General features: G+C 69.5%; 44 protein-coding genes (2 of these 44 only partly in view). 22 read left to right on the top strand and 22 right to left on the bottom strand.

The features are described 5' to 3' along the window. Positions 1 to 74, bottom strand: the beginning of a protein-coding gene (locus tag ACFWMR_RS00705) for a MarR family winged helix-turn-helix transcriptional regulator (protein ID WP_378275645.1). 388 nt of this gene lie to the left of the window's left edge; the window shows 74 of its 462 coding nt (coding positions 1–74); its start codon is at positions 72 to 74; its stop codon lies beyond the left edge, outside the window. Positions 75 to 137: 63 nt separating this feature from the next. Between ACFWMR_RS00705 and ACFWMR_RS00700 the strand changes: the two genes are divergently transcribed. Both ACFWMR_RS00700 and ACFWMR_RS00695 read left to right on the top strand, forming a co-directional pair. Beyond that, positions 138 to 488 carry a MarR family winged helix-turn-helix transcriptional regulator gene (locus ACFWMR_RS00700; RefSeq protein WP_378375789.1) on the top strand — a complete coding sequence of 117 codons (351 nt, stop codon included), beginning with the start codon at positions 138 to 140 and terminating at the stop codon, positions 486 to 488. A 60-nt stretch (positions 489 to 548) separates the two neighbouring features. Next, a complete protein-coding gene (locus ACFWMR_RS00695; RefSeq protein WP_378375787.1) occupies positions 549 to 1,319 on the top strand; it encodes a dioxygenase family protein in 771 nt (256 codons plus the stop codon). Here ACFWMR_RS00695 and ACFWMR_RS00690 read toward each other — a convergent pair. Further along, on the bottom strand, positions 1,316 to 2,482 hold the full coding sequence (locus ACFWMR_RS00690; RefSeq protein WP_378275648.1) for an MFS transporter: 1,167 nt from the start codon (positions 2,480 to 2,482) through the stop codon (positions 1,316 to 1,318). The two genes, ACFWMR_RS00695 and ACFWMR_RS00690, sit on opposite strands and share 4 nt — an antisense overlap. Before the next feature lie 90 nt (positions 2,483 to 2,572). On the opposite strand from ACFWMR_RS00690, the gene ACFWMR_RS00685 reads away from it, so the two are divergent. Further along, a complete protein-coding gene (locus ACFWMR_RS00685) occupies positions 2,573 to 3,766 on the top strand; it encodes an ROK family transcriptional regulator (protein WP_378375785.1) in 1,194 nt (397 codons plus the stop codon). A gap of 210 nt (positions 3,767 to 3,976) precedes the next feature. On the opposite strand, the gene ACFWMR_RS00680 is transcribed toward ACFWMR_RS00685, so the two are convergent. Both ACFWMR_RS00680 and ACFWMR_RS00675 read right to left on the bottom strand, forming a co-directional pair. Continuing rightward, entirely contained in the window at positions 3,977 to 7,243 is a 3,267-nt protein-coding gene (locus tag ACFWMR_RS00680; protein ID WP_378375783.1) for a beta strand repeat-containing protein, read from the bottom strand. A 194-nt stretch (positions 7,244 to 7,437) separates the two neighbouring features. Next, entirely contained in the window at positions 7,438 to 8,451 is a 1,014-nt protein-coding gene (locus tag ACFWMR_RS00675; protein WP_378375781.1) for a hypothetical protein, read from the bottom strand. Between the two features lie 277 nt (positions 8,452 to 8,728). On the opposite strand from ACFWMR_RS00675, the gene ACFWMR_RS00670 reads away from it, so the two are divergent. From ACFWMR_RS00670 to ACFWMR_RS00660, 3 genes are read left to right on the top strand one after another with little or no spacing between them, the layout of a single operon-like run. Then, positions 8,729 to 9,931 (top strand): AI-2E family transporter, encoded by a 1,203-nt coding sequence (locus ACFWMR_RS00670; RefSeq protein ID WP_378375779.1) that lies wholly within the window; start codon positions 8,729 to 8,731, stop codon positions 9,929 to 9,931. After that, the gene (macS, locus tag ACFWMR_RS00665; RefSeq protein WP_378273597.1) at positions 9,928 to 11,094 is read left to right on the top strand and encodes a MacS family sensor histidine kinase; all 1,167 of its coding nucleotides are present in this window, start codon (positions 9,928 to 9,930) and stop codon (positions 11,092 to 11,094) included. The genes ACFWMR_RS00670 and macS overlap by 4 nt, the downstream gene beginning before the upstream one ends. Beyond that, entirely contained in the window at positions 11,091 to 11,750 is a 660-nt protein-coding gene (locus tag ACFWMR_RS00660; protein ID WP_093935129.1) for a response regulator, read from the top strand. The genes macS and ACFWMR_RS00660 overlap by 4 nt, the downstream gene beginning before the upstream one ends. A 1-nt stretch (position 11,751) precedes the next feature. Here the strand turns inward: ACFWMR_RS00660 and ACFWMR_RS00655 are convergent, their stop codons facing one another. Beyond that, the gene (locus ACFWMR_RS00655; RefSeq protein WP_378375778.1) at positions 11,752 to 12,678 is read right to left on the bottom strand and encodes a hypothetical protein; all 927 of its coding nucleotides are present in this window, start codon (positions 12,676 to 12,678) and stop codon (positions 11,752 to 11,754) included. Between the two features lie 189 nt (positions 12,679 to 12,867). Between ACFWMR_RS00655 and ACFWMR_RS00650 the strand changes: the two genes are divergently transcribed. Further along, the gene (locus ACFWMR_RS00650) at positions 12,868 to 13,530 is read left to right on the top strand and encodes a DUF1707 SHOCT-like domain-containing protein (RefSeq protein ID WP_093935127.1); all 663 of its coding nucleotides are present in this window, start codon (positions 12,868 to 12,870) and stop codon (positions 13,528 to 13,530) included. Here the strand turns inward: ACFWMR_RS00650 and ACFWMR_RS00645 are convergent. The 10 genes from ACFWMR_RS00645 to ACFWMR_RS00600 form a co-directional block, all read right to left on the bottom strand. Next, positions 13,527 to 14,945 carry an MFS transporter gene (locus ACFWMR_RS00645; RefSeq protein WP_378375776.1) on the bottom strand — a complete coding sequence of 473 codons (1,419 nt, stop codon included), beginning with the start codon at positions 14,943 to 14,945 and terminating at the stop codon, positions 13,527 to 13,529. The two genes, ACFWMR_RS00650 and ACFWMR_RS00645, sit on opposite strands and share 4 nt — an antisense overlap. A gap of 66 nt (positions 14,946 to 15,011) precedes the next feature. Then, entirely contained in the window at positions 15,012 to 15,578 is a 567-nt protein-coding gene (locus ACFWMR_RS00640; RefSeq protein WP_378375828.1) for a cadmium resistance transporter, read from the bottom strand. A gap of 24 nt (positions 15,579 to 15,602) precedes the next feature. After that, positions 15,603 to 17,237: a phosphoenolpyruvate--protein phosphotransferase gene (gene ptsP / locus ACFWMR_RS00635; RefSeq protein WP_378375774.1), complete on the bottom strand. Its 1,635-nt coding sequence runs from the start codon at positions 17,235 to 17,237 to the stop codon at positions 15,603 to 15,605. Between the two features lie 68 nt (positions 17,238 to 17,305). Then, positions 17,306 to 18,166 (bottom strand): ribokinase, encoded by an 861-nt coding sequence (locus tag ACFWMR_RS00630; RefSeq protein WP_378375772.1) that lies wholly within the window; start codon positions 18,164 to 18,166, stop codon positions 17,306 to 17,308. A gap of 319 nt (positions 18,167 to 18,485) precedes the next feature. Then, positions 18,486 to 19,634: a hypothetical protein gene (locus ACFWMR_RS00625; protein WP_378375770.1), complete on the bottom strand. Its 1,149-nt coding sequence runs from the start codon at positions 19,632 to 19,634 to the stop codon at positions 18,486 to 18,488. After that, on the bottom strand, positions 19,631 to 21,325 hold the full coding sequence (locus ACFWMR_RS00620; RefSeq protein ID WP_378375768.1) for a DUF6346 domain-containing protein: 1,695 nt from the start codon (positions 21,323 to 21,325) through the stop codon (positions 19,631 to 19,633). The genes ACFWMR_RS00625 and ACFWMR_RS00620 overlap by 4 nt, the downstream gene beginning before the upstream one ends. Next, positions 21,322 to 22,959, bottom strand: coding sequence for a DUF6346 domain-containing protein (locus tag ACFWMR_RS00615; RefSeq protein WP_378375766.1), 1,638 nt, complete (start codon positions 22,957 to 22,959; stop codon positions 21,322 to 21,324). The genes ACFWMR_RS00620 and ACFWMR_RS00615 overlap by 4 nt, the downstream gene beginning before the upstream one ends. Positions 22,960 to 22,988: 29 nt before the next feature. Then, positions 22,989 to 24,050 (bottom strand): hypothetical protein, encoded by a 1,062-nt coding sequence (locus ACFWMR_RS00610; protein WP_378375764.1) that lies wholly within the window; start codon positions 24,048 to 24,050, stop codon positions 22,989 to 22,991. A 3-nt stretch (positions 24,051 to 24,053) separates the two neighbouring features. Then, a complete protein-coding gene (locus ACFWMR_RS00605; RefSeq protein WP_378375762.1) occupies positions 24,054 to 24,371 on the bottom strand; it encodes a hypothetical protein in 318 nt (105 codons plus the stop codon). Positions 24,372 to 24,395: 24 nt separating this feature from the next. Further along, complete coding sequence (locus tag ACFWMR_RS00600; protein ID WP_378375760.1) at positions 24,396 to 24,944, bottom strand: YbaB/EbfC family nucleoid-associated protein; 549 nt, start codon at positions 24,942 to 24,944, stop codon at positions 24,396 to 24,398. A 190-nt stretch (positions 24,945 to 25,134) separates the two neighbouring features. Here ACFWMR_RS00600 and ACFWMR_RS00595 point away from each other — a divergent pair, with 190 nt between their 5' ends. Together ACFWMR_RS00595 and ACFWMR_RS00590 are read left to right on the top strand one after the other, a co-directional pair. Continuing rightward, complete coding sequence (locus ACFWMR_RS00595) at positions 25,135 to 25,527, top strand: hypothetical protein (RefSeq protein WP_378375758.1); 393 nt, start codon at positions 25,135 to 25,137, stop codon at positions 25,525 to 25,527. A 17-nt stretch (positions 25,528 to 25,544) separates the two neighbouring features. Next, complete coding sequence (locus tag ACFWMR_RS00590; protein WP_378375757.1) at positions 25,545 to 26,264, top strand: TetR/AcrR family transcriptional regulator; 720 nt, start codon at positions 25,545 to 25,547, stop codon at positions 26,262 to 26,264. On the opposite strand, the gene ACFWMR_RS00585 is transcribed toward ACFWMR_RS00590, so the two are convergent. The 3 genes from ACFWMR_RS00585 to ACFWMR_RS00575 form a co-directional block, all read right to left on the bottom strand. Continuing rightward, positions 26,261 to 26,998: an SDR family oxidoreductase gene (locus ACFWMR_RS00585; protein WP_378375755.1), complete on the bottom strand. Its 738-nt coding sequence runs from the start codon at positions 26,996 to 26,998 to the stop codon at positions 26,261 to 26,263. The genes ACFWMR_RS00590 and ACFWMR_RS00585 overlap by 4 nt on opposite strands. A gap of 89 nt (positions 26,999 to 27,087) precedes the next feature. Then, positions 27,088 to 29,934 (bottom strand): leucine--tRNA ligase, encoded by a 2,847-nt coding sequence (gene leuS, locus ACFWMR_RS00580; RefSeq protein ID WP_378375753.1) that lies wholly within the window; start codon positions 29,932 to 29,934, stop codon positions 27,088 to 27,090. A 170-nt stretch (positions 29,935 to 30,104) separates the two neighbouring features. After that, positions 30,105 to 31,256, bottom strand: coding sequence for an esterase-like activity of phytase family protein (locus ACFWMR_RS00575; protein WP_378375752.1), 1,152 nt, complete (start codon positions 31,254 to 31,256; stop codon positions 30,105 to 30,107). A gap of 65 nt (positions 31,257 to 31,321) precedes the next feature. On the opposite strand from ACFWMR_RS00575, the gene ACFWMR_RS00570 reads away from it, so the two are divergent. Further along, positions 31,322 to 31,744 (top strand): SdpI family protein, encoded by a 423-nt coding sequence (locus tag ACFWMR_RS00570; RefSeq protein WP_093935115.1) that lies wholly within the window; start codon positions 31,322 to 31,324, stop codon positions 31,742 to 31,744. Here the strand turns inward: ACFWMR_RS00570 and ACFWMR_RS00565 are convergent. Then, entirely contained in the window at positions 31,741 to 32,322 is a 582-nt protein-coding gene (locus ACFWMR_RS00565; RefSeq protein WP_167406174.1) for a YqgE/AlgH family protein, read from the bottom strand. The two genes, ACFWMR_RS00570 and ACFWMR_RS00565, sit on opposite strands and share 4 nt — an antisense overlap. Positions 32,323 to 32,531: 209 nt before the next feature. Here ACFWMR_RS00565 and ACFWMR_RS00560 point away from each other — a divergent pair, with 209 nt between their 5' ends. From ACFWMR_RS00560 to ACFWMR_RS00515, 10 genes are read left to right on the top strand one after another with little or no spacing between them, the layout of a single operon-like run. Continuing rightward, the gene (locus tag ACFWMR_RS00560) at positions 32,532 to 33,821 is read left to right on the top strand and encodes an MFS transporter (RefSeq protein WP_378375750.1); all 1,290 of its coding nucleotides are present in this window, start codon (positions 32,532 to 32,534) and stop codon (positions 33,819 to 33,821) included. A gap of 55 nt (positions 33,822 to 33,876) precedes the next feature. Further along, positions 33,877 to 34,488 carry a YbaB/EbfC family nucleoid-associated protein gene (locus tag ACFWMR_RS00555; RefSeq protein ID WP_378375748.1) on the top strand — a complete coding sequence of 204 codons (612 nt, stop codon included), beginning with the start codon at positions 33,877 to 33,879 and terminating at the stop codon, positions 34,486 to 34,488. Next, entirely contained in the window at positions 34,488 to 34,817 is a 330-nt protein-coding gene (locus ACFWMR_RS00550; RefSeq protein ID WP_378375746.1) for a WXG100 family type VII secretion target, read from the top strand. The genes ACFWMR_RS00555 and ACFWMR_RS00550 overlap by 1 nt, the downstream gene beginning before the upstream one ends. 10 nt (positions 34,818 to 34,827) lie before the next feature. Next, positions 34,828 to 42,162, top strand: a complete 7,335-nt coding sequence (locus ACFWMR_RS00545; RefSeq protein ID WP_378375826.1) for a WXG100-like domain-containing protein — start codon at positions 34,828 to 34,830, stop codon at positions 42,160 to 42,162. Next, positions 42,159 to 42,626, top strand: a complete 468-nt coding sequence (locus ACFWMR_RS00540; protein ID WP_093934211.1) for a hypothetical protein — start codon at positions 42,159 to 42,161, stop codon at positions 42,624 to 42,626. Before ACFWMR_RS00545 ends, ACFWMR_RS00540 begins: the two co-directional genes overlap by 4 nt. Before the next feature lie 37 nt (positions 42,627 to 42,663). Then, on the top strand, positions 42,664 to 44,133 hold the full coding sequence (locus tag ACFWMR_RS00535; protein WP_378375744.1) for a TNT domain-containing protein: 1,470 nt from the start codon (positions 42,664 to 42,666) through the stop codon (positions 44,131 to 44,133). Beyond that, on the top strand, positions 44,134 to 46,380 hold the full coding sequence (locus ACFWMR_RS00530) for an ADP-ribosylglycohydrolase family protein (protein ID WP_378375742.1): 2,247 nt from the start codon (positions 44,134 to 44,136) through the stop codon (positions 46,378 to 46,380). Between the two features lie 14 nt (positions 46,381 to 46,394). Then, positions 46,395 to 48,410 carry a YrhB domain-containing protein gene (locus ACFWMR_RS00525; RefSeq protein ID WP_378375740.1) on the top strand — a complete coding sequence of 672 codons (2,016 nt, stop codon included), beginning with the start codon at positions 46,395 to 46,397 and terminating at the stop codon, positions 48,408 to 48,410. Positions 48,411 to 48,414: 4 nt separating this feature from the next. After that, complete coding sequence (locus tag ACFWMR_RS00520; protein ID WP_378375739.1) at positions 48,415 to 49,527, top strand: ADP-ribosylglycohydrolase family protein; 1,113 nt, start codon at positions 48,415 to 48,417, stop codon at positions 49,525 to 49,527. A gap of 40 nt (positions 49,528 to 49,567) precedes the next feature. Next, positions 49,568 to 51,496 carry a TNT domain-containing protein gene (locus ACFWMR_RS00515; RefSeq protein WP_378273578.1) on the top strand — a complete coding sequence of 643 codons (1,929 nt, stop codon included), beginning with the start codon at positions 49,568 to 49,570 and terminating at the stop codon, positions 51,494 to 51,496. A gap of 70 nt (positions 51,497 to 51,566) precedes the next feature. Here ACFWMR_RS00515 and ACFWMR_RS00510 read toward each other — a convergent pair whose 3' ends face one another. The 3 genes from ACFWMR_RS00510 to ACFWMR_RS00500 form a co-directional block, all read right to left on the bottom strand. After that, positions 51,567 to 52,418, bottom strand: coding sequence for a class I SAM-dependent methyltransferase (locus ACFWMR_RS00510; protein WP_378375737.1), 852 nt, complete (start codon positions 52,416 to 52,418; stop codon positions 51,567 to 51,569). 16 nt (positions 52,419 to 52,434) lie between these two features. After that, entirely contained in the window at positions 52,435 to 53,742 is a 1,308-nt protein-coding gene (locus tag ACFWMR_RS00505) for a sensor histidine kinase (RefSeq protein ID WP_378375735.1), read from the bottom strand. A gap of 120 nt (positions 53,743 to 53,862) precedes the next feature. Continuing rightward, entirely contained in the window at positions 53,863 to 55,284 is a 1,422-nt protein-coding gene (locus ACFWMR_RS00500) for a CCA tRNA nucleotidyltransferase (RefSeq protein WP_378375824.1), read from the bottom strand. 148 nt (positions 55,285 to 55,432) lie between these two features. Between ACFWMR_RS00500 and ACFWMR_RS00495 the strand changes: the two genes are divergently transcribed. Both ACFWMR_RS00495 and ACFWMR_RS00490 read left to right on the top strand, forming a co-directional pair. Further along, on the top strand, positions 55,433 to 55,957 hold the full coding sequence (locus ACFWMR_RS00495; RefSeq protein WP_093934219.1) for an NUDIX hydrolase: 525 nt from the start codon (positions 55,433 to 55,435) through the stop codon (positions 55,955 to 55,957). Continuing rightward, positions 55,954 to 57,671: the 5' portion of a DUF6049 family protein gene (locus ACFWMR_RS00490; RefSeq protein ID WP_378375733.1), read on the top strand. It continues 433 nt past the right edge of the window; only the first 1,718 of its 2,151 coding nucleotides appear in the window; it begins with the start codon at positions 55,954 to 55,956; the stop codon falls past the right edge of the window. The genes ACFWMR_RS00495 and ACFWMR_RS00490 overlap by 4 nt, the downstream gene beginning before the upstream one ends.

The following is a 57,671-nucleotide window of genomic DNA, read 5'->3' as shown; positions in this document are numbered from 1 at the left end:
GACAGCGACCGCCTCGCCTGACTCCGCCGGATGGCGATCATCGCGCGTTCCACGTCGGCCACGGCGTCCGTCATTGCCCATCCTCACCAGTTGCATGTACTTTTACATGTAGTTGCCGTCTACATGAAGGAGTATCCATGAAACCCATCGGCTTCTGGTTCGCCCACCTTCACCAGGCCCTCGAATCTTCCATGGAAAAGGTCTTCGCCGACGAGGGACTGACCCGTCGCCACTGGCAGGTCCTGAACACGATCGACATCGAGGACTTGTCGCCCTTCGGAGACGTGCGGGCGGTCGTCACGGATCTGCGGACTCGCGGCTGGATCGACGCGGGCGGCCTGACCGAAGCCGGCCGGGAGGCACATCTACGGCTGAAGACCAAGGTCGGCGAGTTCCGTTCCCGCGCGACCGAAGGCATCAGCGACGAGGAATACCGGACGACGATCGGCGTACTGGAGCGGATGGCGGCGAACCTCGCGCGGGAATAACGCGGAACCCGGCGACGTCGTCTATCCTGGTAGTTGAAAGTTCAAACACTTGGAGCAGACATGACGCCGGTGCTCTACCTCAGCCACGGCGCGCCGCCGCTCGCCGACGACGCCACCTGGACCCGCCAGCTCGCCGGCTGGTCGGCGGACCTCGAAAAGCCGAAGGCGATCCTCGTCGTCTCCGCGCACTGGGAAGAGGCACCGCTGACCCTCGGCGCCACCACCACGGTGCCGCTGGTCTACGACTTCTGGGGCTTCCCCGAGCACTACTACCAGGTGAAATACGCCGCGCCCGGCGCTCCCCAGCTGGCGGACAAGGTGCGGAAACTCCTCCGCTCGCCGGAGACTCCGGTCCACGACGCGCCCGACCGCGGTCTCGACCACGGCGCGTACGTCCCGCTCGTGGAGATGTACCCGGACGCCGACGTCCCGGTGCTCCAGGTGTCCATGCCGTCGCTGGACCCGCGGGAGCTGTTCGACCTCGGCCGGAAGCTCGCGCCGCTGCGCGACGAGGGCGTGCTGATCATCGGCAGCGGCTTCTTCACGCACAACCTGAGCGCGCTGAGTCAGACCGACGGCACCGACGGGGCGCCGCCGTCGTGGTCGAGCGAATTCGACCACTGGGGTGCGGAGACCCTGCGCCACGGCGACCTCGACGCGTTGCTGGACTTCCAGCACAAGGCCCCCGCCGCGGCGCTCGCGCACCCCAGGATCGAACACTTCGCGCCGTTGTTCGTCTCGCTCGGCGCGAGCTCGTCGGAGGGGAAGAGCGAGACCGTCATCGACGGCTACTGGCACGGCCTCGCCAAACGCTCCCTGCAGTTCGACTAACGGGAGCGAAGGACGCCGGCGCCCGCCACCAAGCCGAGCGCCAGCAGCGTGACCACCGCGAAGGACACCGTCAGCGACGTCAGGTCGGCGATCCCGCCGATCAGCGACGGCGCGACGAGCCCCGAGGAGTAGGTGATGGTCGCGACGCCCGCGATCGACTGGCTCGGCGTCGGCCCACTGCGCCCGGCCGCCGCGAAGGCGAGCGGCACCACGACGGAGACGCCGAGCCCGATCAGCCCGAACCCGGCCATCGCCATCACCGGATGGGCGGCGAAGACGACCAGCAGCCCGCCGGCCGTCGCGAAAGCGCCACCCGTGCGGACCGTCTTGACCGAACCGAAGCGCCGCACCAGCGCGTCACCGGAGAGGCGGGCGACCGCCATCGTGCAGGTGAACGCGGTGGTCGAAGCGGCCGCGATGCCCGGCGAGGTGCCGAGGACGTCGCGCAGGTAGACGGCGGACCAGTCGAGGCTCGCCCCCTCGGCGAAGACGGCGCAGAACGCGACGGCACCGATGATCACGGCCGACTTCGGCGGCAGCGCGAACCGTGGCGGCGGGTTCTCGTCGGGCGCGCTGCGGACGTCGAACACGCCCTGACAGATGAGCGCCCCGGCGATGGTGAGCACCGCGGACGCGATCGCGAAGTGGATACGGGCGTCCAACGCGGCATGCGCGGCGAGCGTGCCCGCCGCGGAGCCGACGAGCGCGCCGGTGGTCCACATCCCGTGCAGCCCCGACATGACCGACTTGCCCATCTTCGCCTCGACGTCGACGCCGAGGGCGTTCATCAGCACGTCCGAGGTACCGGCGGCGGTGCCCATGACGAACAGTGCGAGGCACAGGGTGAAGAGGTTTCCCGCCAGGGACGGGAGGATCAGCGCCAGCGTCCAGTACGCCAGCAGCACCCGAAGCCCCAGCCTGCCGCCGAGCCGGTGCCCGATCCGCGCGGCGAGCGGCATGGTCAGCGAGGCACCGATGGCGGGGAAGGCGAGCGCGAGGCCGAGCTGGCCCGCGCTGATCCCCGCGTGTTCCTGGATCCACGGGATCCGGGTGGCGAAACTGCCGGTCACCGCGCCGTGCACGGCGAAGACGGCGGCGATGGCGACCCGCGCCTGCCGCACCCGCCGCGTCGGCGCACCGACGGTTTCCACTGTGTTGGTCACTGGGCCCCCAAGGTCCATGAGACGACTCGACGACGACAGCGTAAACTATCAGGAAGGGAACCTGATAATTAATTCTGGGAGGATCCAACGGTGAGTGCCATCCGGATGCCGTCCGCCTCCCCGAGTACCGCGCGGGCCATCAACGACCGCCTTGCCCTCGACCTGCTCCAACGCGAGGGCTCGCTGACGGCCGCCCAGCTCAAGACGTTGACCGGGCTCTCCCGGCCGACCGTCGCCGACCTGGTCGAGCGGCTTCAGGACGCCGGGCTGATCGAGGTCGTCGGCGAAGCGGGAGCGGAACGCCGCGGGCCGAACGCGAAGCTGTACGGCATCGTCGCCGACCGCGCGTACCTCGCCGGTCTCGACGTCCGCACCCACGGGATGGCCGTTTCGGTCGCGGACCTGCTCGGACAGACCCGGGCGGAGGCTTCGCTGCCGTTCGCGCTGGACGTCGACACCGACGTGGCCGTCGAGCGGGCGATCGCTCTGCTGGAGGCCACCACCGCCGAAGCGGGCGCGACCGCGCTGCACACGATCGCCGTCGGCGCTCCCGGCCTGGTCGACCCGGCGACCGGCGGTCTGCGACCGGCCGGCGGACTGCCCGCGTGGCACGGGAAACTCGTCGACGAACTCCGGCGGCGGCAGGGTGTCCCGGTGCTGCTGGAGAACGAGGTCAACCTCGCGGCCGCCGCCGAACAGCGGCTCGGCGCCGCCCGCGGCCGCGACACCTTTGTCCTGCTGTGGCTCGGTTTCGGCGTCGGCGCGGCCGTCGTCCTCGACGGTTCGCTGCGGCGGGGCGCGTCGGGCGGCGCGGGCGAGATCGGGTTCCTGCCGATGCTGGGCCCCGGACGGCTCCCGACGGCGACCGACTGCGACGGCGGCTTCCACACCTTGGCCGGCAGTGCCGCGCTCTGCGAACTCGCCCGCGAGCACGGCATCCCCGCTTCGTCGGCCGACAACGCCGAAGCGGCCGCCGCGGCCGTCGGCTACGCGATCGACGCGGGCGCCGAGGAGTTCCTGAAGATCGTCGCGGAGCGGATCGCGATCGGCGCGGCCGCGGTCACCGCGGTGCTGGACCCGGGCTGCGTCGTGCTCGGCGGCGAGATCGGCCGCGCGGGTGGCGACGCGCTGGCGGCCCGGGTCAGCGGCAGGCTCGCGGAGATCTCACCGCTGCGGACCGAGGTGCGGGCGGGGACCGTCGGCGGGAGCGGGGTGCTGGAAGGCGCGGTGCTGACCGCGATGGGCGCGGCCCAGGACGCGCTGTTCACTCCCGGGTCCGACTGAGCGGTCGTGGGGCTGAAGGGGACTTTCCCCGCTTCTGACGAGGCGAAGGGCGCTTTCGTCGCATCGCATGCGGCGAAAGTCCCCTTCGCGTCACCGCCTCGCGTGACTGAGCGGACGACACGCGTGATCGGGCGGACATGACAAAGCGGGCCCGGGAGTGACTCCCGGGCCCGCTTCGGTTCATTCAGTGGCGCTAGCCGACTGGCAGGTTCACATGGTGTGGAACTTCTTGCCGGTCAGGGTGCCGATGAAACGCTGGAACATGCTCAGCGGCGACGAGTCGACGTTCGCCAGAGCCGGGACCTGCGCGGTCGGCATCGCCGGGGTGTTGTTCACGACCGGCAGCGTGCCCGCGGTGGGCAGCTGCACCGGCAGCGCGCCGGCGGTCGGGAGCGCACCCGCGGTGGGCAGAGCGCCCGCGGTCGGCAGGGCGCCGGCCGTCGGGAGGGCCACCGGCAGGGTGCCCGCGGTCGGCAGGGCGCCGGCCGTGGGGAGCTGCACCGGCAGCTTGCCGACGGTGGGCAGGCCGTTCAGCGCCGGGAGGGCCGGCAGCTGCGCGACCTTGGGGGCGTCCGCACGAGCGGCGTCACCGGGCAGGGCCGGGGTCTTCGGCAGGGCCGGGACACCGGGCAGCGCCGGGGTGCCGGGCAGCTCGGGCAGGTCCGCCTTCGGCATCTGCGTCGGGAGAGCCGTCAGCCCCTTCAGGGCGGACAGACCGGCCTGAAGGCCACCCAGCTGGGGACCGTCGGCGCGGGCGCCACCGATCGCCGGGGTGGACGGCATGGCACCGGCACCGTTCAGCGCGGGGGCGCCGAAGGGCAGGGTGGGCAGCGCGTCGATCGGCATCTCCGAGCCCACCGTGTCAGTGAAGGCGCGGGTGTACTCCTCGTCGTTGATCTCGGTGTCGTCGGTCGAGTTCTCGTCCGCGATGGCCAGCACCGGGATCTCGAGCTCGTTCAGCGGAACCGAGAACACCAGCGGGTGGTGGAAGTTGAAGCCCGACAGGGCCTCTCCACTGCCGTCGGTGATGCTGTCGCCGCCGGCCTGGCCGTCGATCATGCTGTCCGCGTCGGTCTCGGAGACGCCGCCGGCCGCCGCGATGGCGTCGCCGAACACCTCCGGAACGGCCGCGACCGGGATGTCGAGGATGTTGCCCGAGAGCGATCCTTCGGTGCCCGAGGTCTCGACGTCGCCACCCGAGGTGGCGTCGACGGTGTCGGAGCCGACGGCGTCGGCGATACCGGCGGCCGCGACCGCGTCGTGCGTGACGGGCACGATCGGCAGCGCCTGCGCGCCGATGATGTTGCCCGAGACCGCGCCTTCGTCACCGGTGGTGGTGGCGTCGCCACCGGCCGCCGACATGACGTCGTTCACGCTGTTGCCCTTGGCGATGCCCGCCGCGGCGGCGCCGAGGCCGGTCACCGGGACGGTGCCGCCGACCGGCGTCTGGACGATGTTGCCCGCCAGGGCGCCTTCGTCACCGTTGGCGGTGGCGTCGCCGCCGGCCGCCGAGTCGGTCAGGTTCGAGCCCTCGCCCGAGGCGATTCCGCCGAGCACCGCGGCGAAGTTGTGCGCCTGGACCGGCAGGGAGACCGGGCCGTAGACCAGGTTGCCCGAGCCCGCGCCGTTGTCACCGGTCGCGTGGACGTCGCCGCCCGCGTTCGAGGTGGTGTCGCCGTCCGCGCCGCCGTGGCCCTGACCGATGAACGCGCCACCGATCCCGAAGGCCTGCACCGGCAGCGAAACCGGCACGGTGCCCAGGTTGGAGCTGAGGAAGCCGTTGTCGTCGGCGGTGTTCCCGCCGCCGCCACCGGAGACGACCTTGGTCTCGTCGGCCGAGCCGGAGCCCTGGCCGATGAACGAGCCGCCCACGCCGAAGACCTCGGCCGGAACCGCGGCCGGGACCTGGACGATGTTGCCCGAGCCGGACGAGTCGTTGCCCGTGGTGCCGTCGTACCCGCCGGCGGTCACGGTCTTGGTCTCGGTCGCCTCGGCGACGGCCTGGCCGATGTGCGAGCCACCGACGCCGTAGACCTCGGGGGCCAGCGCGGCCTGGGTGTTGACGACGTTGCCCGCGAGGGTGGAGTCGTCACCCGTGGTGTGGCTGCCGTTGCCGGCGTTCGCGTCGACGGTGTTCTCGCACGAGGTGGAGGACACGTTGCCGATGTAGGTGCCCGCGATGCAGGTCACCTCGACCGGGGCCGCCACGGCCGGGTCGACGATGTTGCCGCCGCCCGCGGAGCCTTCACCCTCGGAGCTGACGAAGCCACCGGCGTCGACGACGCTGGAGTGGCTGGTGCCGCCGTCCTTGCCGGTGTTGGCCAGGCCGACCCAGCTGGCGGCCACGCCGCCGACGTTCGCGACGTCCGCGGTCTGCGGCACGATCGCGTTACCCGCGACAGCCGAGTCCTCGCCGGAGGTCTGCACGTAGCTGGGGACGTTGCTCCAGCCGGGCGTGGTGTCGCCGGCCTGCGCGTCCGCCGCGGAGCTGCTGTTCGAGTTCGCGAGCGAGCCGTGCGCGGCCGCCGCGTTGTCGTTCACCTTCACCGGGAGGGCGATCGGCACCGCGCCGACGTTGCCGCCCAGCGCGCTGTCGTCACCGTCGGTCTCGACCCAGCCGCCGGAGGTGGCGTCGGTCTCGGCCTCGTAGCCGGAGCTGTTGGCGTTGCCGATGATCCAGGACGCGGCGTTGCCGGTGACCTGGACCGGGGTGGCGAACTGACCGGCCACCACGTTGCCGGAAAGGGCGGAGCCCTCGCCGTCGGTGGTGACGTTGCCGGTCTCGGTGGTGCTCTGGCTGGCGGAACCGCCGACCACGCGACCGGTGCCACCGGCGAGCCCACCGGCGTTGCCGGCGATCTGCACGGGCAGCGCCCAGTCCAGGGACACGACGTTCCCGGCGAGGCTGGAGTCCTCACCGGTGGTCTCGACGTCCTGGTTGTGCGACCACGTCTGGTCGTGGCTGCCGCCCTCGACCTCGGCGTCGCCGATCACGCCGATGGCGTTGTCGACGATCTGGATCGGGACGACGACGTCGCCGACGACCTTGTTGCCCTTGAGGATGTCGTCCGTGGTGGTGAACCCACCACCGGTCAGCCCACCGCTGACCTGACGGGCCGAGTCCTTCGCGGCCAGCGGCGCGGGGACGGCGTTCTTGCCGGAGAGGCTGGGGAGCCCTCCGCCGATGCCGTCGGTGCTGCTGCCGGGCGAGGTGACGCCGTCGATCGCGTCGGAAGCCGGCTTGGTGACGGCCTTGGTGCTGACCTCACCCTTGTAGCCGGGGACGTCGAGCTGGCCGAGGGGCGTGCCGACGGCGTTGTTGTCGATCTCGATGGGAACGGTGACGTTCGCGTCGAGCGGGGAGGCAGGGGTGTCGGGGTTGACCTGTTCGTCAGCCGACGCGATGCCGGTGCCCAGCATCAACAACCCACCCGTGACCAACGCGGTCTGGAGTCCGCGCTTTGCCCAGGATTGCATGGGGTAGTTCTCCTTCATTTCGGGTTCCCTTTCGGGTTTGAGGAGGTGCTCTCGAACGAGCACCAGAGGGGGGTGGAACTGGATGCGGGCGCACAAAAGCGCACCGCCGTTTCGCGGGGGATCAGGAGCGGACGCGAAAGCGACCCGGAATCGGGAGGCTCAGGGCGCGTCGGCTACCCCGCGGAGGGAGGTGTTCAGTCAGGAGTGACGCCGGGCTGCGAGCCCGGGGTGAGCGGCATGTACCGCGTGCCTGCCAGCGTGTAGCCGGTCAGGGAACGCTCGACGGCGGCGACGAGCCAGGCGGGAACGCCGTGGGTCAGGCCGTCGAGGTGACCACCGGGAGCGTTGCCGCCACCGGGGACAGTCGGGATGGAAGGCGCGACGGGAAGCGGCGCCGGGGTGAGCGGACGCGGGAAGTCGCCGCGGTGTCCGTCACGGGAAGGAGAGTCCTGGTCCTGGTCGAACGCGCCGGGCTGCTGCACGAGGGCCGGCATGGGGAGGACGGTCTCGGAAGAAGCGGGGAACTGCGTCGTCGCCAGTGCGGCGAAGTCGGTGACCTGGTCGCCGGCGCCGATGGTGTCCAGCGGGGACTTCGGGTCGACCGGAGCGCCGCCGACCGGAAGGTCCGGGACGAGGTCGCCGTGGCCGTGCGGGTCGAGGAGGTCCCAGACCTTGCCGCCGAAGTCGGGTGCCGGGGCGAAGGTCTCGTCCAGCACCTGGCGGGTGTCCTGCGGCTTGCGGACGATGTGCTCGACGGCGCCGAGCGTCCGCTTGACCGGGGTGACGACCGAGTTGTCGGCGAAGTCGGTGACAGCGTCGCTGACCCGGGTGGAGACCTCGTGCTCGTCGGCGCGGATCTCGCCGCCGCAGTGACGCTTCGCCGGGGAGGTCTTGGACCCTTCCGGCATCGACCACGTGGTGGCGTCCTGGTGGTTCTCGCCGCACACCGCGCCGGCGACGTCGCCGGTGAACTTCGAAGCGCCACGGGAAACATCGGAAAGACCGGCCGTGGTGGCGTCGGTGACCGGGGTGACGCTCGTGTCGGGAGCGGAGACCACCGGGGCGATGTCCGCGGCGGCGGTGGCACCGGAAACGGCCCACGCGGCGGCGGAACCGGCGACGGCGCCGCCGAGGACGAACAGCGCACGCGAAGCGAGACGGCCGAAGCGCGCCGCGCCCCGCCCCTCGTTCTTCGCCGCGTTCGTCACTCGGTCTCCTGTCGCTTCGGTGTTCCGTTCATCGGTTGCGGGACCGAGGTAAGCAAAGGGCGGAAGGCCAAAGCGAGCCAGGAGCGCCTTGATGGCACGATCGTGTGAAGAACACACGGTGTAGCCCGAAATCACGATCAGTGATCACGCCAGGCGGGGCCTGGTTACTCCAGGGTCGATCGCCGGTCGATGTGTCAAGCGTCGCATCGGGCGAATTCGACCGTGCGCGTTGCCCGGAATGTTCAAGAACGTCGTCTCGGACCGATACGGTGAGCGCGTGAGCGAGCCCCAGCGCAAGCAGCAGGAATTCAACCCGTCGAACCCGTTCCTCTCCGAGTCCACCGAAGACGTCACCAGCCTGGTGCCGCGCGGCTTGCGGATCGGCGCGGCGTTGTCGTGGCGCTTCATCGTGGTGATCGCCGCGCTCTACGTGATCGTGTTCCTGATCGGCTACCTGTCGGTGGTCGTGATCCCGCTGTCGATCGCGCTGCTGCTCGCGGCGCTGCTCGCGCCCGCGGTCTCCAAGCTGACGGCGATCAAGTTCCCGCGCGGGCTCGCGGCCGGGATAGTGCTGATCGCCGGGCTCGCGGTGCTGGGCGGGCTGCTGACGTTCGTCGTCGCGCAGTTCTCCTCCGGCCTGCCGGAACTGCAGAAGCAGCTGACGGAGAGCCTCAACCAGATCAAGAGCTGGCTCATCGACGGGCCGCTGCACCTGCGTCAGGAACAGATCCAGGAGTTCATCAACCAGGCGATCAGCTTCCTGCAGAACAACCAGGCGTCGATCACCACCACCGCGCTCACCACGGCGGGCACGGTCGGCGAGATCGTCACCGGCTTCATCCTGACGCTGTTCATCCTCATCTTCTTCCTCTCCGGCGGCGACCAGATCTGGTCGTTCCTCGTCCGTGGTGTGCCGGGACGGGTGCGCAACCGGGTCGACGTCGCCGGGCGGCGCGGGTTCGCTTCGCTGGTCAGCTATGTGCGCGCGACGGCTGCGGTGGCCGTCGTCGACGCGGTCGGCATCGGCATCGGGCTGGCGATCGTCGGGGTGCCGCTGGTGATCCCGCTGGCGACGCTGGTCTTCCTCGGCGCCTTCATCCCGATCATCGGCGCCGTGATCGCGGGCGCGGTCGCGGTGCTGATCGCCCTGGTGACGAAGGGCGTCGTCGGCGCGCTGATCGTGCTGGCCATCGTCATCGGCGTCATGCAGCTGGAGAGCCACGTGCTGCAGCCGATCCTGCTGGGCCGCGCGGTGAAGCTGCACCCGCTCGCCGTGGTGCTCGCGATCACCGCCGGTCTCGTCGCCGCCGGGATCGCCGGCGCGCTGCTGTCGGTGCCGCTGCTCGCCGTGCTCAACGCCGGCATCCGGTCGCTGCTGCACGAACACGATCCCGACCCGGCGGAGATCGACGTCCTGCGGGATCAGGCGGCGACACCGAACGATCCCGGTGAAGAGGAAGAGTCCGAAGCCAAGTCATGACGGACACCCCGCTCTGGCGAGCGGTTTCGGCGCTCGGCACCCGGGACCCCGCCACTCCGCTGTGGCGCGGCGTGATCGTGCTTCGCGTGACGACGCTGCTCTTCGCGTTGGGCTCGTTCGTCGTCCACTACGACGGCTATACGAACAAGTGGCTCGCGTGGACGTCGTTCGGCGTGATGACGGTGTGGACGGTGCTCAGCAGCGTGTTCTACGCGCGGCCGTCGACCCGCTGGCCGTGGCTGGTCGGCGTCGATCTCGTGCTGACCGTCGTCCTCATGTTCACCTCGGCGTGGATCCTGACCGCCGCGCAGTTCGACGCCAACACCCCGCTCATCACGACGGTGTGGGCGGCGGTCCCGCCCGCGGCGGCCGGGACGCGGTTCGGCGCTGTCGGCGGGGTGCTCGCCGGGCTGGTGGTCTCGGTGGTCACCGGCCTGGTGCGCTGGCGGTTCGACGTCGACGTCGCGCGGGACGGTTTCCTGCTGACCGCGAGCGGGTTCGTGATCGGGCTGGCCGCGACCATGGCCCGGCGGTCCGCGGACGCGCTGACCAGGGCGTTGCGCATGGAGGCCGCGACGGCCGAACGGGAGCGGCTCGCCCGCTCGATCCACGACAGCGTCCTCCAGGTGCTCGCGCGGGTGCGCAAACGCGGCGCCGAATTCGGCGGGGAGGCCGCCGAACTGGCGAAACTGGCCGGTGAGCAGGAGATCGCGCTGCGGGCGCTGGTCACCACCGAGCCCACGCATCCGAGCGAGAACGGGACCACCGACCTGCGGTCCGCGCTGCAACTGCTCGCGACGCCTTCGGTGCAGGTCTCGACGCCCGCCGGCGAGGTGCAGCTGCCCGAGCACGTGACCGCGGAGCTGGTCGCGGTGGCGCGCGAGGCACTGCTGAACGTCGAGAAGCACGCGGGCGAAGAGGCGCGTGCCTGGGTGCTGCTGGAGGACCTCGGCACCGAGGTCGTGGTCAGCGTCCGCGACGACGGCCCGGGAATCGAGCGGGGTGTGCTGGAACGAGCGGCGGCCGAGGGACATCTAGGTATCGCGGAGTCCATCAAGGGGCGCGTGCGGGATCTGGGCGGAAGTGTCGCCCTGGACACCGCGCCCGGCCAGGGCACCGAATGGGAAGTCAAGGTTCCAGTGGCGGCGAGAGGAAAGCGATGACCGACGCGCCCGGTGTTTCGGTGATGGTGGTCGACGACCACCCGATGTGGCGGGACGGCGTAGCCCGCGACCTGGCCGAACACGGTTTCGACGTGCGGGCCACCGCGCCGGACGCGCCCGCCGCGGTGCGGATCGCGCGCACGGTCAAACCGGACGTCGTGCTGATGGACCTCAACCTCGGCGAGACGTCCGGCGTCGACGCCACCCGCGAGATCACTTCGGAGCTGCCGTCGACCAAGGTGCTGGTGCTGTCCGCGAGCGGCGAGCACAGCGACGTCCTGGAGGCGGTGAAGGCCGGGGCGTCCGGTTATCTGGTCAAATCGGCTTCGGCGAGCGAGCTGGTGGACGCGGTCAAGCGGACGGCGGCGGGGGATCCGGTGTTCACCGCCGGACTCGCCGGGCTCGTCCTCGGCGAATACCGCCGCATGGCCGACGCGCCGGACGACGGCCCCGCGCCGCCGCGGCTGACCGAACGCGAGACCGACGTCCTGCGCCTGGTCGCCAAGGGGATGACGGCACGGCAGATCGCCGAGAAACTCGTGCTCTCGCACCGGACGGTGGAGAACCACGTCCAGTCGACGCTGCGGAAACTCCAGCTGCACAACCGGGTCGAGCTCGCCCGCTACGCCATCGAGCACGGGCTCGACGCCGAATAGCTCAGCCCTGGGCGATGGTCACCGCCGACGGGTTCCGCTCGGCGGGCAGCGGCGTTTTGACGATCGTCCACTGTGGCCGGTCGAGCCGCCAGCTCGCGACCACGTCGGTGACGAGCACCAGTTCGCCGTCGTCGCTCCACTCGACCGCGACCTGTTTGAGCGGGGTCGCGATCGGCATCGACGGCGCGCGCGTCCAGGTCAGGGTGTCGAGCGCGAGCACCCAGAGGTCGGCTGTCTGCGTGCTCGTCCCCGCCCAGGCGGGGTCGCCGAACAGGACGGCCACCTTGTACCCGTCACGGCTCGGCACCACCTGCCCCGGCTTGCCGTTGGCCACCGGCCACCGGACCGGTGTGCGCTGATTGTTCCGGAGGTCGAACACGGAGAACTCGGTCAGTTCGGCGAGCAGCATCCGCTCCTTGGTGATCGCGAGGATGCGGGGGAACTGGTGCACGGCGCGGCCGGTGGCGGGGTCGATCAGCACGTCCTCGGCGGTCGCCGTCCCGGCGTTCACCGTGATCAGCAGGCCCTGCGGCACCTCCTGGCGCACCGCCGTCGTGCAGCTCGCCGGACGGCCGCGGTCACGTTCGGCGCCGAGCAGCGAGACGAACTGAAGGCGGCAGAGGTCGTTGCCGTCGTCGCGGATCAGCCACACGCCGGTCTCGTCGGCCGACGGGGCCACACTGCGGGCCTTGCCCAGCTTCCACGGCTGGTTCTTCGGGTCCCCGTAGGCGAGCACCTCGGACGGCTCCACGCACGACGGCCCGCAGCGGGCGGCCGACAGCACGACCGGGAACTTGCCGACGCGGACGACATCGTTGACTCGGTCACCGGCCGGAGCACCCGGAAGCGGGGTCATGGCTCCGGTGGCCGGGTCGAGCATCGACGGCGGTGACGTCGCCATGACCAGGCGGAATCCGATGTAGTCCACCGGTATGCCTTCGAGTTTCGACGGTGGCGGCGGTGTCGGCACCGGAGCGGGCGCGGGTTGCGGGGTCGCGTCGGAGCATCCGGCCAGCAGGAGGACAGCCGCCAGTACGGCGGCACAGGGGAGAAATGCGGGTCTGTTCAGGGTATTTCCCCGATCTCGCGCGTGAGATCCGGTTCTACCATTCCAGGCATGGGCGAGGAAGAGCAGCCGACGACCGAAACCAAGCCGTTGACCGGACGGGACATCCGGGTCTCCGACGCGGAACGCGAACACGTCGTCGAAGTGCTGCAGAAGGCGATCGGCCTCGGGATGCTGAACCTCGACGAGTTCACCGAGCGGACCGACCGCGCCCTCGCTTCGAAGACCCGCGGTGAGCTGAACGCGGTGCTCACGGATCTGCCGGGCCTGGTGCATCCCGAAGCGGGAATGGTGCCGCGGCAGCAGCAGAACCCGTGGGCGCCGCCGGGGCCGCAGGCCTACGCCCGGTCGTCCGGGCAGGTCATGGAGCTCAACGGCAAGTACTCGGCGTTGCAGCGCAACGGGAACTGGCTGGTCCCGGAGTCGATGGTGGTCCGCAACAAGTACGGCGCCACGAAACTGGACTTCTCCCAGGCCGAGATCCGGTACCCGGTGGTGCACATCGACCTCCAGGCCAAATGGGGCCCGGTGGAGATCACCATCCCCGAGAACGCCGCCGTCGACACCAACTCGATCACCGACATCAAGTTCGGCAACCTCGACGACCGGACCCAGTCGAACGGCCGCCCCGGCACACCCCGGTTCGTCATCACCGGGCGCGTGCACGGGGGAGCGCTGATCATCAAGTACCCGCGGCGGGGTTTCTTCGGCTAGGCGCCCACTGGGCGCACGTGCCGGAGGTGCCTGAGCACGAAGTACGCGATCCCGGCCAGCACCAGCGCGGCCAGCCCGGACACGGCGTGCATGCCGGTGGCGAAGGCCTCGTGCGCGGGAACCGCGTCGGCGAGCTGAGCGCGGGTGACGGCGTTGCCCAGCGTCCCGACGGTCGCGATGCCCAGCGCGTAGCCGAACTCGTTGCCGGTCTGCGAAAGCGAGGCCGCCGAACCGGCCTTCTCCGGCGGCACGGAGCCGACGACCAGATCCGTGCCCAGGGTGACCAGCGGGCCCCCGCACAGGCAGGTGACGGCGAACGCGATCGACGGGAGCACCGGACCGGCTCCGGGCTCGACCTGCGTCAGCAGCAGGAATCCGGCGATCGCGCCCGCCAGCCCGGTGGCGATGAGCGAGGCGGGCCGGAAGCGGCGGGCGAGGATCGGGGCGACCAGGAAGCTGACGGTCGCCGCGAGCATGCCCGGCAGCAACGCCAGCGCGGCGCCGACCGGTGAGAGCTCCAGGACGATCTGGAAGAACTGCGCGACGAAGAGCATGGTCGTCCCGCCCAGCATGGAGAACGCGCACATCCCGCCCAGCGCCGTCGTGAACGCGGGGACGCGGAACAACTTCAGGTCGATCAGCGGGTCCTCGAGGATTCGCTGGCGCCGCACGAAAACCGCGCCGAAGCCGAGACCGATCAGGAGCGAGGCCACCGGGATCGGGTGGACGCCCTCACGGGCGAGTTCCTTGATGCCGTAGACCGCGGGCAGGATCGTGACCAGCGAAAGCGCGACACTCGTCAGGTCGAGGCGACCGGCGTTCTCGTTGCGGTACTCGGGCAGGAGCTTCGGGCCGACGACGAGCAGCAGGACCATCGCGGGGACGCCGAGCAGGAACACCGAACCCCACCAGAAGTGCTCCAGCAGCACACCGCCGACCATCGGGCCCACGATCGCGCCGACGGTGAAGCAACCGGCCCAGATGCCGATCGCGAGGGAACGCTGACGGCTGTCGAGGAACAGGTTGCTGATCAGGGCGAGCGTCGACGGCGCCAGTGTCGCACCGGCGATCCCGAGGATCGCGCGGGCGGCGATGAGCATCGGCGCACTGGTCGAAAACGCCGCCAGCACGGAGGCCGCGCCGAACGCCGTGGCGCCGATGAGCAGCAGTTTCCGGCGGCCGACGCGGTCGCCGAGGGTGCCCATGGTGACCATGAACCCGGCGATCATGAAGCCGTAGACGTCCATGATCCACAGCTGCTGGGTGCTGTCGGCACCGAGGCTCTGGCTCAGTTTCGGCAGCGCGAGGATGAGGACGAACACGTCGAGGGAGACCAGGAAAGTGGGGAGGGCCAGCACGGCCAGCCCGACCCATTCCCGGCGTCCAGCCCGTGTCGGGGTCTCGGTGGTCGTCATGGTCCGTTCCTTTCGTCGCTTCGGTGTCTTCACCAAGGCGTCGAAGTGGCGGACCGGATTTCGACATCAAGCGTTGAGGAGAATCAGCACACCGATGCCGACGAGGACGACCGGAAGCAGCAGATGCCCCCAGCGCGCCAGGGCGCGGGCGATCACCGGGCGGGTCGCGAAGTACCGGCCCGCCGCGCACCACACCGCGACGAGCGCGAGGAACACGACCGCGTACACGACCAGCCCACTGGTGCCGGTGTTGGCGAACACCGGGACGTAGACGCCGATGTTGTCGCCGCCGTTGGCGAAGGTCACCCCAGCCACGGCGAGAACGCCGGGACCGACTTCGGGCTCGTCGCCTTCGTCGTCCTTGCGCCATACGAGCCACGCGGCCCGGAGGCCGAGCAGGAGCGGCACCAGCCCGAGCCAGGGCAGGACGGAGTCCGGCAGCAGGCCGGCACCGAACGCCCCGACGATCGAGACGGCGAGGATCCCGGCGAACCCGAGGTACTGCCCGGCCACCACCCTCGCGGCACCCCCGCGACCGCTCGCGCGGCCGAAGAACAGCGCGAGCAGCACGATGTCGTCGACGTTGGTCACCGCGAACATCGCCGCGGCCTGGCCGATCAGCCCGAAGTTCACCACCGGGGGAGCAAGGGACCTTTGCTATCGCTTGGCGACCGCGGCACGGGCCTCGACCGGGTCCGACGTGGCCAAGGCCGCCTCGGCCAGCTCCTCGCATTCGGCCAGCGTCGTGGCGGCCAGGCTCGCGCCGACCGCGCGCACCGCGGGCGCGTTCATCGAGAGACTGGTCAGGCCGAGACCGGCCAGGACCAGCGCGAGCCTCGGGTCGGCGGCGGCTTCACCGCAGACACCGGCGGGCTTGCCAGTGTCCTTCGCGGCCTGACCGATGACCTTCAGCAGGCGCAGCAGCCCGGGCTGCCACGGGTCGTTGAGCTTGGCGACCGCGCCGAGCTGGCGATCCGCGGCGAAGGTGTACTGCGCGAGGTCGTTGGTGCCGACGGAGACGAAGTCGACCGCGTCGAGGATCTCGCGGGCGGTCAGCGCGGCGGCCGGGATCTCGATCATCACGCCCGCGCGGGCGATTCCGGCGGCGCGGGCGCGCTCGGCGAACCAGGCGGCCTCGGCGGCGGTGGCGACCATCGGCGCCATCACCGAAACCTCGGCGCCGGAGTCCTGCGCGGCACCCGCGATGGCCTCCAGCTGGCGGTCGAGGATCTCGGGCCGGTCGAAGGCGACCCGAAGGCCGCGGACGCCGAGCGCCGGGTTGGGCTCGTCGTCGGGCTCCAGGAAGGCGAGGGGCTTGTCGGCGCCCGCGTCGAGGGTGCGGACGATGACAGGTTTGCCGCGGAACGGCGTGAGCACGGCGGTATAGGCCTTGCGCTGCTCTTCGACGCTCGGCTCGGCGGAGGCGTCGAGGTAACAGAACTCGGTGCGGAAGAGGCCCACCCCTTCGGCACCGGCTTCGGCGGCCGCCTGGGCGTCCGTGGCGGAACCGACGTTGCCGAGCACCTTCACGCGGTGGCCGTCGGCGGTCGCGCCGGTGCCGTCCCACTCGATCGCGCCGGTCTTGGCGGCCGTGACGACCTCGTCGTTCGGGTCCGCGACCTCGACGACGCCGGTGTCACCGTCCACCGCAAGCGCTTGCGCGTCGAGCGCGAGGATCCCGCGGACCGCGACGACGGCGGGAATGCCGAGCGCGCGGGCGAGGATCGCGGTGTGGCTGGTGGGTCCGCCCTCTTCGGTGACGAGCGCGAGGACCTTGTCCGGGTCGAGCCCGGCGGTGTCGGCGGGCGCGAGGTCGCGCGCGACGAGCACGCTCTGAGACTCGAGGGCGGGAACGCCCGGAGGCGCGATGCCGAGCAGTTCGGCGACCAGCCTGTCGCGCACGTCGAGGACGTCGCGGGCCCGCTCGGCCATGTAGCCACCGGCGGCCGCGAGCGCGTCGGCGAACTTTCCCGCCGCCTGGTACACCGCACGCGGCGCGGGCAGGTTCTGGTCCTTGACCAGTTTCTCGGCCGAGGACACGAGAGCCGGGTCGGCGGCCATCGCCGCGGTGGTGATGAGGATCGTCGCGGCCTCGCCGGTGGCGGTCTCGGCCAGCTTCTCGAGCCGGGCCGCCACGATCTGCGCGGCCGGCTCGATGCGGGCGGCCTCGGCGGCCGGATCTGCCGGTGCCGGCGTGCTCGCGGGTTCGCCGAGAGGTTCGGCGACCCGGACGACAGGACCGCTCGCGCGGCCGGGACTGACGGCGACCCCGGACAGTGACTCAGACGGCATGGTCTAGACCATATCTCATAGGGGGCGTGACCTGGCTCATAGCCAACAGCACAACACAGAAGGAGACATCATTCCAGTTCGGATGCTGTGGGATACGACGGCTGGGCGCCCTGCCGGGTCACGGTGATCGCCGCCACCTTCACCGCCTTTCGCGCCGCGTCGGCCAGCTCCTCGCCCTTCGCGAGCGCCGTGGCGAGCGCCCCCGCGAAAGCGTCACCGGCGCCCGTGGTGTCGACGGCCTCGACCTTCGGCGACGGCACCTCCGTCACGCCGTCCGCGGTCACCACGGCGGCGCCCTTCGCGCCGAGCGTCACGACAGCGGCCTTCGGACCGAGGTCGAGCAACTTCGGGAAGTCGGCCTCGCCGCCGAGAAGGAACGCGGCCTCGTGCTCGTTGACCAACAGGACGTCGAGCCCCCGGAGCGTCTTCGCGGAGAGTTCGGCCGCAGGCGAAAGGTTCAGCAGCGTCTTCACACCTTTTCCGACGGCTTCCGCGACGGCCCGCTCGACGGTTTCGAGCGGAATCTCCAGCGACAACACCACGATCTCGGCGCCGTCGAGATCGACGTCCTCGGGCCGCAAAGCGGAGTTCGCGCCGGGCGAGACGAGAATCGAATTCTCGCCGTCGGGCGTGACCGTGATGTACGCGATCCCGGTCGGACGGTCGCTCGTCCGCACCGAAGCAGTGTTCACCCCGGACTCGGCCAGCGAACGTTTCAGCAGCTCGCCGTACGGATCGTCGCCGACCGCGCCGAGCAACGCGACGTCGGCGCCGAGCCTGGCCGCGGCGACCGCGGTGTTGGCACCCTTGCCACCCGGCGACAAGATCGTGTCGCCACCGAGTACGGTTTCGCCACCACCAGGTCGCCGGTCGACCGGTACGACGAGATCGGCATTGGCGGACCCGATGACCAGCACCTGAGAAGTCATGGAAGAGACCATGCCATGACCAGGAGTTGTCCGGTCATGACCCTTCTCCGGGCGAAGATGTGAAGAACTTTGTAACTTTCTCGGCGTGTAGTGCGACAATCAGGCGAGCAGCGGAACGCCGTCACTCTTTCGGGGGATAACATTCCCCCGGGCGTCACTTCGGCGATCACGCCCGCTCTTGAGATGCGTTGCCGCGGAGAAGCGGTGACGTTGCCCCGGTCCCGATCTGAGTTCGGGAGCAGGGCATCGGGTCGCCGGCGTCGATCACGTAGCCCCCCGAGTGATCGGCGCCGGCGGCGCCCCGTTTCGACGGGGTGCCTCAACCCGCTACGGCCGTTTCCCGGAACTCCACGTCTCGCGCTGTCCGCATGGCGGCCTCGAACTCACGCCCGGCGTTGGCCGTGAACGGCTCCGCCAGCCGGTACCAACCACCTTCGAGGACGTCGGACTCTTCGTCGTACCGGTCACGTCTGGTCAGGCTCGCCAGGTGTGGATGACGGATCCGGAATGTCTCCGAGGTGGGAAGAAACTCCAAATACCTGCGCTGGTCGTCGATACCCCATCGCACGGCATCGATCTCATGCCACCACGCACCTACGACAGAGCCATAGGTTCGCAGGAAAAATCCTCGCGGTCCGAGTTCGAGCACCGCCTTCCGTTCCTTCTTGTGCGTCTCGCTCTCGAACCCATCGACCACCAACGTCACCACGAAGAGAGCGAAGAGGATCACGAACGCGCCAACCCGCACGACTGTGACATCAGTGGAAGCCGCGACCACGAGGCAGCACACCTCGATCATCAATGAGCCGAGATTGAACGCCTTCAGTTTCCCTTTGTCCCAGCCATTGACGTGAATCTTCACCACGTCGTCCTCGACGACCAGTTCCTCGTCGCGTGCCGCGTCGACGATCGGTTCGTCAGGCTTCACGACCACGGCACTGTTGTCGTCCTCGATCTCGACGTCGACATGGCGAACGAGCACAGGCAGCAACTCCTCGACCTCACGCGGGCTGAGGTCGAGGTCCGAGACTTGAAGGTCTCCGTCCGGCTCGCGGATGAGACCTGTCGAACGAGCGTCGAAATCCGGCCCAGGTCGCAGAACGAGCGTGAACTGATCAGCTTTTGGTCTGCGATGTGTGTACTCGCGGAACTTGAGGCTCAGGAACGCCTTCTCGATGCCACTCCATGGGGCGGTCCAGCTGGTCAGTCCGTTGACGATTCGGGTGATACCGGCGGGCTCGATGACCAGCTCATCAGCTGGAGGTGGCGTCCGGTAGTTGCGGAACTCGATGGTGCCGCAGTAGACGAACACTGCGCACAGAACACCGGCGACGATGCGCACCGCGAGCTTGAAGTCCCCGACCACCCCGAAAACCATGACGACGGTCAGGGTGCCGAAGAGAACGACCAGTAGCAGATGGCCGAAGACCCCCGGCGTTCGCGAGATCACCACCCGCTCGTCGTTCATTTCGATGTTTTCTCCGAGTCGAGCACAACATCGCCGGCGAAGTCGGATCGTGCTTTCAGCGTCTCGGCCAGGCGTGACGCGGCGCCGGTCGTGATCTTCTCCGCCAGAATCGACTGGTCACTTTCGTGGCGTATCGAGACTCTGACGTACCTGCGGCAGCGCTCCGGCGGATGGTGGTCGAACCGGATCTGGTGGAGCTGTGTGAGAAGCACGTCGACAGGCGGGATCTCACGTGGCACGACGTGCCTTTCAGGTCTGTCTTGCTCGAACCAGGTCAACGAGTCTTCGTCCACCTCGAAGACACCGGGCGTTCCGCGGAAGCGCGTCTTGTGGAGCACGACTCCCCAAGCGACGGTGGCGAGCGAAACGACCGGCGACAACCACAAAGGCACGGAATCCGCGAACTGGCGGAGGGCGAACAGCAGGACGATCAAGGCGTAAAGGCCGATGAAGCCGAGGATTCGCGCTGCCGGCATACGACCAGCCCGAACCCTGACCGGGTCATCCGCCTGCGTGGCACCGGCGTCCGCCCCGTGTGCGGCGGACGCACCGTCCTTCCAGCGCACCAGACGCGGTCCGGAATCCTTGCCCGGCCCGAAACCACTGCGCGCGAGTTCGCGCGATCGCCAGTGCACCAAGCCAGGGCGGAAGCCTTCGATCGCTTCTGATGCCAGCTCAGCCTGTTCCAAGGTGATCTCGGGAGTCAGAAGGACCCCATGCTTGGATGGCCGTCTGTACTCCTCACGCAGGTTTGTCCTCGACGCCTCGTCGACCAAGGTCAAGTGGACACTGATCCGACCGGGTTGACCACGTTCGTCAAACACGATGGAACGAAGGTCTTCCCACGGCAACAAAAACGCTTCCGACGAAGCGTCGTGCTGCCTTATCCCTGCTTCGGTGAGTTCGATCGTCCGAGTATCGCCTGGTTTCTCCGGCGCGAAAGCCCACCATGCCGCAGTCGCCGATAACGCCACCCCGAGCAGGATGATCGACGCCGCTGCGGCGATTCCCCAAAGATCTCCGCTCAGCCGACCGTGGACGTAAAGCATCCATGAGCCGATCACCAGCGAGAACAAGCCACCGAAGGCAAGCACCGTGAAACCGGTCGGCGACCGCCGCTTCGGCTTCGCAGGGGCTTTGAGCAGGATCGTGACCAGTCGCTCGTCCTGCGGCGCGGCAACGGTTTCCGGATCTTTTCGACGCCCAATCCGAGTGAACAACCACAAGACGGCCGCAAGTAACGGGATCAGAGCGGCCAGCACCGCGAAGAAGTCGACTGCCAGAACCACGAGGCCCGCCACATGCAGCAGGCGATAAGGATGTGGGACGTCGCGCTGCCAGTGGTCGCCACTTCGATGGACTCCGACGACATTCGTACCGTCGTCCGGTGTCAGCTCGTCGGGGTCGAACCTGACGGTACCGAGGGAGTGGCCGTTCGAGGTGACCTCGGCGTCACACTCCCAGAAGTAGCCGAATCCCTCGGAGGAGATCGGCCCTCGGCGGTCGCAAGCCTTGATCACGGCCGAAGCGTCACCGACCGCTGTCTGTCCGGTGTTGACCTCGGGTGTCCCAGCCAACCGGAACATCGTCAGGCAGACGAAGAAGAGAAACGGACCGACCACGAGAACGAACAAGGCGCCGGCACCGAGGACCCCGGCACCGGCCCTTGCCTTCTCTCCCTCGGCCTTCATCGCGACACCCCACCGGATTGCCCGTCGACCACCTCGACGTGCTTCCGCAGAACTGGCAGAATCAGGTCGATCTCTTCCGCCGTCAGCTCGATCTCCGAGATCACGATGAATCTGTCCGACTCGCGCGCGAGGCCGAGCGGACGGGCGAGGCTCTCCCGCGGGTAATAGGAATCGACCACCTCCGCCGGGCAAAGCACCAAGCGGCAGGCGGCGTCAGGTGTCCGCTGAACGAACGCCTTGTCGATGTCCCGCCATCGGATCGACCATGCACGCGTCCGAGCGGTCTTGGTGACGACAGTCAGCCAGCGCGGTTTGAAGACCAGCTGCCTGGTGAACGGATTGAGGTGATAGCGGAAGGCGACAGCCGTGGCCGACAGGAACAGAAGACCGAAGAACCCGAGACCGATCCGCACGCCGAGCCTGCCATCTCGGAAGACCGCGAAACCCAAGATCAAGGTAAAAGCGAGGAACACGAGCCCTAGGCGTTGATGTTGTTTCGCATCGCTGATCCTGGAGATCGTCAACCCATCACCAGGTGACTCGGCCTTCGCCTTCTGCGTGCTGTCCTTCCAGCGCAGGACCGTCCGCCGCACCGCGGTCACCAGGCCGAAGCCGCCACGCTTGATCCCCCGCGCGGGCCAGCGACTCACCCCGGGCTTGAACCGCTCGACGATGGCGGCTGCTCTCTCCGCTTCGGCGGCAGGCACCATCGATGCCAGTACGTGGCCGAACCGCGAGTTCCCACGCAATTCTTCGCGCAGAAGAACTTCGGCTTCCTGATCGACCAGGACGACGTGAATCGAGACCTGTTCACCGAGGACATGGTCGTCGAAGACCAACGACTTGATCTCGTCCCATGGCAGAAGCAGGTGTGCACCCTCGCTGAGCGGCTGCACCAATCCCTCGGCCGTCACGACCAGTGGAATCGACTTCGTGACGACCCGACGACCGACCACGACCGACCCGAGCACCAAGGCGCCCAGCAGGACGAGCGCTCCGCCGAGGGATACCTGCCAAAAACCGCCTGTCCTCAGCTGGTCCGTGATCACCAAGAAGGTGCCACCGATACCCATCAGCCCAAGGCCGCTGATCGCCAAGAAAAGATACCTGGCGAGAAACTTGGTGTTGTCCGGTGTCAGAAGCTCTATGACATCCGTCTCCGACGGATCTTGCCCCACCTTTCGCGGGCTTCGATTTCGGAAAGTCAGCCGGCCGAAAACCTCCTGCCACCCTGTAGAGAACGCCGCGAAGACACAGCTCACGATGAAAACGATTCCGAGCACTTCGAGGAACCCAAAGGGGTGGTCGGCGATCCGGCGCCACTCTCCGCTGTCGTTGGTGACACCCACCGGCGATGCCTCATCGGAGGGCGACAGCTCGTCAGGGCCGAACTCGACGATCTCAACCTGTCCACTCACCGAAACCGCGGCCGTACATTCGTGGAAGTACCCGACACCGCCAGACGACACCGGGCCGAAGCGTTCGCAGTCCTTGACCACCGCTGTCGCCGGGGCGCCCTCCGCGGCGGCCCCGTTCACCAGTGGCGCGTCCGCGAGCCTGAGCAAAGTCAAAGAAGCGAGCAGCAGGAGAAGTATCGCGATCCAGGCGACAAGTCCCCTCGACACCGTCTTCACGGACATCCGGCCGCGACCGGACAACTGACTCATTCCAGCGAACCGGAGATCCGCTGGCTGCCAGGCTGATCGAAAATCGGCGGTTCCCCTTCGGCCCGCGTCCTGTCACCCTCCGACCGGACAGCCGGTGCCGGGGTCGGCGGAGCAGCCACGTTGCTCGGACCGGGCTCCTTTGGCTTGTCGTCTTTCCGCAGCTTGTCGGTCTCCTTGCCGACGTTCTTCAGGCTCTCCTTCAAGAGGTTGGTGGTGAAGGCACCCGCGTCGTCCAGTGTGGTCGCCACGGCCTTCACCCCGCCCGCGATACCGCGCCCGATCGGGGCGAGCGCGTCCTTGACCTTCACGAACAGATCGATGAGCGTCTTGAAAAGCCTGTTCGCCTCGCCGAAGGCCTTGGCGAGCTTCTTGATCCAACCCATGCATTTCTGGACGTACTCGAGGACCTTCGCCAGCCCCTCGGTCGCGAACCCGGCGACTGCGGCCGGCCCCGGGTAGCGCATCAAAATACTGACGAGCTTCGCGAGCGCCTCGGAGATCAAGTCGCGGACGATGCTGCGCACCACCGCCAAGATCGTCTTGCACATGCTGACGAGCATCGCCATTGCGGTCGCCCCGGAGGCGAGTCCCGAATACAGGTTGGCGCGGTCCTTGGCGAAGGTGCGGTAGGCGTCCGCGGCGGGCCCGGTCCATCCCACGCTGTCGTGGTCGACCGCCTTGCCGAGGTCGTCGCCGACCTGTTCCAGCTCTTTGCCGATGTTCTCCCAGGTGCCGATCATGTTGTCCAAGGCGACCTGATCACCCAGGAGCATGTCCATCAGATCCCGGACGAACCAGAGATGCTCGATGAGCCAGCCGAATCCGGCGCTCATCAAGGTACCGAGAGGATCGACCGCCATCCCGACGAGACCGACCGCACCATTGGCCAAGTTCGCCAGGCCCTCGGCCCAGTCTCCGCTGGAGATCTTGGCACCGGTGTCCCAGAAATCCTGCAGGATCCCCGCACCCTCCAGCGAACTCTCGTCCGAGGCGGCGTCGGTCTTGATCAACGGGTTGGTCGTGCCAGGGCCTGGACGTGCTTCGACAGTCTCAGACACCGGTCAGTCCTCCAGCTTGAAAAGGTTCTTGAATTCCGCTTCGTCCCACTCTTTGACCTTTTGCCAGGTATGAACCCGGTCGGCGTGATCCAGCGAAGCCTTGGACGCGGCGATGATCGACGACTGGGCTTCGGCCTGTCCGATCCCGCAGATCAGCGCCAGCGGGATGCCGACGAGACCGAACGCTTCGGGATTGCTGGTCGCGGCGGTCGCGTTGCCCGCCTTCTCCATGCGGATGCCGAAGTCGTCGATCTTCTTCCGATGGGCCTCGAGCTCGCCAGGATCGACTTCGAAGCCGTCACCGGCAGGTGGCTGTCCCATGATTTCCCTCCCTCAAGAACCCGCTCAGCGCAGGAAGTCGCCGCCGGTGAAGTAGTCGTCCTCGTGGTCCGTCTGCTGCCTGCGCGCGGCACGCGGCGGCGCGGGCGAGGCCGGAGGTGTCGGAGGGGCGGGCGGCTTCGGAGCGGGCGGAGCGTCGAGTTCGTCTTCGGCGACGAAGCGGTCGTCCTCGTCCGCGTCCTGGTGGCCGCCCTCGACGTAGCCCGTCGGTTCGGGTTCCGGGTACTCGTTGTGCAGCTGGTTGACCAGTTCGTTCATGGTCTCGGTGCCCGCGATGGACGGAACGCCGGTCTGCATCGCGCTCGCCAGCTTGCTCTGGGCGATCTGGACGACGCGGAGGATCTCCTGCGCGAGCGCCGGGTTGTCGCGCACCGACGGGCCGATCTCCAAGCCCACCAGGTTCCCGGCGTGGTTGACCTTGACCGAGATCTGGCCGTCCTTGCTGCGTTCGGACACCGAGACGCCTTCGATCTCGGTGCGCATCTGATTCGCCTTCCGCTGGGCGTCGGCCAGCTTGGCCTCGAAATCAGCGAAGAGCTGCTCAGGGTTCGACACGCGAACCTCCCCTGTTCACGTCGTAGCCATTCGGCGACCGAGTGTGGCATACCCGTCTGACATCGGGGAACGTTTCGCGCGCATCCGCACCCCGGTCGTGTGGATCACCACAACGACCTCCGGTTTCCCCTACACGATGTTGCGGATTACCCGATGTTCACGCTGGTCAGCGCGCCATAGCGTGCTGAACATGACCATTTCGGACTGGAAACGCGCGGTCTACGCGCTTCTCGTACTTCCGGGGTATCTCGGTGGTGCGAAGGTCCAGCGCGGGCTCGCGCGGCGGTGGCTCGGCAGGGAGGGCGGGGGCCGTCCGCGGTTCGCGGCGGCGTTCGGGCCGAGTGTGGTCGCGTTCCTGCTCGCGCTGCTGCTCCTCTATCTCGCCGGGCGCATCGCGACCTACGGCTTCTTCTGGACCGGGAGCGACCCTGAAGGCACGTGGGGCGGACCGACGCTGGCGGGGGCGTGGGTCGTGCATCTCTTCGTCGCGATCGGGATGGCCGTGCCGATTTTCCTGGCGCTCCGGGCGCTGACCGCGCTCCAGGCCCGCCTGCTGGGCTGTTCCGCGATAAGGGCGTACTGACCACCTAGAATGCCCGGATGAACAACACCGGCCGCAGGGGTCGCGAGCGGGCCGCGACGGATCAGGACATCCGGCGGACGGCGCGGGCACTCCTGGTCGAGCAGGGGCCGGAGGCCGTGACCCTGCGGGCGATCGCGCGCGAGCTCGGCATCACGGCGCCGGCGTTGTACCGCTACTACGGCTCACGCGACGATCTGATCGAGCACCTTCGCGCGGACGTCGTCGCGGATCTCGCGGCCGGGCTGGCCGAGGACATCGCGCAGCTGCCGGACGAGGGCGCGCTTCAGCTTTTCGCCATCTGCAAGGGATTCCGGCGCTGGGCGCTGACTCACACGAAGGAGTTCACGCTGGTCTTCGCGTCGCCCGCGGGCGACGACACGTTGAGCAGGCTGGGTGAGCCGTTCGGGCGGATCTTCCTCGCGGCGGCGGGCCGGGTGCTCGCGATGCACGATCTGGTGACGCCGTCGAACGACGTGGTGCCCACTGAACTGCGCGACGATCTCACGTCGTTCCAAGGGGAACTGCTGGCCGTACTCGAAGAATCCGGCGAGACGTTCCCGCTCGACAAGCTCGACCTCGGCGTGACGTACCTGATGATCCAGTTCTGGGCCCGGCTCTACGGGCACGTCACGCTCGAGGTCTTCGGCAACTATCCGATCCCGTTCTCGAAACCGGACGTCCTCTTCGACGCGATGCTGGCCGATCTCGCGAGCGAAATCGGCCTGTCGATCGACTAAGCCGCGTGCCCGCCGTCGACCGAAACGGTCGTCGCGGTGACGTAGGCGCTTTCCGGCCGTGCCAGGAACGACACGGTCGCGGCGACCTCCGACGGCGAGCCGTAGCGGTCGGACACCGTCAGGCTCCGCTGGTCGGCGGCGTACGGGCCGTCGGCCGGGTTCATGTCGGTGTCGGTCGGGCCGGGGTGGACGATGTTCACGGTGATGCCGCGCGGGCCGAGTTCCCTGGCCAGGCCCTTGGTCAGGCCCAGCAGCGCGGTCTTGCTCACCGCGTACAGCGACATCCCCGGGCCGGGCACGCGGTCCGAAACGCAGCTGCCGATGCTGATCACGCGGCCGCCTTCGCCGAGGTGCCGGGCCGCGGCCTGCGTGGCCACGTAGACACCGCGGACGTTGACAGCGAGCACGCGATCGATGTCTTCCAGGCTCGTCTGGTCGAGCGGGCCGACGAAGCCGACGCCCGCGTTGTTGACCAGCACGTCGAGCCTGCCGAACTCAGCGACCGTCGTCTCGACAGCGGCCGCCACGGCGGCGGCGTCGGCGCTGTCGGCCCGGACCGCCAGCGCGCGGCGGCCGAGCGCCTTGATCTTGTCCACGACACCGGCCGCGAGTGCTGCGTTGTTCTGGTACGTGAGCGCGACGTCGGCGCCGTCCTCGGCGAGCCGGATCGCCGTGGCGGCACCGATCCCGCGGCTGCCGCCGGTCACCAAAGCCACCTTGCCGTCGAGGGTCATGCGGTGTTCTCCGTTCGATTTCGTTGTCCTTGAACAACTCCATCGAATCGCCTCATGACCCTCGACGCTGGCGCCTTTCGGTCACCTAGCTACAGGACGATGTTGACCAAACGTCCCGGCACGACGATCACCTTGCGCGGGGTGCCGTCGCCGACCAGGGCGGCGACCTTCTCGTCGGCCAGCGCGGCCGCCTGCACGGCGTCCTTGCCCGCGTCGGCGGGCACGGTGATCCGCGAGCGCACCTTGCCGTTGACCTGGATCGGGTACTCCACGGAGTCCTCGACCAGGTACTTCTCGTCGACGACCGGGAACGGCCCGTGCACCAGCGAATCCGCGTGGCCCAGGCGCTTCCACAGCTCCTCGGTCAGGTGCGGGGCCAGCGGCGCCAGCATCAGCACCAGCCCTTCCACCAGTTCACGCGGCGTCGCCTCGGTCGCGCCGTAGGTCTTGGTGACGTAGTTGTTCAGCTCGATCAGCTTCGCGCCGGCCGTGTTGAACCGCAGTTCCGCGTAGTCCTCGCGGACCCCGGCGATCGCCTTGTGCAGCTGCTTGCGATCCGCGTCCGTGGCGTCCACTGTGGACACCCGCAGTTCGCCGGTCTCCTCGTCGACGACCAGGCGCCACAGCCGCTGCAGGAACCGCTGCGCGCCGACGACGTCCTTGGTCGCCCACGGCCGCGAAACGTCCAGCGGGCCCATCGACATCTCGTAGAAGCGGAAGGTGTCGGCGCCGTAGTCGGCGGCCATCTGGTCCGGCGTCACGACATTCTTCAGGCTCTTGCCCATCTTGCCGTATTCCTGCTTGACCTCTTCGTCGCCGAAGAAGAACTTGCCGTCACGTTCCTCGACCTGATCGGCCTGGACGTAGACGCCGCGGGAATCGGTGTAGGCGTAAGCCTGGACGTACCCCTGGTTGAACAGCTTCCGGTACGGCTCCTTGGACGACACGTGGCCCAGGTCGAACAGCACCTTGTGCCAGAAGCGCGAGTACAGCAGGTGCAGCACCGCGTGCTCGACGCCGCCGACGTACAGATCCGTGCCGCCCGGGTCTTCGACGCCGTGCTCGGCCGGACGCGGACCGACCCAGTACGCCTCGTTCTCCGGCGCCACGAACACGTCCGGGTTGGTGGGGTCCAGGTACCTCAGCTGGTACCAGCAGGAACCCGCCCAGTTCGGCATCGTGTTGATGTCGCGGCGGTAAGTCTTCTTGCCCTGCCCCAGATCCAGTTCGACCTCGACCCAGTCGGTGGCGCGGGCCAGCGGCGAGGACGGGGTGCTGTCCTTGTCCTCCGGGTCGAAGGTCACCGGCGAGTAGTCGGCGACCTCGGGCAGCTCGATCGGCAGCATGCTGTCCGGCAGCGCGTGGACCTGGCCGTCCTCGTCGTAGACCACCGGGAACGGCTCGCCCCAGTAGCGCTGGCGCGAGAACAGCCAGTCGCGCAGCTTGTACTGGACGGTGCCGCGACCGTGGCCGTGCTCCTCCAGCCAGCCGATCATCGTCTTCTTGGCCTCGTCGACGGCCATGCCGTCCAGGAAGCCCGAGTTGATCGCGGGTCCGTCGCCGGTGAACGCCTTGCCGTCGAAACCTTCCGACGGCTGCACCGTACGGATGATCTCCAGGCCGAACTTCTCGGCGAATTCCCAGTCGCGGGTGTCCTGGCCGGGCACGGCCATGATCGCGCCCGTGCCGTAGCCCATCAGGACATAGTCGGCGACGAAGACCGGGATCTCCTTGCCGTCGGCCGGATTCACCGCGTAGGAGCCGGTGAAGACGCCTGTCTTCTCCTTGTTCTCCTGACGGTCCAATTCGGACTTCCGCGCCGCGGCGGCGCGATAGGCGGCGATGGCTTCGGCCGGGGTGGCCGCCTCACCGGTCCAGCGCGCGTCGACGCCTTCCGGCCAGGTGGCGGCGGTCAGCTCGTCGACCAGCGGGTGCTCGGGCGCGACCACCAGATAGGTGGCGCCGAACAGCGTGTCCGGGCGGGTCGTGAAGACCTCGATCTTCTTGTCGGCGGAGTCGAACGACACCCGCGCGCCGTGCGAGCGGCCGATCCAGTTGCGCTGCATGGACTTGACCTTCTCCGGCCAGTCCAGCAGGTCCAGGTCGTCGACCAGGCGATCGGCGTAGGAGGTGATGCGCATCATCCACTGGCGCAGATTGCGCCGGAACACCGGGAAGTTGCCGCGTTCGCTGCGGCCTTCGGAGGTGACCTCTTCGTTCGACAGCACCGTGCCCAGCCCGGGGCACCAGTTCACCGGCGCCTCGGAGATGTAGACCAGCCGGTGCGAGTCGATGATCTCCAGCTGCTCGGCACGGGTCAGCTCGCACCAGTTGCGGCCGTCCGGCGTATGGCGTTTGTCCTGCACGTATTCGGTCTCCAGCTCGACGATCGGGCGCGCCTTGCCCGCCTTCTCGTCGTACCAGGAGTTGAAGATCTGCAGGAAGATCCACTGGGTCCACTTGTAGTAGTCCGGATCGATCGTCGAAATCCGGCGACGCTCGTCGTGGCCCAGACCCAGGCGCCGGATCTGGCGCAGGTAGGTCTCCATGTTCTCTTCGGTCGTCTTGCGCGGGTGCTGCCCCGTCTGGACGGCGTACTGCTCGGCGGGCAGGCCGAAGGCGTCGAAGCCCATCGTGTGCAGCACGTTCCGGCCGATCATGCGGTGGTACCGCGCGAAGACGTCGGTCGCGATGAAGCCCAGCGGGTGCCCGACGTGCAGGCCGGCGCCCGACGGGTACGGGAACATGTCCTGGACGAACAGTTTGTCCGACGGGACCTCGCCGCTCTCGTCCGCGAGCGGACCGACCGGGTTCGGCGCGTGGTAGGTGCCGTGATCGGACCAGTAGTCCTGCCAATGCTGCTCGATCCGGCCCGCCAGCTCCGCGGTGTAGCGGTGCTGAGGGGCCGTGTCGGCGCCTTCGCTCGCCTGGTTCATCGCCGAAATCCTCCGTGCTCATCCACGTCAAGCCACTCCAGAAACAACTCGACCCCTCAGCCCGGAGGGCATGAGGGGTCGCCGCGCTGGTCCCGGCCGATCGGCCGAGTTCAGCGCGGCAGGCTAAGGAGCAGCCGAGCCGTGTTCATGAGTCCAGTTTAACGCCCTGGTCAAAGCGGTTCCGAGGGGACCGCCAGAGCGATGAACTGGGTCACCTGGGTCGCGGAGAAGTTGTTGTCGCTGACCAGCACCAGACTGCGCTCGCCGTTCGGCAGGCGCGGGCCCCAGGTCATCCCCTCGACGTTGTCCACAGTGGACAACTTGAAGTCCGCGAGGTCCGCGAGCAGGCGCTTCTTGACCGGTTTGACCTTCTCGGCGCCGCCGAGCGAAGGGATGTTCGCGACGTTCGTGGCGCCCTTGGTGTCGATCTCGTAGATGCGGATCTTGTTGCCGACACCGGTGACGAACGAGCGCTCCATCACCAGGTAGCGCGTCGGATCGGCCTGGTCGACGGCCAGCAGCGACGAGATGCCGGTGGTCGCGAAACCGCCGGGCGGGTTCGGGGCCGCGAACACCTTCTCCTGCGGGTACGCGTACTGCGCGAGGACCGGCCCGAAGCGCGACTGCACGGTGATGCGCGAAAGGGCGCCCGACGTCGTGGTCGGCTCGGGGCCGTCCTGCAACAGCGGGCCCTCGACCGAACTGGCGATGAGCGAGCCGAATCCGGCGAAGGTGATGCCTTCGAGGGCGAGGTTCTGCCGCGGCCCCGTCGTCTCGGTCATCTTCTCGTTGGCCGGGATCGGCAGGTCGCGGACGTAGGAGCCGTCGCGCTTCGCCTCGCGGATGGACGGGTCGATCCGCGCCGCCGCCGACCGCTCGCCCTCCTGCGACCAGACGTACCGGCCGGTCCAGGGGTCGACCCGCAGCTCTTCGGGGTCGATGGTCTGCATGTTCGGCGGCTGCGCGGGGTCGTTCTTCGGCAGCGGCGGGTACGGCGTGCCGTCGGGACGCAGGAGCGGCTTGGTGCCGGTGAAGGTGACCGGGCCGAGCCCCTTGGCGTCGAGGGAGAACTTCGCCGTGTAGAACCGCGCCGGGTTGATGGCGGACCGGTCGTCGCAGATCAGCGCGTACTCGCCGGTGCGGTGGTCGTAGTCGATACTGGACAGGCCGCCGACGATCGTGCCCTCGTAGGGCAGGAAGTTCGGGACGATCTGTTCCCCGATGAGGCGAAGCGGACGTTGGCCCGCTTCGGCGGCCGGTGCCGCCATCAGGGTGAGCGGAAGGGCCCCGATCAGGGCGGTTGCTATGACTCGGCGTGACATGGCCTGTAGCACAGTCGACCAGGGTATCCGGCAGGTTGCCGGGACGTCACGCTTATCCTCGTGGAGTGTTCGTCATAGCGCTGGTCCCGATCGTGCTGGGTGTCCTCGTCGGCTGGGGTGGTTTCCTCGGTCTGCGCGAGAAGCTGCCGCGTGACCGCGGCGCGGGCGTGCGCACCGCCGCCACCATGCGCAGCGAGGACGCCTTCCGCCTCGGCAACAAGGTCGCGGGGCTCCCGACGCTGGCAGGCGGCGTGATCGCCGTGCTCGCGGGGATCGCCGCGCTGGTCATGCCGACGACGTTCGGGCTGCTGCTCGCCTCGTTCGTGGGCGTGGTCGGGATGATCGCGCTGGTCGCGGGCGGGGGAGTGCTCGGCAACCGCGCCGCCGCGACGGTGCCCGAGCCCGAACCGGAGCGGCCGGCCGGATGCAGTGGCTGCGCCTGCGGGACCTGCGGCGTCTTCAAGAAGGCCGACACCGCCACCGCCTAGTTCCGCTGAAGGTCTCCCGGATGGGTGGCCAGCAGCGCCAGCGGGATGCCTTGACGGCGCAGCACCTGGCCCCAGAGGTCGTGGTGCGGCGAAGCGAGGACGTCGCTGGGCAGCGCCGGGACGATCACCCAGTCGTCGCGTTCGATCTCGTTCGCCAGCTGGCCGGAGTCCCAGCCCGCGTACCCGGCGAACACCCGCACCCCGCGGACCTTCGGGACCAGGATCTCAGGGTCGGTGTCGAGGTCGACCAGCGCGACCGGGCCGCGGACCGCGATCACGCCGGGCACGCTGGACGCCGTCTCGCCGGTCCGCAGCGCGGCCAGGCACAACGCGGTCTTCTTCTCGACCGGACCGCCGACGAAAACCGACTGCGGTTCCGCGACATGGCCGCCCCAGTTCGGCAGCACGTCGTACACCGGGACGTCACTCGGCCGGTTCAGCACGACGCCGAGCGTTCCCTCGTCCCGGTGATCGATGACGAACACGACGGTCCGCCGGAAGTTGGGATCGACCATCGTGGGGGCGGCGACCAGGAGCGTTCCCGGTTCGACCTCGGCGTCCGCTGGCACGTCCGCCATGATCCCACTTCGAGTGGAGACAAATCGTCCGGCCAGGGAACAACAGCATCACGAGCACCGTTGGACACATCAGGTCGGTGCGCTTTCCGTGTCCCCCGGGCTCACTGAAGAACCGCCTTTGTGGAATACCGTCCGGCTGGAGCCACACTGCGCATAGCCGCCGAGAGGCGACCCTAAAGCGCACCGGCCGCCTTCTTTAGGCTTCGCTCGTGACAACCACCGCCGCGGCGCCCACCAGGGCGTTCGTCCGCGACCGTGACTTCCGACGGCTGCTGTACACGCGGTTCTCCGCGCACTGGGGCAACGGCATGTACCAGGCCGGGCTGGCCGGAGCCGTCCTCTTCAACCCCGAACGCGCCGCCGACGCGCTCGCCATGGCGGGCGGGTTCGCGGCGCTGCTGCTGCCCTATTCGGTCGTCGGACCGTTCGCGGGCGCGCTGCTCGACCGCTGGGACCGGCGGAAAGTCCTGATCTTCGCGAGTCTTCTGCGGTCCTTCACCATCCTCGCGACGGCCGTCGCCGTCGGCACGGGAGTGGCCGGGATCGGGCTGTTCTCCCTGGCACTGGCGTCCGAAGGCGTCTCCCGGTTCATCGGCTCCGGCCTGTCCGCGTCGCTGCCGCACGTCGTCGAGGAGAAGTCCGTGGTCGCCGCGAACGCCTTCGCGGCGACGTGGGGTTCGGTGCTCGCGGTCGTCGGCGGCGGCTGCGCGATCGGCCTCCGGGAACTGACCGGCGCCGACGACTCCGGTTCCGCGTGGGTCACCGCCGTCGCCGCGCTGGGCGGGATCGGCGCCGCGGCCCTCGCCTCGGGATTCGGCCGCGGACTGCTCGGGCCGTCGACGGTCGACGAGCCGTCGAACCCGGCGCTCGCCGTCGTCCGCGGCCTGTCCGACGGCGCGAAGGCGGCCTGGCGCACACCCAGTGTCACGGCCGGGTTCATCGCGCTGTTCGCCCATCGCGCGTCGTACGGGATCTCGTTGCTGGTGACCGTGCTGCTGATGCGCAACCACTTCGCCGCCGGGATGCCGGGACTCGGCCGGATGGCGGCGTTCGCCGGCGCGGGGATCCTGGTCGCCGGACTGCTGACCGCCCGGCTGATCCGGCTGTTCGGCAGGCTCCGCGTCGTGCTGGGCGCGCTGGTGCTGGCGGCGGTCGCGCAATCCGCGCTCGGGCTGCCGATGCTGGTCCCGACGGCGTTGCTCGCGGCGTTCCTGGTGACCGGAGCCGGTCAGGTACTGAAGCTCTGTGTCGATTCGTCGGTCCAGCTCGACGTCGCCGACGAGGCACGCGGACGGGTCTTCGCGCTCTACGACACGCTGTTCAACATCACCCAGGTCGCCGCCGTTTCGCTGGCCGCGACGGTGATCCCGGACGACGGCGTTTCGCCGGGACTGCTGATCGCGGCCACCGTCCTCTACCTGGTGGGAGCCGCCGGTCACCTGCTCGCGGTGCGAAAACGGAGAACGAATGATACGGCGCCTCCGTTGGCATTAGGGTGACGCCTACCGACACCGGGTGGCGTATGCCCGGGATCCAGCACTCGCGGGGGCTCAAGTGACGACGGCCGGCGACGACAGCGCACGCCTCGAAGCGCGCAATGCCGCCATGAAGGACCAGGTCGACACGCTGCTCGAGCAGTTCGAGCGTCAGACGGCCCAGCTCCGGGAGGCGCAGGACGCGGCTTCGCAGACGTCGGCGACGGTGGTCTCGCAGGACGGTCTCGTCCGCGCCACCATCGACGCGACAGGCACGCTCGCGAAACTGGAGATCCAGCCGAACGCCTTCGAGCGCACCAATCCCGCGCAGCTGGCCAACACCGTGCTGACCCTGGTGCGCCAGGGATCGTTGCAGGTCAAGCAGCAGGTCGCCGATCTGATGGCCCCGATCACCGAGGGCCTGCCGGACCTCTCGGATCTGATCGAAGGCGCCCCTTCGCTGCAAGGGTTGATGCCGTCGATCCCGGACTTCCTCGCGGAGGAGGAAGAAGAGGCACCGGCGAAGTCCGACGAAGACTTCGACGCCCCGCTGATGCTCAAGGACGACGCCCCGCCGCCTCCTCCGCCGTCGGCCCCGCCCGCGCCGAAACCGATTCCCAAACGGGTGCGTCAGACGCGGGACGATGACGAGGAAGAGCCGCCTTCGAGCTGGCTGACCAGGGGAGTCTGATGCCGAACGGTGGGGGCGGAGGCGGATTCACCGCCGATCCGGACGCGGTGAAGACGGCGGCGGCCAAACTGGGGCTCGCGGCGGATCAGCTGGACGACGCGGGCAAGGAACTGATGGCCGCGATCAACTCGCTCGGCCAGTGCTGGGGCGCCGACGACGCCGGCAAGGAGTTCGCGAAGGACTACGAGCCGGGCGCGAAGGGTTCGTCGGAAGGCTTCGCGAACATCGTCGAGGCGCTGCGCGGCATGCAGCACAACGTCGAACGGTCGACGACCGCGTTCACGAACGCCGAGGAAGAGATCAAGACGACGTTGGACAAGAAGGTCTGACGCCGTGGGTATGGAGATGCCCGACGCGGTCAAGTGGCTCTTGCCGATCGTCGTAGGGGAAAGCTGGCCGGAAGGCGACGAGGACAAGCTCCGCGACCTGCGCGACGCCTGGCACAACGCTTCCAAGGCCATCCAGCCGATCGCCGACACCGCGACCAAGGGCGCCACGGAGGTCCTCGGCGGCTGGAGCGGTCAGGGCGCGGAGAAGTTCGCCGAGGCCTGGAAGAAGTTCGTCGAAGGCGACGAGGCGTACTTCAAGTCGCTCGCCGATTCGTCGAAGGCGCTCGGTGACTCGTGCAACGCGACCGCGCTGGACGTCGAATACACGAAGTACATGATCATCATCTCGCTGGTGATCCTGGCCGCGCAGATCGTCGCGATGATCGCGGCCGCCGCGGTGACGTTCGGTGGTTCGACGGCGGGCATCGCGCCGGCGCAGATCGCCACCCGCATGACCGTCCAGATGATCTTCCGCCAGCTGATGCAGAAGCTCGCGCAGGAAGGCTTCAAGAAGGTCGCGAAGGAACTCCTCGAGAAACTTCTCAAGGAGGGCCTGAAGAAGATCGGCAAGGAAGTCCTCCAGAACACGGCAATGAACCTCGCCATGGACGCGGGCATCCAGGGCCTCCAGATGGCCAAGGGCGACCGCGACAGCTGGGACTTCAGCAAGACCAAGGATTCCGCGATCAGCGGCGCCGTCGACGGGGTGGTCGGCGCGGGCAGCAGCAGCATCGGCAAGGGCGCCACCAAGGGACTTTCCGACAGCGTGGGCGGCCAGATCGTCGACAGCGCCGCGCGGGGTGCCGTGCGCGGCGCGGCCGAAGGTGTCGCCAGCACGGTCGGACAGGCCGCCGTCACCGGTGACCTGGACAAGCTTTCGGCCAAGGACGTCCTGATGGGCGCTTCCGGCGGGGCCGTGGGCGGCGGCGTCGACGGGGCGAAGAGCCAGATCGGCGACATTCGCACCGCGAACACGCCGAGCGCCACTCCGGACGCCGATGGCCCCTCGACACCGGATGTGGATTCCGGGGATTCCGGGACGCCTTCGCGTTCTTCGAGCTCGCCGGACTCTTCGAGCTCTTCTCCGGACTCCGGCTCTTCTTCCAGCCGCAATTCGTCCTCTGATGGCGATTCGGGGCGCAGTTCGTCCTCTGATGGCGATTCTCCGGCGCGGAGTTCGTCCGGGCAGCCTGATTCGCAGGCGCAGTCGCAAGGACAGTCGCGTTCGGACGGCGGGAACCAGGCTCCGCAGCAGGCTTCTCAGCAGCGGGCGGCGGACAGCGATCGGGTCAGCCAGTCGTCGGCGCAGGCTCCGGAACGTCCGGCGGACGCCCCGGCGAACACCGGCGACGGTCAACGCGCGCCGCAGACCCACCAGAACGCTCCGGCGGCGGCCGCGGACAACGGCGCCGGGTCCGGTCAGCAACAGCAAGCCGCGGGGGCGAACCAGCAGCAGGCACCCGCGGCGAGCCCAGCCCAGTCACCGGCGGCAACACCCGCGGCGGCGCAGGCAGCCACGGCGAGCCCAGCCCAGTCATCGGCGGCGAGTCCGTCACCGGGGCCTTCGTCGGGTCCGGCTTCCGGTCCGTCACAGGGACCTTCGCCCAGTCCGGCCTCCGGCCCGTCACAGGCCGGCGGGATGCCGCCCGCCGCTTCCTCCGGCGCTCCTTCCCCGACCGGTGGCGCTCCCGCGTCTTCGGGTTCGGGCGGGTCGTCTTCCGGTGGATACGGGATGGCGTCGAACTCGGGTCCGAGCACGTCCGGACCGTCGGGCGGCTATGGCATGGCGCCCGGCGGCAATCCGCCGGGCAACGGCCCCGCTCCCGGTGGTTTTCCCCCTCCCGGGCACGATCCGGCACGGCCCGTGCGGCCGAACGACAGCGTCCAGGCCGCCGGTCTGTCCGGAAACGGCGGGCCGCCGCAGCCGCGCTTCGACCAGCAGCCCGGTCCGATGCCCTTCCAGGGTCAGCCCATGCAGCAGGGCCCGCAGGGTGGTTTCGCACCTCCTCCTCCGCCGCCTCCCGGTGGTGGTGGACCGATGCCGCCTCGGGGACCGCAGGGTCAGCCGGGTCCGATGGGCCCGCGGCCCACCGGACCGCAGCCGCCCCCTCCCCAGCACCCCGGTCAGGGCGGATACCCGCAGGACCGCGGGCCGCGCCAGCGTCCCCAGCAACCGCCGCAGGGTCCGCCGCCTCAGCAAGGTCCGCCGCGGCCGCCCCAGGGTTACCAGGGGAGGCCGGGGCAGGGTCCCGGTCCGAACGGCGGTGTCCCGCCGCGCCCGATGACCCCACCGCCGCCCGGGCAGCACCCCGGCCAGCGCGGTCCGGCGGGCTATCCGCCGCCTCCGCCGCGGCCCCAGCAGCCGGGTCCCGGCCCGTTCCCTGGCAACCGTGGCCCCGTGCCGCCGCCTCCGCCCGGACACCATCCGGGTCAGGGGAGTCAGCCAGGGCGCCCGGGGCCTGGCCGTCCGATGCCGCCCGGCGACGGGCCGCCGCGGTTCGGTGGCCAGCAGCCGCCACGTCCGCCGCAGGTCCCGGCGCCGCGTCCCGGCCAGGACGGGCACGCGGGTCCGCCGGACCGCACGCCCCAGGACCGGACGCAGCAACCGCCGCGGCAGCCTGCCCCGGTGCGGCCGACGGAGCCCGTGCCTCAGCAGGCACCCCAGGACCACGGCGCGAATCCGCCCAAGGACACCGACCTGCCCAGGGACGTCGAGGCGCCCAAGGACACCGACACTCACCACGACACCGAGGCGCCCCAGGACGTCACGCCGGACGACAAGACCACCGACGACATCGGTTCGACGGTCGACGAGCCGTACCTGACGGATCCGGGCTTCCACACGGACGACCCGGCGGCCTACCGCGCGCTCGCCGAAACACAGATCGACAAACGTGGTTTCGACGCCGACACCGGGGAAGCCCGGAGCGAACAGGTCCGTCGCGAAGGCCTCGCCAAGCGCGACGCGCATCCGGACCAGCGCGTCAAGGACATGTCGGATCAGGGCGCGTACGCGGTGCACAGCTACACGCGGACCGACATGGCCGAGCGGATCACCCACGCCCAGCGTCACGGTGGCGCGGAGCTGGACGCGCTCCGGCCGCACATCGAAGCGATCACCTCCGGCCTCAACGAGATGCCCACTTACGAAGGCGTCGTCTCGCGGCGGGTGAACTTCAACGGCAACGAAAGCGCGATCCGCGGCTTCCTGGAGGCGCACGGCAAGGGTCAGGTCATCGTCGACCCGCAGATGCTGAGCACGTCGCGGGTCACCGCCGATCATCCGCGCAGCATCTTCCCCGGCGAAGTCGAGATGCGCATCCAGTCGAAGACCGGACGCCACATCGAAGACCTCGCTTCCAAGCCGGAAGAGCGCGAAGTGCTGCTGAAGTCGGCGACGCAGTTGCGCGTCACCGACGTCAAGATCGGCCCGGGACATCCCGAACACCCCGACTACCAGGCGCGGATCAAGGACGGCACGGCCGCGGGCCTGCCGAAGTGGGTCGTCGAATGCGAGGAGGTCGTCGCCGGTGACGACGGCCACCTGAGCCCCGACGAGGTCCACCAGAAGGTCGCCGAGCGGCGCGAATACAACAACGCCGAGCAGGACCGGCTGGACCGGGAAGCGGCCGAAAGCGACGCCCAGCTGCGCCGCGATCACCCGGAACTGTTCCAGAACAAGGGTTTCGCCAGCCTCGACACCAAGATCTCCGACGGCAAGGGCGGCTGGATCGACGCCGCCGACCTCCCGGATCGGGAAGCCCCCACGCCGCCGAGGCAACACGTTCCCGACGGCGGCTGGTCCGAGCTGGCGAAGCCCCTGGAAGAGGGCGGGACGCCGGTCATCCACGCGGGTTCGACCGAGACCCCGCACCAGCAGGTCCGGCTGGTCATGGACGAACTCCCGGCGATCGGCGAGGCCAACACCCGCAACTACTACGCGCCCGAGTCGTGGAAGGACGGCTATCAGACCAACTCGGCCGAGGCGCTGGTCGCGTTCGAGAACCGGATGGACGGTGGCGACGCCGTCGCCGGGCCGTCGACCGGTGGCTCGCCGTTGCAGCACGTCAGCGACCGGCTGGGCGGACAGTGGTCGGATCGGAACGGCTTCGGCGACGTCGCCCGTGAGCTGGGCGAACGCCCGGTCGGCGCGCGGACCGCGGTGGCGTTCGAGCATCACGCCGCCGCCGATCCGAACGCGCCGGAAGGCTCGCCGCGGTCCAAGGACCGGATCGAGACCCGGATCGTCGCCGCGGTGAACACGCCGCACGGCGTGGTCTTCGCCGACCCGATGACCGGGCGGCTCGCGACGCTGCCCGACAACCCGACGTCGATCAAGGCGATGCCGATGGGCGGCGGCGACGCACCGCACACCCACACCGAAACACAGACGGGAACCCACACCGAGACGCGGCCGGAGACCCGTGCGGAGGCGCCGCCCCAGTCGACGGCCGACCGGCTTCGCGGCGACGACGAACCGCCACCGGTGGACCGGCCCGGCGAGCACGAGGCGCCCAAGACCGAACTCGACATCAGCGAGCGGCTCAAGGGCACCGAAGAGGCTCCCGCGCGGCACGACGAGAGCTACGTCGACGACGGGGACTTCCGCGGTTCGCCCGAGGATCACAAGAGCCTTCGTGACCGCTACGACAGCGCGGACCTCGCCGAGCAAGCCCGTGAAAAGGCGGTCCGGCGCCTTGAAGCAAGCCCGCTGAAGGACCGCGTCTCGCCCGAAGCGGCGGAGGCGATCTACTCGTACTCGCGTGAACACGCCTACGCGATCAACGAGGCGAACCGCCTCGGCGAGTCGCACCCCGGCTTCGAGAACGCCCAGCGCAGCACCCGGGCGATCGTCGGCGCGCTGAACGAGCTGCCGGACTTCCACGGCGAGTCCATCCGCGGCATCGACACCAAGGGCGACATGCGCGCCGCCGCGATCATGGCGGCGCATTACGAGCCCGGCCAGACCGTCCCCGAACCGACGATGACCAGCTCCACCATCAAGACGTCGCCGGACACGAAGTCGAAGTTCGGCGAGGACGTCGAGATCCACATCGTCTCGAAGACGGGCAAGGACGTTTCGTCGCTCGCCGAGAATCCGGGCGAGAACGAGTCCATCAACAAGCCGAAGACCCAGCTTTACGTCCACAGCAAGGAGTTCAAGACTCCGCCGCTGGTCGACCGGCCGAAGTGGGTCATCCACGCCGAAGAGGTCACTCCCGGCGACCCGCGCTACCTCGACCCCGAGACCGCCAAGCAGAAGATGGACGAGCGGCGGGCCCGGCACGCGGCGGAGGCGCCCGAGCTCGCCCGCCTCGCCCAGGAACGGTCGATGGCGCGCCTCGGCGGCTTCGACGAGCCGCAGACCCCGCCCATCACCGCGGAGAACCCGGCCGACCACGGGGTCGCGGACGCCGACAAGGGCCCCGAGTACGGCGAGCAGCCCGCTCAGGACCACAACGCCACCGACGACACGGCGGAGTTGCCGATCCCGGAGCGGGACTACTCGTCGATGGCGGTCGCGACGAACCCGCCGAGCGAACCGGCCATCCACGCCGGTTCGGCGAGCCCCGAGCAGCAGGCCGCGTACGTCGCCGACAGGCACCCGCGGCTCGGCGAGGTCAACCCGCATTTCAACGATCCCGACGCGCTCGCCAACGGCTACCGGTCCAACTGCACCCGCACCCCGGGCGCCTACATGGACCGGATGAACGGCATCGATTCGACGGCCGACCCGCTGCACCTGCACGAGATGGACAGCCGGGGCACGCTGGAGCACGTCGAGGAACGATTCGGCGGGCAGTTCTCCGACCGCGCCGACTACGACACCGTCATCCGCGAGATGCGGGACATGCCGGCCGATCACCACGCGGTCGTGGCGGTGAAGTACCTCGACGAGAACGGCGTCGAGCGCGGCCACGTCGCCATGGTCGCGAACACGCGGGACGGCGTCGCGTTCATCGACCCGCAGTCGGGCGCGCTGATGAACCTGCCGCATCCGCCGCTGGGCGTGAAGCTCATGCACGTCGGCGTGCCGGAAGGCCCCAGTGCCCAGCACACCGACGGGCACACGACGCGGACGGAAGCGGCCGCGACGAGGCCCGTCGACCCGCGGATCGCGTTCGCGCGGCCGGATCAGCCGGTGGACCCGCGCATCGCGTTCGCCAGGGAAGACACCCCCGACGTGCAGCCGTCGCGGATCGGCCCGGACGGCCGTCCGATCGTGACGCCGCCGCACGACGCGGGCTACGGCATGGCGCACGACGAGCCGCCTCAGGGGAACAGGGCCGAGGGCGAACGGTTCCTGAACGACCCCGAGGTCGCGGCCGCGGTGGACGGACTGGACCCGGACAAGAAACGGGCCGTTCACGAGGACGAGAACGGGGTCAAGCACGACGTCGGGCCGATGCGGGACTTCATCCGCGAGCACCTGCCGTCGCAACCGGAACTCGTCCGGCTGATGGAGCACCCGGACAACGCGTACCTGCGGGCCTCACTGCTGAACAACCCGATGACCATCGGCAGCCTGCTGCTGCACCCGGAGGCCATCCCGCTCCTCGAAGACGCTCTACGCGACGTCGAGGACCGCGGCCACCAGCTGATCGACGACGTCCACCAGGCAGGACCCGGCGACACTCCGCTGACGCAGGAGCAGCGGGACCTCGCGAACGAGGCCGCGGACATCGCCGCCGATGTGGGACCGCGCGATCAGTTCCACGCCGGATTCGATCGCGCGGACACCGGCGATCCCGTGAAGATCCAGGAGTTCCTGGACGCCGAACGGCAGGCGTGGCCGCAGAACCAGGGCGACCTCAACCGGATCGCCGAACGGATCGCGGCGGAGAACAACGGGGAATCGTCCGGCCGCCCCGGCCCGAAGGACGACGACCGCGCCCTGGCGAAGATCGCCGGCTACGACGGCGACGCGTCGAAACTCACCGACCTGGTGGGAGCGAAGATCCAGTTCGACACGCTGGCCGACGTCTACAACGCGCTGAACGCGGTGATGGCCGATCCGGATCTCAGGATCGTCAGCTTCGACGACCGGTTCGCGAATCCGCAGGACAGCGGGTACCGCGATCTCCAGATGAACGTCCGGCTGCCGAACGGGCACGTCGCCGAACTGCGGCTGCACCTGAGGCACATCGACACCGTCTCGGCCTACGAACACGCCTTGTACGAGGTCCGCCGCGACTTCCCGACCTACAACCGGACACTGGACGGGGACAACAAGAAGAAGTTGTCCCCGGAACAGGCACTGCTGGAAGCCGCCTTGATGGACCGGGTCCGGGAGAAGTTCATGGCCGGTCTCCGCAAGGGCCTGCCGCCTGAGGAGAACACGTGATCCAGACACCGTCCTTCTACACCTACTTCGGGAAGACCTACCGGGTCGAGTCGACGCCCGACGGGGGCCTGACCGGTTTCCTCCTCAACCCGCGCACCGGGGAGTTCGACGAAAAGCCGGAGCACGTGCGCGAGGTCATGTGGGCGATGGCGAGTTCGGACATCAGCAAGGTGCCCGAGGAGAAGTTCGTCCAGGAGACCGAGCGCGCCCGCGAGTACTCGCTCAAGGGCGCCGGGCCGATCTTCGCCCTCTACGAGACCATCGACGGTCTGTACGAGCAGGCCAAGCGCGAGAACCGCCGGATACAGCCGCAGGAATCGGCCTTGATCCGGTCGCTGCGCGAACGCACCTTCAAGATGTGGGAGGACGAGCTGGCCCGCCGCGCCGCCGGTGAACCGCCGTCGTTCCGGGCGGAGCCGCGCTTCCCCGAATACGAACCACCGGAGGAAGGGGCCTCGGAATGAGCCTGCTCAGCCGGCCGGACCGGGCGCGATGATTCACGTGGAACAACTCACTTCCGAACAACAGCGCGGGCTGCTGGTCCGGATCGGCAGGCTCATCCTGGCGGGGATCACCGACCCCGCCCACGCCGCGGCCGCCGATTTCCGGCAGGCCGGGGGGCACTCCGAACTCGAAGGCCACAACGTCACGCCCGCCGCCGAGCTGAACGAGCTCTTCGGCAAGCTGCGCACCGGCATGTACGCCATCGGCCGGGGCACCTGGTTGCAGTCGCGGTTCACGCTCAAACCCGACGGCACCTTCGACTTCGACTTCACCCTCGACGACGAGCCCGCGTGGACCGAGGCACCGGCTGCTTCGGCGTACCCGGACGAGCTGGCCGCGTTCCCGCGCGAGGACGAGCACATCCCGGACTGGTGGCGGCTGCGCGCGCAGCTGCCGTTGCGGGTCGGGTTCCGGCACGCCCGGATCGTCGACGCCTACACCGAGGGTGAGCCTCCGGTGGTGGACAGACCGGAGCTCGACGAGTCCGAAGCGCCGCTGGTCGCGCAGTACCTGGAGCGCGAACCGGCGATCCTGTCCGGCAGCGGTCTCGGCAAGGACATCTTCGAGCCCGACGCCGCCGGAGACGTCCCGGAGAGTTACCACACCGACGGCACCTGGATCTGGCACGCGTCCGTCCCGCACTACCTGCGGAAGTACGGCATCCCGCCGGAGCCGGAGCTCGTCGAGCACATCCGGGGCCAGCGGTTCCAGCCGCCGTACGTCGAGCATCTCGTGCGGCGGACCGCGGAGGCGGATCTGCTCGGCAAGCCGAGACCGAAACCGGGCCGCTCCGACGTCAAGAAGACCGAAGGTGACATCGCCGCGGAGCTGGAGACGTCGCCGAACCCGTCGTTGACCGACGAAGAACTCCTGGTCGTATTGGTCAGCAGGCTCGGCGAGCACGCCGTCTGGCCGGAGGCGTATCGCATCGGGGACCGCGCGGACGGCGCCTGGTGCCTCAACTTCACCGAGAAGGGCTGGGAGGTCGCGGCCTACGCCAAGAGCTCCCCGGTGTCGCCGAAGTACTTCGAGAAGCTCGAAGACGCGGCTCATCAGCTCCTCGGCGCGGTCCTGCTGCATCCGGCGCGGATGACCGCCGGACACGAGACACCGCTGGAGACCGCGAAGGAACTCGCCGACTGGCCGGTGCGCGCCGCCCCGGGTGAGCCTCCCCTCACCTTGCTCCGCAACAAGCGCGTCAGCCGGATGGTCGCCGGTACGGTCGTACTGCGGTTCGGCGAGGAAACCGGCAATCTGGTTCACCACGGAGGGGTACGGTTCGCCACGACGTCCCTGCCGCTGGAACGGGAGCGTGTCGGTGGGACCTACCGGCTGCGACGCCCGCTCCACGTGATCATCGGTGTCACCGTCCCTTGGGCGAACATGCCCGGCGGGGCGGTGGCCTACGTGCTCCCGAGGACCATCGCCGAGCACGTGTCCGACGGCAGCCTGGAGAGGATCGAGTAGGTGGAATCGGCGGAAGCGGTAGCCAAGGTCGAAGAGTGGCTGCGCGCGGTCCACGGTCCGGACGTGTCCGAACCGGGCGGCGCCGGCCTGCGCGTGAACCACGAAAAGGTCCTGCGAATCCCCGAGGGCTGGTCGGTCCCCTACAACACGATCGCCTTCCTCGACGAGGGTCATGCCGAGAAGGAGATCTTCCCGCCGCCGTCGGTGACCGTCCGCGAACCGGACGGCGAACTGCGCCAGGCGCATCCGCAGCCCGGCGGGCTCAGCGTCCCGGTCGCGTTCCCCGGCCAGGAGGCGTGGCGCGAGGTCGTCGATCCCGAATACGCGAAGGCCGGGCTCGGTGACCTCGGGGTCCCGCCGCCGGTCGTCGCGGGCTGGGTCAAGGTCAACGCGGAAGGCGTGCAGACCGGGGAAGAGCGCGAGAACCCCGAGTACCGGGCCGGCCCCGTCCGCCGGGGCTACCCGAAGCCGGAGAACAAGCTCGAAACGCTGCTGTCGTTCGCCAGCGTCGGCTGGCTGACCAGGGAACAGCTGCTCATCGGGCTGCTGCGCTGCGAGGTCTACGTCCCGCTGGACCTGGCGTCGGGCAAGACCGAGCGGTTCTACTTCAACGAGGAACGCGCCGAGCTGAGGGTGTTCAGCTCGACCAGGAACCTCCCGTCCCGCGAGCACGGGTACTGGAAGGTCGACATCGCGACCCTGGCCGGGTACGAGAGCCCGCCGAACCTCGTGATCAACGGCGGGCCCGCGACGTTCGAGGACGTCAGCGGCGCCGAACTCGCCGAGACCGCCCAGCGGTTCCCGCGCCGGGACGCGTCCGTCGACGTCAACGAACGCTGCCCGGAAGCGGACCCGGAGCTGGAGACCCTCGCCGCCGACACCGCCGCGAAGATGGGCCTGCCCGAGCCGGTGAAAGCCCCGCTCGCCGCCGCCGAACGGGCTCGCCGTCGCGGCTTCGAACTGACCGTCGAGGAATGCCAGAAGACCGTCCTCGGCCAGTCGTGGCTGGCGCGGCTCAGGCGGCCGGAGCCGCCGCGCGGCCGTCCGAACGACCTGCGGGCGAACGGGCTGGCGCCGGGCTACGACAACGAGGGTCAGATCGAGCCGCGCCTGGACACCTTCGGCAAGTACTTCGACCGAGACCGCTCCAGCTCGCGTTATGGCTGGCAGCGCGTCACGGGCGCCTTCGTGGGCTTCGCGCTCGGCGAGGCTCTCGGAGCGGCCGTCGACCGGATGCGGCTCGGCGAGATCCACGACACCTACGGCCCGGACGGGGTCACCGACCTGCCGGTCGCGTTCGACCTGCCCGGCCGGGTCGGGCCGCTCACCCAGCGGCTGCTGTTCTACACCGAGGCCGTGATCCGCAGCCCGCATCGCGAGCAGCCGGAGAACCGCGACGCCGAACAGGCGCTCGGGACCGTCGCGCGCAACTCGCTGATGCGCTGGCTGCACACCCAGGGCGCGCCGCTGGACAACGCCGACGGCTGGCTGGTGAAGGTGCCGGAGCTCCGCGTCCGCCGCACTCCCGACGACGCCGAGCTCAACGCCTACCACGCGCTGGCGACGGTCTCGCCGACCGCGATGCCGATGAGCGGACCGGACGCGCTGGTCGCGGCGCTGCCGGCGGCGATGACCGCGGCGGGCCCGGGGAGCGCGATGAGCGGCGGCGTCCGCCAGGCGGTGCGCGACCTCGTCTCGGTCACCCACCCCGGCGAGATCGACGTCGAGGCGGCGACCTATCTGACCTGGCTGTTCGAGCCCGCGCTGACGTCGGAGGCGTTCAGCTACCCGGTCTGGAACATCTCCCGGGAGATCTTCAGCGACCAGAACCCGCACCAGCGGGGGCCGGTCTGGGCGGATCTCAAGGCGATGGTCGCGGAATCGGTGCCGTTCTTCGGCAAGCACGGCCTGCCGGATCTGCGTGTCCCGGAGCTGATCGGCGACGGCAAGGGCACGCTTTCGGTGCTGGGCCGCGCGTTCGCGGCGCTGTCCGGATTCGAGAACTACCCGGAGCAGGCGCTGCTGCGGGCGGTCAACCACTCGGGCCGCAGCGCGATCACCGGTGCCATCGCCGGTGCCCTGCTCGGCGCCCGCACCGGCATTCCCGGTCTGCCGCAGAAGTGGGTCGATCAGCTGGAGCTGCGCTACCTGGTGGAGAACATCGCCACGGACGCGTTCTGGCACTTCGACCGCCACTCGGCACTGCACGAGGTCGACGGCTGGGACCGGCGGTATCCGCGCTGGTGACTGGAATGGGGACGATGAACGAAGAGGAAGCCGTCAGCCGCGTCGAAGAGTGGCTGACGGACAGGGGCGGGGAGGGGACCGGCGCGCTGCGGGTCCGCCGCGAGTACGTCGTGCGCGCGACCGACGGCTGGAACGTCACCTACAACACCGTCGGCTGGCTCGACGGGACCGATCCCGGCGCGGGCCTGTTCCCCAGCCCGGTCGCGTTCGTCCCGGACGACGGCGGCGAGATCCGGCTCGACCTGGAGCTGATGGCGGTTTCGGCGGCCGGCGACGACAGCGACGCGTTCACCCGCTGGGCGGAAGTCGTCGACCCCGAGTTCGACCCTTCCGTGGCCCCCGGGATGCCCGTGCCGAAGGCGGCGATCGCGCGCTGGGAGCAGTACACGCTCTACGGCGAGCCGACCGGCGCGGTCCGCGCGAACCCGGATCACCGGCCGGGGCCGCGGTTCTCCGGCCGCCCGGCGCCGGAAAGCGAGGTCGAGACACTGCTCGGCTACCTCCGCGTCGAGTGGATCACGCCGGAGGAGTTCGTCCACTGGATGCTGGACCTGGATGTCCTGGCCCCGGCGAAGGACGGCCACCTGCAGGTCCGCGACTTCGGTGACGCCGGCCTGCGGTTCGTCGTCTACACCTCCGAGGCGCAGGTCCCGTCCGAGTACACGGTGTGGCAGCGAATCCAGCCCCGGGTGCTGCTGCGGCGGGCCAAGGACACCCCCGGTGTCGGCCTGCTGGTCAACCCGGGACGTCCGGAGACCTTCAACGTCTACCCGGAGACGCTGCGGCAGGTCGCCGACCTCGACCTTCCCGCGGGAACCGAACGCCCGGAGTCCGTCGGTCGTCCCGCGTACTTCACCGGTGAGTACGACGGCGCCGCCGTCGCGAACCTGCGAAGCCTGGTCGACCAGGCCAGGGACAACGGCTACCCCCTGAGCTCCGACGAACTCGCCCGCTACACGCGGGCCGCGACGCTGTCGTTCGAGCGCTCGCGGGCGAAGTACGACGGCCGCCCGCTGCCGGAACTGCCCGAAGACCTCTTCGCCGCCGGACTCGTGACGCACTTCTACGACGACGGCGAGCCGCGTCCGACCGCCTGGACGTTCGGGAAGTTCTACGACCCGACGATCCCCGTCGGCAGCTTCGCGTACCCGCGGCTTCTCGGCGCGTACATCGGCTTCGCGCTCGGGGACGCGCTCGGCTCGGGCGCGGATCCCGCCGACGGCCTGCCGCTGGGCGGGCTGACCCGGCAGCTGCTGTTCCACACCGAATCGGTGATCCGCGGCCTGGACGCGACTCCGGACAAACCCGAGATCCCCGCGTCGCTCCCCGCGGGCGGACGGCCGGACGGCTGGGTCGCCAAAGCCACCGCGTCCGCCGGACCGCCTCCCGCCGAGTTCTCGGCCATGTTCGCGACGGCGCTCGCCGCGACGGTGACCGGCGGGACGCAGGGTCCCGCCGACAGCGCCTTCTACGCGATGAAGGTCGTCCGTGAACTGGTCGGTTCCGCGGCAGGCCACGAGGTCGTCCACGGCGCCGAACTGCTGGTGAACGTGTTCCGCGCGCAGCTGGCGGCCCGGAACGGCGAACCCGCGGTGGCGAACTTCCTCGAAGGCTTCGACGGGTACAGCGGCGAGGTCGGCGACTTGGTCGAGACCGTGCTCGGTCTCCGGAACGACATCGACGGCGAAGACGTCGAACAGTTCGACAGCATCGGGGACGGCCGCACGCCGCTTTCGGTGCTCGGCAGGGCGGTGTTCGCCGCCGCCAAACGGGGCCACGACCCCGAGGCGGCGCTGACACTGGCCGCCCGCGGCGGCTCGGTGACCGCGGCGCTGACCGGGGCGATGGTCGGCGCCAGGGTCACCGTGCCCGGCCTGCCGGAGTCCTGGCTCGCGGCGTACGCCGACCTCGGCGTCGTCGACGCCATGGCGGGCGACGCCTATTACTACTTCAACCGGTTCGGTCTGCCCCGCGAACCCGAGGAGCGGCGGCGCTGGGACGCGAAACGGTACCCACGAGGAGAACAGTAGAGAAATGCGCGAGTGGCTTCAGGGACCGGCGACCAGGTCGCGGCTGCGCGGCAGCCTGTACGCCGGGGCGATCGGCGACGCGCTCGGCGCGAAGACCGAATTCGACTCGATCGACCGCATCCGGGAGATCGCCGGGCCCGCCGGGATCACCGACCTCATCCCCGCGTACGGCGGGGTCGGGCGGATCACCGACGACACCCAGATGACGCTGTTCACCCTGGAAGGCCTGATCAGAGCCCATGCCGCCGCCCGGCGGGAGCAAGGGACCTTTGCTATCGCCGTCGAGCAGTCGCTGCAGCTGGCCTACCAGCGCTGGCTGCACACCCAGGGCGTCTCGTGGGAGCGGGCGCGCGGCCCGGAGAACACGAGCACGGACCCGGACGGCTGGCTGATCACGAACCGCGAGCTGTTCAGCCGTCGCGCGCCCGGCCTCACCTGCTTCAGCGAGCTGGAGGCGTACGGCAAGACCGGCGTGCGCGCGGGCATGGACAAGCCGGTGAACAACTCGAAGGGCTGCGGCGGCGTCATGCGCGCGGCGCCGGTCGCGCTGTGGTCGGACGATCTCGCCGAGGTGTTCCGGCTCGGCGCCGAGAGCGCGGCGCTGACGCACGGTCACCCGAGCGGGTATCTCTCGTCGGGTGCTTTCGCGGTGATCGTGCACGAGCTGCTGACCGGGAAACCGCTGCTCGACGCGGTCGCGATCGCCCGTGCCGAACTGGAGAAGTACCCGGGGCACGAGGAGCAGAGCGTCGCGCTGGACCAGGCGCTCGCGCTGGCCCGCGAAGGGGCTCCGACGCCGGAGAAGCTCGAAACGCTCGGCCAGGGGAACGTCGGCGAAACCGCGCTCTCCATGTCGGTCTACGTCGCACTGGCCACCGCGGACCCGAACGTCGCGCTGCTCGCGTCGGTGAACCACAGCGGTGACAGCGACTCGACCGGATCGGTCTGCGGGAACCTCGTGGGCGCCATGTACGGCGAGGAAGAGCTCGACACGGACTGGCTCGTGAAGCTGGAATTGACCGAGGTCATCGGAGAGCTGGCGGACGACGCGCTCGCGGAGTTCGGCGGGAACGCCCCGGGTGACGACCGGTGGTACGCCCGCTATCCGGCCCACTAGATTGACCTCCGGTCTGGGGATCTTGGGGAGGGGACACAAAGTGCGTTACCGGGTTCAAGCGGCGGAGCGGCCGGATGGCCTGTACGCCGTCTGGGGGGACACCGTCTTCGCGGCCCAGCGGTCGACCGAGGACGGCACGTTGCTGCTCATCGCGCCGCCGGGGGAAGCGGCGCCCGAGGGCTTCGACCGCGACTGGAACGGGCGGCCCGCCCGCGTCGTGCTGAACGGCGAGGTCGGCGTGACCTTCAGCCTCCAGTCGTACGGCCGGTTCGACGACGAGCACTTCCAGATCGCGCCGCACACCGGCGGCGGCGACCTGACCTTGCGCTGGGCGGGCGAGGACGCGGCCCGCGCGGCCGAACTGGGGCTCACAGACTTCTCGACAACGGCCGCGCCCTCGCGGCTGACGGCGTTGTGGCAGACCAGGCACGACTTCGTCGAGTCGCCGGAAGCCCGCCCCGAGATCGGCACGGGCGACCAGCCGCCGCTGCTGCGCGCCATCGGGCGGACGCTGCTGCGGGTGCTGCCGCCCGGCTGGCAGCGGGTGGGCGCCCAGTTCCGGCAGGTCGGCGACTACTCCGAGCTGGAGGTCCGCTCGGTCGGCGACGAGGGCAACGGCCCGGTGTCGGTGTCCCTCGCGGCCCCGCCGGAGCTCGGCTCGCTGTTCGCTCGGCTGCGCGCGGCGATGCACCAGCCCGAGACCGGCACCTGGTTCCAGGGCACCTTCACGCTGGACTCGGAGTCGCACTTCGACTTCGACTTCGACGCCGAACAGGAACCGACCTGGCGGCTCGCGCCGAACGAGGGCGGGAAGCCGTCGCCGCGCGCGTACGCGACCGAACTCGCGATCTTCCCGCGCGACAAGCAGCACGTCCCGGCCTGGCTCTCGGCCAAAGCCGGTCTCCCGCTGGACGTCGCGTTCCGGCACGCGAAGGTCGCCGACGCGCACAACGAGGGCGAACGCCCGGTCGTCAACCGGCCGCCGGTGCCGCCGGACATGATGCGCGGCGTGCTGGACTACCTCTTCCGCTCGCCGGTGGCGGTGTCCCGGCCGGGTCCGCAGCCCGACATCTTCACCCCGAACGGCCCGCCGGACGTGCCGAACGCCTTCCACACCGACGGCGTCTGGATCTGGCCCGCGGCCGTCCCGCACTACCTGCGGAAATACGGGGTGCCGCCGGAGCCGGAGCTGGTCGAGCACATCCGGGCCGCCGGGTTCCGGCCGCCGCTGGTCGGCGAGCTGGTGCGGGCGACAGCCGAGGCGGAGATCGTCGGCAAGCCGCGGCCGCCGCAGACCGCCGCGGACCTGCCGGACGAGAGCGTCCGCACCCGCGTCGAACGCGACGGCGAACCGGTCCGCGACATCCGGGCCGCCGAGGTGCTGGAAGTCCTGTACCAGCGCCTCGCCGAGCACGGCGTCGCGCCGACGTCCTACCGGATCGGCGCGAACGCGGTGCCGGAGCCGGGCCTCTGGACCCTGCGCCGCGCCGAGAACGGCTGGGAGGTCTCGCGGCCGCCTTCGGACGAGCCGGTGGCGTTCGCCAAACTCGAAGAGGCGGCGCGGTTCTTCCTCGGCACCCTGCTGCTGTACCCGGCGCGGGCCGCCGTGGGCGCGAGCGAGGAGGCCGACAACCCGGCCGACTGGCCGATCCTGCCGCTGCGGGGCGAGCCGCCGCTGAACTTCTTCCGCCGCAAGCGGATCATCGTGCTGCCGGCGGGCACCACGGTGCAGCGGTTCGGGAACGAGACCGGCAACCTCGTGCACGCGGAGACGGCTCGGTTCGTCGAGACGTCGCTGGCCGCGGAGCGCGAACGCGAGCGCCGCCTGTACCGCGTCCTGCGGCCGCTGCGCGTGGTCACCGGCATCACCGCGCCGTGGAACGGGACACCGGGCGGTGCCGTGGCTTATGTGCTGCCCCGGCCGCTCGCCCAGCATCTCGAATCCGGCGCGCTGTCCCGCGTCCAGTGAGCCGCATTTAGTCCTCTGGATGCGGTCCTTGCACGCGCAACTACCGCATCCAGAGGACTGAACGCGGGATTCAGGAAGCGGTGATGAGCACCGCGGGAGACCACCAGTAGTCCGCGAGCGGCTCGATCCGGATGCCGGTGAAGCCTGCTTCCTTCAGCTGCGAGGCCCAATCGGTGGCGGGCTGTTCCCAGTTCGTCCGGTCGGCCCCCGGTTTGACCAGGCCCAGCAGGACCGGCAGCAGGAACCCCTGCGCGACCAGCGACGCCTCCTTGCCGTACTCCGAGATCCCGCGTTCGTAGCGCGTGACCAGGGAGAACAGGTACTCGTCGGAGTCTTCGTCGTACTCGGGCACGTCGAACTCGGCGAGCACCAGGCAGGAGGTCCGGGGCCGGAGCGCCCGCAGGACCTCGGTGCGCTCCGCGGTCGGGATCGACTGGAGCGCGAAGGTCGACTGCGTCAGCTGCCACTGTCTGTCGTCTTCGCGGGCGAGGAATTCCTGCGCGGTGTTGTCCCAGGTGTGGAGGCCGTGGGTGCCGTCGAGGTGCTTGCGCGTCTCGGCGAGCAGCGCGCTCGACGGCTCGACGAGGTCGATCCGGCCGGGCTGCCGGTCCGCCTGCTCCAGGGCGGGGACGACGGCGAGCCCGTCGCCGCAGCCGAGGTCGAGCAGGGAACCGACGCTGCCGTAGCGCCGGGCGAGCATGACGCTGAGCTGCCGGTAGAGCTTGACGTTCCCCCCGCCGCGGATGAACGCGGTGAACGCGGCGGGCCGGTCGTAGACGTCTCCGCCCCCGCCTTCGGTCAGGTATCGGTGAAGTTCGATGCCGAGCGTGGATCCGGCACGCCCGGCGAGGTCCGCTGCCTTGGCCTGGTCACCGTCGCGGTACGCGGTGAGCGCTTTGACCAGGACGTCCGTTTTCTTCATGTTCTCCTGTTTACCGTCAGAACGGCACCCAGAGGGTGACTCTGGTGCCATTGCCCGGAGCCGACTCCACCCTGGCGGTCCCGCCGACCTCGTTCAGCCGGGCGGTGATGGACTCGCTGATCCCGAAACCGGCGGGCCGGGAGTCGAGGCTGAACCCGGCGCCGTGATCGCGGGTGATCACCGCGACGCCGCCTTCCTGCTCCTCGACGCGCACGACGACCTTGTCGGTCCCGGCGTGCTTGAGCGTGTTGCGCAGGGACTCGCGGACGGCGTCGCGGATGGCGATCTGCCGGACCTCCGAGAGTGTGTCGTCGTCGAGCTCGGCGATCACGAGCTGGGCGCGCAGCCCGTCGCGCGCCATCTCCGCCGCCAGCGACGCGAGCTTCTCGCCCAGCGGCCGCGACCCGGCCTCCGACCGTTCCGAAGCCTCGTTCTCGATCGTCCGCCGCAGCTCCATCGACTGTGCCCGCGCCAGGCGCTGCACCTCGGCGAGCCGCGCGGCCGGGTCGCCCTTGTTGGCCAGCGCGATCGCTTCCAAGGTCTGCAACACGGAGTCGTGCAGCATCCGGTGCTGGCGGGCGCGTTCGGCGATCCGGCCGTTGCGGATGCCGTACGCGAGCGCGAGCCGTGTGCCGAGCCCGATCAGGACGAGGGCGCCGCTCGCGGTGAAGAGGACGCCGAGCATCGACGGGAAGCCGGCCATCGCGTCGCCGGGCGCGGCGTGACCGGTGCCGAACAGGGACGCGAGCATCCGCACCGGGAAGCTGACGACGGCCAGCGCCGCGGCGGCGGGCATCCCCAGCGCCAGCGCCAGCAACGCGACCTCGCCGAGCAGATGTTTGCCCGGCACCGCCATCGCCTCGGTGAACACCGAAGCCGGCACGAGCGCGCCGACGGCCAGCGGCGCGAGCAGCGTGAACGCTAGATCGATCGCCAGCAACCGGACGGCGTGCTGCGGCCGGAACGGCGCCGAACGCAGCATCCACCGGATCCCGTACAGCGAGAGCGCGACCGAGCCGAGAGCCACCAGCCCGACCGGACCGATCCCGACCATGCCGTGCGTGGAGACGTAGACGCCGAAGGTGCCCGGCACCGCGAAGAGCCGGTAGACCAGGGGGATGAGGGCGACGTAGCGGGCGGCCCTGAGCAGCAGGTTGTCGCGGTAGGCCGTGTCGACGGGGCCGTTCATCTGCTGGATCCGGCGGAGCGCCCGCATCGGCGTCGGATCGCCGACCTCGTCGGACAGCTCGCTCGTCGCGGTGGCCAGCGCGGGCGCGCCACGACGCAGCAGCGTCACCAGAAAACTGGACGGCCGCTTCGCCATGGAATTTCCCCCTGCCCGGAGCACCGGCAGGAGTATCTCCGGTTACGCCGTATGGATCCAGAGACCATCGGGGTTTATCTCAGCTGATGACGCCGGAATCCGTGACGAAACGGGCGAACGCTAGCCGCCGATGCCGTTTTCGGCGGCCCACTTCTTCAACTCGGCCACCGCGTCGTCGTGCTCCAGCGGACCGCGGTCGAGCCGCAGTTCCTTCAGGTGCTTCCACGCCTTGCCGACGTCCGGCCCCGGCTTGAGCCCGAGGATCCGCATGATCTCCTCGCCGTTGAGATCCGGCCGGACCCGGTCGAGGTCCTCCTGCGCCTGGATCGCTTCGATCCGCCGCTCGAGGTCGTCGTAGGTCGCCTGCAACGCGGCCGCCTTCTTGCGGTTGCGCGTGGTGCAGTCGGCGCGCACCAGCTTGTGCAGCCGGGGCAGCAGGTCGCCGGCGTCGGTGACGTAGCGCCGCACCGCCGAGTCCGTCCACTCGCCCTTGCCGTACCCGTGGAACCGCAGGTGCAGGAACACGAGCTGACTGACGTCCTGGACGATCTCCTTCGAGAACTTCAGGGCACGCAAACGCTTGCGGGCCATCTTCGCGCCGACGACCTCGTGGTGGTGGAAGCTCACGCCGCCACCGGGCTGGAACTCGCGCGTCGCGGGCTTGCCGACGTCGTGCAGCAGCGCCGCGAGCCGCAGGATCAGATCCGGCTCCGAGGTCGGTTCGTGCGAGGACTCCAGGTCGATCGCCTGCGCGAGCACGGTCAGCGAGTGCTGGTAGACGTCCTTGTGCTGGTGGTGCTCGTCGATCGCCAGCCGCATGCCGGGCACCTCGGGCAGCACGCGATCGGCGAGCCGGGTGTCGACCAGCAGCTCGATACCGGGCCTCGGGTCGGCCGCCAGCAGCAGCTTCGACAGCTCGGTCTGGACGCGTTCGGCGGTGATCCGGTCGATCTCCTCGGCCATCGACGTCATCGCGTCGATCACCCGCGGCGCCGCGATGAACCCGAGCTGCGCGGAGAACCGCGCGGCCCGCAGCATGCGCAGCGGGTCGTCGGCGAAGGACTCCTGCGGGGTCGCGGGCGTGTCGAGCACCCGGTCCTGCAACGCCTGGAGCCCGTCGTACGGGTCGACGAAGGTCTGGTTCGCCAGGTCGATGGCCATCGCGTTGACCGTGAAGTCGCGGCGAAGCAGATCTCCCTCGATGCTGTCGCCGAAGGTGACCTCGGGATTGCGGCCGACGCGGTCGTAGCTGTCGGCGCGGAACGTGGTGATCTCCAGGGTCATGCCCTGCTTCGTCACGCCGACCGTGCCGAAGGCGATGCCGACGTCCCACACCGCGTCGCCCCAGGCGTTGACGATCTTGAGCACCTGGTCCGGCCGGGCGTCGGTGGTGAAGTCGAGGTCGCTCGACAGCCTGCCGAGCATCATGTCCCGGACGCTGCCGCCGACCAGGTACAGGCGGTACCCCGCCTTCGCGAAGAGCTTCGCGAGCTCGTCCGCCAGCGGGGAGATGCGCATCAGCTCGGTCACGGCGTTCTGCATCGCAGTGCTCTTCCCCGCAATCGCCTGCCCGGCGACCACCTTGTTCACGACAATCCCACCACGATTTGGATGTACTTACTACGGTTCGGCCCAACACGGGCACGGAGAGCCAGCGTACCCGTACCGCCGTTTGCTCTAGCATCGCAGCATGTCTGGATCAGCCGGCCGCTCCGGCGCTTCGAAGCCGGGCCGCCGGCGGAGGCGCAGGCGGGGAAGGCGGCTGACCACGGTCGACGAAACGTCGGCCGGCGGTCTCGTCGTCGACGCCGAGCGGGCGCACGCCGCGCTGATCGGGCGGCTCGACCGGCACGGCAGACTGCTGTGGTCGCTGCCGAAGGGCCACATCGAGGACGGTGAGACGGTGGAGCAGACAGCGGTGCGCGAGGTGAAGGAAGAGACCGGCATCTCCGCGCGGGTTCTCGAGCCCCTCGGCACCATCGACTACTGGTTCGTGGCCGAGCGACGCCGGGTGCACAAGACGGTGCACCATTTCATCCTGGAATCCACCGGCGGCGAGCTTTCGGACGAGGATGTCGAGGTGACCGAAGTCGCCTGGGTGCCGCTGGCCGACCTGGAGACCACCCTCGCCTACTCCGACGAGCGCAAGCTGGTCCGGAAGGCCAAAGAACTCTTCGCGCAGCAACAGCACACCGCCGAGGGAGCACCTGAGTGAAGCGGCTTGCCGCCACTGTCCTGTCGATCCTGTTCCTGGCCCTCCCCGCGTTGTTCGGCGCGGTCGCGCAGGCGCAGGAACAGCCCCGGCTGCGCGTGGACCTCGATCAGCTGAACCCCCGCGTGATCACCACGACCTCGACGTCGATCACCGTCACCGGACGCGTCACCAACATCGGCGACCGGCCGATCAGCAAACTGGGCGTCCGGCTTCAACTGGGCTCCCGGTTGCAGAGCGAGCAGCAGATCGGCGACGTGCTCGCGGGCGGCAAGTTCAAGGACCTGGGGGCGACCGAGTTCGTCGACCTCGAACCGGACACCCTGGAGGCGGGGCAGAGCGCCACGCTGAACCTGGCCGTCCCGCTCGGCCAGTCCTCGAAGCTCCAGTTCCCGAAGCCCGGCGTGTATCCGCTGCTGGTCAACGTCAACGGCACCCCGGACTTCGGCGGCCCGGAACGGCTCGCGGCGGTCAGCCTGCTGATGCCGGTGCTCGGCGTCCCCGGCAGGACACCCGCGACGCGTCCGCCCTCGGCGCCGTCGACGAGCCTGTTGTGGCCGATCGCGAACAGCACCGTGCACGTCGTCTCGGCCCCGCTCGGCGGTCCGCTGACCCTGGCCGACGAGCGGCTGGCCGACGAGCTGTCCACCGGCGGGCGGCTGGACTCGCTGGTCGCGGCGGCGCGCGCGGCCGAAGCCGACACGAAGGTCTCGTCGTCGCTTTGCCTGGCCATCGACCCCGACCTGGTCGCGACCGTGGACGGGATGTCCCGCGGCTACCAGGTCGCCGGTGGTGGCGGGCCCGTCCCCGGCAAGGGCGCCGTCACCGCCAAGAACTGGCTCGGCCAGCTGAAGGCGCTGGTCGCGGGCCGCTGCGTGGTCACCCTCCCGTTCGCCGACGCCGACCTCACCGCGCTGACGAAGGTCCGCGCCGGCGACGCCACCGACACCGCGCTCCTGGCGAGCGCGATCGGTGGCGCGACGACGATCAAGAACCTGCTCGGCATCCAGCCGCAGGACGGCGTGCTCTGGCCCGGCGGCGTCCTCGATTCGCAGACCGTCGAAGCGATCGGCAAGGCGGGCGTCAAGACCGTGCTGACCGATTCGCGCAGGCTCCAGTCCGACGCCCCGCTTTCGGGCGGGGTGTCGATCGAAGGGACGGATCTCCGCGCGCAGCCGATCGACACGCTGATCTCGACCGCGCTGAACGGCTCGGGATCCACCCAGAACGGGCTCGGCGCGATCGCCTTCCGGGCCGGGCTCGGCGGGCAGAGCGAGGGACAGCAGCGCTCGCGGCTGCTGATCGCGCCGCCGCGGCACTGGGCCGCTACCGGCACCGAACTCACCACGTTCCTGGAGCGGATGGGCGACTTCTACGCCGCCGGTCTCGCCAAGTCGACACCGCTGCCCGAACTGCTCGGGGAAAGCCCGTCCGGGACGGCGTCGGTCAACTACGACCCGCAGGATCTGACGGCCGCGACCAGCGGCGACGTCACCGCGAAGATGTCCCAGATCGACAACGAGACGCTGGGCCTGTCGTCGGCGATGACGATGGATGCCACCAAACGGGTGAATCCGGCCGACGTGATCGCCCCCGTCCGGCTCGCCCTCATCCGGTCCGCCTCGACGTCGTGGCGCGGCGCGGGCGCGGAGATCGCCACCGGCAACGCGCGCGGTGACCTCGACGCGATCCGCAGCCAGGTGACCGTGGAGCGGCC

This window comes from Amycolatopsis thailandensis (assembly GCF_042723255.1).
Taxonomy (GTDB): domain Bacteria; phylum Actinomycetota; class Actinomycetes; order Mycobacteriales; family Pseudonocardiaceae; genus Amycolatopsis; species Amycolatopsis thailandensis.
This window is presented reverse-complemented; position numbering and strand designations above follow the sequence as displayed.

What these genes read in the sequence shown, in the direction of transcription:
- ACFWMR_RS00700 (WP_378375789.1), top strand. Translation starts at nt 138, where the DNA reads ATGAAACCCATCGGCTTCTGGTTCGCCCACCTTCACCAGGCCCTCGAA.
- ACFWMR_RS00695 (WP_378375787.1), top strand. Translation starts at nt 549, where the DNA reads ATGACGCCGGTGCTCTACCTCAGCCACGGCGCGCCGCCGCTCGCCGAC.
- ACFWMR_RS00680 (WP_378375783.1), bottom strand. Translation starts at nt 7,243, where the DNA reads ATGCAATCCTGGGCAAAGCGCGGACTCCAGACCGCGTTGGTCACGGGT.
- macS (WP_378273597.1), top strand. Translation starts at nt 9,928, where the DNA reads ATGACGGACACCCCGCTCTGGCGAGCGGTTTCGGCGCTCGGCACCCGG.
- ACFWMR_RS00660 (WP_093935129.1), top strand. Translation starts at nt 11,091, where the DNA reads ATGACCGACGCGCCCGGTGTTTCGGTGATGGTGGTCGACGACCACCCG.
- ACFWMR_RS00650 (WP_093935127.1), top strand. Translation starts at nt 12,868, where the DNA reads ATGGGCGAGGAAGAGCAGCCGACGACCGAAACCAAGCCGTTGACCGGA.
- ACFWMR_RS00645 (WP_378375776.1), bottom strand. Translation starts at nt 14,945, where the DNA reads ATGACGACCACCGAGACCCCGACACGGGCTGGACGCCGGGAATGGGTC.
- ptsP (WP_378375774.1), bottom strand. Translation starts at nt 17,237, where the DNA reads ATGCCGTCTGAGTCACTGTCCGGGGTCGCCGTCAGTCCCGGCCGCGCG.
- ACFWMR_RS00630 (WP_378375772.1), bottom strand. Translation starts at nt 18,166, where the DNA reads ATGACTTCTCAGGTGCTGGTCATCGGGTCCGCCAATGCCGATCTCGTC.
- ACFWMR_RS00625 (WP_378375770.1), bottom strand. Translation starts at nt 19,634, where the DNA reads ATGAACGACGAGCGGGTGGTGATCTCGCGAACGCCGGGGGTCTTCGGC.
- ACFWMR_RS00620 (WP_378375768.1), bottom strand. Translation starts at nt 21,325, where the DNA reads ATGAAGGCCGAGGGAGAGAAGGCAAGGGCCGGTGCCGGGGTCCTCGGT.
- ACFWMR_RS00605 (WP_378375762.1), bottom strand. Translation starts at nt 24,371, where the DNA reads ATGGGACAGCCACCTGCCGGTGACGGCTTCGAAGTCGATCCTGGCGAG.
- ACFWMR_RS00595 (WP_378375758.1), top strand. Translation starts at nt 25,135, where the DNA reads ATGACCATTTCGGACTGGAAACGCGCGGTCTACGCGCTTCTCGTACTT.
- ACFWMR_RS00590 (WP_378375757.1), top strand. Translation starts at nt 25,545, where the DNA reads ATGAACAACACCGGCCGCAGGGGTCGCGAGCGGGCCGCGACGGATCAG.
- ACFWMR_RS00585 (WP_378375755.1), bottom strand. Translation starts at nt 26,998, where the DNA reads ATGACCCTCGACGGCAAGGTGGCTTTGGTGACCGGCGGCAGCCGCGGG.
- leuS (WP_378375753.1), bottom strand. Translation starts at nt 29,934, where the DNA reads ATGAACCAGGCGAGCGAAGGCGCCGACACGGCCCCTCAGCACCGCTAC.
- ACFWMR_RS00575 (WP_378375752.1), bottom strand. Translation starts at nt 31,256, where the DNA reads ATGTCACGCCGAGTCATAGCAACCGCCCTGATCGGGGCCCTTCCGCTC.
- ACFWMR_RS00565 (WP_167406174.1), bottom strand. Translation starts at nt 32,322, where the DNA reads ATGGCGGACGTGCCAGCGGACGCCGAGGTCGAACCGGGAACGCTCCTG.
- ACFWMR_RS00550 (WP_378375746.1), top strand. Translation starts at nt 34,488, where the DNA reads ATGCCGAACGGTGGGGGCGGAGGCGGATTCACCGCCGATCCGGACGCG.
- ACFWMR_RS00545 (WP_378375826.1), top strand. Translation starts at nt 34,828, where the DNA reads ATGGAGATGCCCGACGCGGTCAAGTGGCTCTTGCCGATCGTCGTAGGG.
- ACFWMR_RS00525 (WP_378375740.1), top strand. Translation starts at nt 46,395, where the DNA reads ATGAACGAAGAGGAAGCCGTCAGCCGCGTCGAAGAGTGGCTGACGGAC.
- ACFWMR_RS00520 (WP_378375739.1), top strand. Translation starts at nt 48,415, where the DNA reads ATGCGCGAGTGGCTTCAGGGACCGGCGACCAGGTCGCGGCTGCGCGGC.
- ACFWMR_RS00510 (WP_378375737.1), bottom strand. Translation starts at nt 52,418, where the DNA reads ATGAAGAAAACGGACGTCCTGGTCAAAGCGCTCACCGCGTACCGCGAC.
- ACFWMR_RS00505 (WP_378375735.1), bottom strand. Translation starts at nt 53,742, where the DNA reads ATGGCGAAGCGGCCGTCCAGTTTTCTGGTGACGCTGCTGCGTCGTGGC.
- ACFWMR_RS00500 (WP_378375824.1), bottom strand. Translation starts at nt 55,284, where the DNA reads ATGCAGAACGCCGTGACCGAGCTGATGCGCATCTCCCCGCTGGCGGAC.
- ACFWMR_RS00495 (WP_093934219.1), top strand. Translation starts at nt 55,433, where the DNA reads ATGTCTGGATCAGCCGGCCGCTCCGGCGCTTCGAAGCCGGGCCGCCGG.